This window comes from uncultured Moraxella sp. (genome assembly GCF_945873075.1).
In the GTDB taxonomy this organism is placed as follows: domain Bacteria; phylum Pseudomonadota; class Gammaproteobacteria; order Pseudomonadales; family Moraxellaceae; genus Moraxella.
In genome coordinates this window covers 1-57671 of record NZ_CAMCBS010000012.1, presented here as the reverse complement: position 1 = coordinate 57671, position 57671 = coordinate 1, and the positions used below count along the sequence as shown (strand labels likewise).

Sequence of the window (57671 nt, the reverse complement as noted above, 5' to 3'; positions counted from 1 at the left end):
CATCAAAGAAAAGACCGTCAAAGGCATCATCGCCTATCGTGATGTATTCCCTGCGGTATTAAAACTGATGGAACAAGGCTACTTTAGCAAAGACAAGCTCGTGACCAAACGCATCAAGCTTGAAAATATCGTTGAAGAAGGCTTTGAAGCATTGGTTAAAGAAAAAAGCCAAGTCAAAATCTTGGTTGAGCCAAAATAATCTATCGCCTGATGAAAGCAATCAGCCCCCAAGCAAACCACTTGGGGGCTGATTGTCATATCGGTTTTGAAGTCTTAATCTGACTCAACATCAACCGTCTGATACACTTCATACGCAGGCACTTCGTACGGATGCGCATCCTTGTAAGCCTGCACCACATCGCACAGTTTGTTTTCAGGGACTATCATTTCCACTTTCCATTCAGAGACAGTGGTGGTTTGGTTCACTTCGCCAATGCTTGGATTTGAGCCATCAAGCGGGCGAAACTGCCCCACGCCAAGCGTCTGCCAACAGCAGTGCGAATAGTTGCCATAGTGTCCTGCCCCTGCTTCAAACATGGCATTTTTGACGGTTTCTAGGGCGGGCTCAGGGATGTAGGTGACGATTTTATACAGTTGAAAATACATAGCGATTTGCAAAATAATGAGCGGATAAACAAACAGGGCGAATTTGCATCCACCCTGTCAAATTGTAAAATTGGGCTTATTCTAGTGGCACACCGATACGGCGAGCTACTTCTTCGTAGCCTTCGACAACATCGCCTAGACCTTGACGGAAGCGGTCTTTGTCCAGTTTTTTCTTGGTTTCTTTGTCCCACAGACGGCAACCATCTGGTGAGAACTCATCACCAAGCACCACACGGCCGTGGAATAGACCAAATTCCAGCTTAAAATCCACCAACATCAAGCCTGCATCATCAAACAGCTTTGACAGCACTTCATTGACCTTTAGGGTCAGCTCTTGCATTTGGCGCAATTCATCAGGCGTGGCATAGCCAAGCGCAATCGCCGTTGATTCTGACAGCATCGGATCGCCAAGCGCATCATCTTTATAAAACAGCTCATAAGTCGGTGGCAATAGTGGCAAGCCTTCTGATAGACCCAGACGCTTCATCAAGCCACCAGCGGCATAGTTACGCACGACCGCTTCGACAGGAATCATTTTTAGACGTTTTACCAAGACTTCATCATCTGATAATTGCTTTTCAAAATGCGTCTCGATGCCAGCCTCAGCAAGCTTTTGCATGATAAAAGCATTGAAGCGATTGTTTACCATACCTTTACGGTCAAGGCTTGCCATCTTCTCGCCATTGAATGCGCTGGCATCATTGCGAAAATGCAATACCAAAAAATCAGGATCAGCGGTTTCATAGACAGATTTGGCTTTGCCGGTATAAAGTAGTGCTTGTTTTTCCATGGGAGCTCTCAAAGTTGCAAACATCAAAAAATGGTCAGGTTTTAAGTACAAAAGTGCGACACATCACATCGCACTTTTGGGGTATTAACGCACGCTTGGCGGCTTTGGCAAGGCGTATTGCTTGCCTGATTCGTTGGTGAATGCCGGTACATCGCCTGTGACTGTCGGTGTCTGATACAGTGGCACAAACTCGGCAGATGGCTGATTGGCCGGCAATTTGATTGGGTCAATCTTTTGGGCAGTGCGATAATCCAGACTGCCATTATCGTGCTTGCCAAGTAGGTTCTTGGTGGCGCTGCAGCCTGTCAATGCGATGGCAGCTGCCATGATACCTGCTGTTAGCTTTAAAGTTTTCATAAATAATCCAAAGTCTTAGGATTCAATCAGCTTGGCTTTGACCAATGCGTCATCAATCACACTGTGGTAAGCTTCCGATAGCCAAACCAATGGCAGGCGGATGCCTTGATCAATCTTGCCCATCTTATGCAGGGCGTATTTGGTCGGTTGTGGGCTTGATTCGATGAACAAATCTTGGTGCAGATGCTTGATGGTGTCATGAATCGCCGCCGCTTCATCAAATTTGCCATCTAGCGCCAATGCAAATGCTTGGCTCATGGCTTTTGGTGCGACATTCGAAGTCACCGAAATATCACCGCGCGCACCATATTTGATCATCTCAAGTGCCGTCGGATCATCGCCTGACAGCACGACAATGCGGTCGCTGACACGAGCAATTAGGCTCTTGCCACGCTCGACATCTCCTGTAGCATCTTTGATGGCGACGATATTTGGGATATCCGCTAGGCGATTGACCGTCTCTTCGCTCATATCAACGACGGTACGCCCCGGGACATTGTATAGCATCTGTGGCATATCCACCGCTTCGGCGATTGCCTTGAAGTGCTGATACATCCCTTCTTGGGTCGGCTTATTATAATAAGGCACGACAAGCAGTGCACAGTCAGCACCTGCTGCTTTGGCGTGCGTGGTCAGCTCAATGGCTTCGTGGGTAGAATTTGCCCCTGTGCCTGCAATGACTGGCACTCGTCCTGCCACTTGCTTGACAAAAAAGCGAATCACATCACTATGCTCAGCCATCGTCAAAGTCGCCGACTCGCCCGTCGTACCGACCGCCACCAAGGCATGAATCCCTTCGGCAATCTGCCACTCAATCAGACTGGCAAGCTTGTCATAATCCACCGCACCATCTGGGGTCATCGGGGTGATTAGGGCGGTGATTGCCCCTTTTAACTTGGACTTGATGTCTTGATATGCGTCTGTCATAAAAAGCCTTGATGCAAAATCTAAAATAAACTTGGGCTTGGCAAGCAAGCAGTACGCTTTAGTTTATCACATTTAGATGACACTTTTATAGTGAATTTTTAACCCGTATCAAAAAATTATTCAATCCGCATACCGATGATGGCAGGCTCACCTTGGCGAATCAGCTGTACAGCGACGACGCCTTGTTTTGGCAGGCTTGCCACCACATCGGCAAAATCATCCACGCCTGTGATGGCATGATTATTCAGCCCAACAATCACATCGCCTGCCACGATACCTGCTCTGGATGCATTACCCACCAAATCCACCGAAGTAATCATCACGCCACCTTTTGCCCCTTGATAGCTCAACGAACGGCGCTCACTTGGCAATAGCTCTCGGAGGCGTAAGCCCAATCGCACGCCATCGCTTTGGCTAGATGCTTCGGCAGCGACATCAGCAGGCGCTTCGCCAAAGTTGCCCTTAGCGGTATATGTTTTGCCTTGACGCAGATAAGTTAGGCTAAAGTCTTGATTTGGCTTGGCTTTATTGGTCAAATCAAACCACTCGTGCGCAAGCCCAATCGGCGTGCCATTGAAACTGAGCACCACATCACCTACTTGTAGCCCTGCACGCTCGGCAGGCGAATCTTGGGCGACTTGGGTCAATAATGCCCCTTGTGGCTTGGGCAGTCCATAGACTTCTGCTAAGTTGCGGTCCAAATCCTGCACCGTCACACCCATACGCACTCGAGTGACTTTGCCTGTGGTTTTGATTTGTTCATAAATATCCATCGCTGTGGCAATCGGTATCGAGAACGACAGCCCCATATAGCCGCCTGTACCGCTAAATATCATGGAATTGACCGCAACGACTTCGCCTTGTTGGTTGAACAATGGCCCGCCTGAGTTGCCGGGATTTAGGGCGACATCACTTTGGATAAACGGCACAGAGCCTTCGCTTGGGATACTGCGAGATTTGGCAGAGACAATCCCTGCCGATGCCGAATAATCAAAGCCAAACGGCGAGCCAATGGCAAGCACAGGCTGACCGACCTTGAGCGTATCTGTCTTGGCAACAGGCAAGGCAGGATATTGACTGCCATCGACCTTGAGCACGGCGATGTCTGAGCTCTCATCACTGCCAATCAAGCGCGCATCGAGCTCGGTGCGGTCGCTTAGTGTTACCGTGATACGCTCGGCGTCTTTGATGACATGATGATTGGTCAAAATATAACCATCACGACTGATAAAAAACCCCGTGCCATAGCCCTGCTCCACCACAGGCATCTGTGGCAGATTGGCGCTGCTACCTAGATAATCTTTGAGCATTTCGATGGCTTGGGCGGTGGCAAGCGTCTCACTATCGACTTTTTTGGTGATACTCACACGCACCACGCCTGCGGATGCTTTTTCGACCAACTCCGAAAAATCCACACCCACAGATGCCTGTGCCGCTGTGGGCGTGATGGCGGTGATGGCTATACTGATGGGCAATGCTGTGCTTAATCCCAGTAGCAGTGCCAATGTTGTTTTTTTCATACTCTATCCTAAGATGTCTTTCGTCCTTGCTAATTTTTGCTGATTTGGTGCAATCTGACAGCTTGACAGCAGCCTGTGGACGGTAGATGACTTTGATAATCGTTTTGATTTAGAAAATTTTAGTATCCTAAAATTCTATCTTACCGTCAAGTGAGATTTGGCGATAATTTCTTGCCACAATCCAACAATTCTTGCTGTCAGCTCACACGCCATTACAAGCCAAGTGCCGTATCAATACGAGCCGCCACCTGTGCCACTGTGCCATCGGCATCGATGCGATGGATACGCTGTGGGTGCTTGCTGTGCTGATACGAAAGTCCTTGATGCACACGCTCAAAAAACGCCAAATCATTGGCTTCAAGCCTGTCAGCCGCACTACGCTTGCCTGCACGCATCATGCCTGTGGCAACATCCAAATCCAGCCACAGCGTCGTATCTGGCATGACAGGGACAAATGACTCAATCAGCATTTCAATCTTATTGAGCGCCTTATCATCACCGCCAAAACGCCCAAAGCCCTGATACGCCACCGTGCTATCAAAGAACCGATCGCACACCACCCATTTGCCAGCCGCCAATGCCGGTAAAATCACCTGATGCACATGATCAGCACGAGCCGCAAACATCAGCAAAATCTCTGTATCCGCATCAATCGTGCGACTTGGATCCAAAAAAATCGATCGCAAATGCTCCGCCAAAGCACTGCCCCCCGGCTCACGAGTACGCACCACATCAATGCCACGGCTTGCTAGACGCTCACACAGTCCGTCAATCGCTGTGGTCTTGCCCACACCTTCTGTGCCTTCAAAGCTGATAAATCGTGCGTTCATTGACTACCTTCCTTTTGTGCCATCACAGCACGATACTCGGCAACAGCTTTGTTGTGTTCATCTAGCGTCTTACTAAACTTATGCCCGCCATTGCCCGTCGCCACAAAATACAGCACATCGGACGCATCAGGATGCATGGTAGCACGGATGGCTTCGGCTGATGGCAGAGCAATCGGCGTCGGTGGCAAGCCGTCGATTTGATAGGTGTTATAAGCGGTTTTTTCGTTGATATTACTGCGATAAATCTTGCCATCATAGCGGTCAAACAGCCCATAAATGATGGTCGGGTCGGTCTGTAGGCGCATCCCTTGACGCAGACGATTGACAAATACCGATGACACCAGCGTTCTTTCGGACTTGATGCCTGTTTCTTTTTCGATGATACTTGCCATGATGAGCGCTTCATACGGCGTCTGATAAGGCAGGTTTTGGTCTCTGCTCTGCCATGCGTCATCTAGGATGCGTTTTTGGTCGTCGTACAGTTTTTGCAAGATAGCTTTGTCGCTGACGCCTTTATTAAAGTGATATGTATTAGGCGCAAACCAGCCTTCTAGATTGCCATTAGGTGACTCAATCCCCAGCGCCTTTGCCACCGCTTCATTATCTCGTGCAACATCCGTCCATGCATAGCCATCGGCAGGCGGTGTGAGTAGCTCAAGCTTGACGCCGTCGGTGGTTTTGATGGCGTGGTACAAATCTTTGACCGTCTTACCTTCGATGATACGGATGGTGACTTGCTCGGTCTTGCCCCCTTGTTGTAGGATACCGAGCGCCGTCGCTAGGCTTGCCCCGCTTGGGATGGTGTATTCACCTTCTTGTAGCGGCTTATTCGCCATCAGCGCCAAATACGCCTTGGCAACTGGCGACAACGACAGTGCCGCACCCGACCAAGACTCATTGGCAAGCAGGCTATAATAAGTATCGCCTTTTTTGACGCTCAAGTTCATCTCGGGGTGCTGACTGCTGGCAAAAATCGTCTGATACAGCACCAGCACGCCAAGCAATAGCACAGCGATGATGGCGATGAAGATTGATTTGGCAGACCGCTTGGACTGCTTGGCTTGCCTAGATTTGGCTGATTTGGAAGTGTTGGGTGATTTTGCCATCGAGACAACTCATAAAAAAAATTTGCCCCATTTTACCAAATATCCCCCACGCCTTGCCATCCAAAAATTGTAGCTAATAAGAATGGCGGTGGTTAATTGACAGGGTAAATAACACTCATATCTATCAATATTATAAAATTGTGCTATACTATCCATGTAACAAATAGGATAAATAAGGGAATGCCATGACAAGCAAGCGTCCAAATACAGCAGAATTGCTCCAATCGAACTACACCACCGTCTCGGTCGTCTTTGATGATGTTGCCGTTGATGAGTTGCTAGACGGTACTGTCACGCCTGCACAAGGGCAACGATATACTTATAAGGCGGATTTGTCGCTTGAGTTACAAGTGGGGGATTTTGTGGTGGTTCATGCCAATCACCGCCTTGCCATCGCTCAAGTGGTCAAAGTCGATGACAAGCCTGTCATCAATCCCAATGCCACTTATGAATACAAATGGATTGTTGATAAAATCGACACCGCAGGTTTTGTCAAGCGACTACAAGAACAAGACGCCATCAAAGCACTGCTTGCACAGCTACAAATGGTCGAAGCCCAAGAACAGCTCAAAGACCGACTTGAGCGTGCTAGTCAGCACAATCACAGCTTGGCGCAGGCATGGCAAGCGTTTCAGGATAAATTCCGCTGATGCTTAGCTGATTGTCGATTGACATCCAAGATTGGTATCTGATTAGCCCTATCAATCAAGACGGATGCCAATCGGCAATACCATCTGAAGTGGTTTGATAGCCCCTGCCAGCTTAAGCTGTGCCACAGGGACGATACCACGCACGGCATTGGTCATGCACAGTGCTTGTAGCTTTGGCAAATCATCATCGGACAATATCTGCTCTTGTACAGCTTTGTCCGATTGCACTGCTTTTGCCATCACCATCTGACGCATCACCCCTGCCACGCCCGAGATATCCACCGGTGGCGTGTACCAATGCCCATCCAATTGATAAAAAATATTACCCACCGTCGCACAGACCCACTGCCCATGCACATTGGCAATCAGCCCATCATCACTGTCATCACCTGCTTGCTGACGCTCTAGTAGCTCAGCATGTGCCAGCACTTGCTCAGGACAAGCAATCAGCTTTAGCCCCACCAAGCGTGCCGTGCGATGACCGATGGTGCTCGTCAGCGTCGTCATGGTGATACTCGGTGCAATCGGTATGCCATCATGCCACTGATGCTGTGCGTATAGCGCCGATGGCATCAGCCGAATATCTGCCATCGCCATCATGCCATCTGCTGTCGGTAGATAGCCATAGCCGCGCACCGCCTGCGCTTGGCGAGAGATGATGACTTTGATGATGCCCTGTTGCATCTGCTTGGCACACTTACCCAGCTGTGCCATCAGCCCATCGACATCCATCTGCATCCCAAATGCCGATAGGGAATTGGTGATACGCAAGCGATGCCCATCGACACCCACAATCTGCCCATCATGCACGCCCATCGTGCTAAAAAACCCATCCCCATAAGCAAAGGCACGCATCTGCATCACATCCATCGCCCGCTCGGTCGGTGGATAAGTCATGCTCTGTGCGGTGGTTATCGCTGTCATATAGATAGACCTACTTTACCAAGATAAGCTTGCATTGATAATCTTGGCACTTGGCATGGGCCAGTTGCATCTTGCCAAGTGCCTGCCGTGCCACCGCCTTGCCCTGTAGCATCTGTGCGACCACCGCCGTGCCTTGCTCGCCATCGAGCTTACCCATCATGCGATAGACACGCTTGGCAAAGTCAATCGCCTGTGCTTTGGTCTTGTCATCATCAGTCGGTGCAGGATAATACCACACTACTTCGAGCACCCCATCGGATAAGATGGCATACAACGGCGGCTCATGCCCTGCACTGTAGCGATAACGCTCGGCGTGATTGCCGTAATAATCAAGCGCAGGCTCGGTGGTCGCAGCCGCCCCAAGCTCTGCCATCAAGCCTTTGGCATCCGTCGCTGACTTAGGCAAGCTCTGCCAAGTCGCCGTGTCATACACCACAGGCTCATAAACCTTTGGCTTGCCATCATCTGCCACCACGCTCTCGGCAGGGGCCACAGGACGAAAGGTCAAAAACAGCACAATCGCCACCGCCAAGATGACAGCAGCAATCAGCCAAGTGCGTTTGGACTTTGGTGGTTGGGCGGTGGTATCGGTGCTCATACTAATTCCATGATGCGTATTTGTGGATTATTCTAACACAGATACCCTCCAAAGCTTTAGTTCCCCTTGCTATTTTTGCCAAAATCGGCGACACTGATGGCACATTTTGTCCGATTTTTTTGTTTGGATACATTCATGCAGCATTTTATCGTCATTGGCAATCCGATTAATCACTCAAAAAGTCCGCAAATCCATCATGCCTTCGCCGAGAGTGTCGGGCTAGATATCTGCTATCAGCGGCAGTTTTGTCCTGATAACAAGGACAGCTTTGAAGCGGTGGTTCAGGCGTTTTTTGCTGGTGGTGGTGTGGGCGCGAATGTCACTTTACCTTTTAAGGAAATTGCACATCAACTGTGCCATAATACAGGCGCATTGAGCGATGATGCCAAGATGGCAGGGGCGGTCAATACCCTAATGATGCGTGATGGCAAGCTATACGGCGATAATACCGATGGTCGTGGCTTGGTGTCAGATTTATTGAGTCAAGGCATTGATTTAACTCATAAAAAAATCGCCATCTTGGGCGCAGGTGGGGCGACTCGTGGGGCGATTTTACCCCTACTGCATCAAGGGGCACACTTAGCAATTTATAATCGCACCCTTGCCAAAGCCGAACAACTGGTACAAGACTTTAATCATCCAAATTTGTCTGCACACAGTTTAGATGAACTACAACAAGATAGCCATTTTGATGTCATTATCAATGCCACTTCGGCGACCACCACAGGTCAGTCGATGGATTTTGGGCGTATCACAGCGGATTTTGCCTATGATATGATGTATGGCAAGCCATCGGCATTTTTGGCACACTTTGCCAATCAAGGCGCAGGCACATCCGATGGCTTTGGGATGCTGATTCATCAAGCCAAGCTTGCCTTTGAGCTATGGACGGGAGCGACGGTGGATTTGTCAGTGGTGGCGATTGCACCTTGAATTTTGTGGCAAATAGCACCATCTTGGGCGAACCTTAGACGAATTTGAATTTTATCACTTAAGTAGGAGTAGGCGATGAGCGAGCAGATGGCAGACGAGTTTGATGTTGATTTTGATGATTTGGACAATCTGCTGGACGACTTTGACGGCGTGGCTGTCGAAGGTGGCGTCGATAGCATCAATGATGATGGCTGTGAAGGCGGTGCGTGCAAGCTATAACAAGCTATAAATTGCACAAAAAAAGATTGGGGCGATGCAAAATCGCCCTTTTTATTTGGCAAAAAAGCCATCAATAATAACAAAAAATTTGCCAAAATAAAATTTGTTATGAAAATAAGTTATCATAAGCTAAAAAACGCTTTTTCTTGGTGCAATTTGTTGTATAGTGTTCTTAATGGCGATTGCCAATCACTGACCCAATTTTCAATCTTCGTATCACACGATACCCCCAACAAGGATGAGTTATGCTGACTTATAAAGCCCCGCTTCGTGAAATTAAATTTTTGATGAATGAAATGTTCGATTTTCAGGCGCATTATCAGACGCTGGATAATGGTGCGGCTGCCGATGCCGAGACGGTGGACATGATTTTGTCAGGCTTTGCTGATTTTGCCGAAAATGTGCTATCACCGCTGTATCAGCCTGCCGATGCCGAAGGTTGCACCTTTAAAGATGGTGAAGTCACCACGCCAACAGGGTTCAAAGAAGCTTATCAGCAGTTCGTCGAAGGTGGCTGGCAAGGCATCAGTTATCCCGAAGAATTTGGCGGTATGAACCTGCCAATGTCACTCAATCTCATCAAATCTGAAATGATGGGCACTGCCAACTGGCCGTGGGCGATGTATCCAGGGCTGACCACAGGCTCGGTTAATACCATCTTGCAATATGGCGATGACGCCCAAAAAGCCACCTATCTACCAAAGCTTATCTCGGGCGAATGGTCGGGTACGATGTGCTTGACCGAAGCGCAGTGCGGTACTGACCTAAACCAAATGAAAACCCGTGCCGTGCCAAATGATGACGGCACTTATGCCATCACAGGCAGTAAGATTTTTATCTCCGCCGGTGAGCATGATTTGACCGAGAATATCGTGCATATCGTGCTGGCTCGCTTGCCTGATGCACCTGCGGGCACTAAGGGTATTTCGCTGTTTATCGTGCCGAAATTTTTGCCGACTGATAGCGGTGAAGTTGGCGCACGCAATGCGGTGGCTTGTGGCTCGATTGAGCATAAGATGGGTATCACTTCATCAGCGACTTGTGTGATTAACTTTGATGGGGCGACAGGCTTTTTGATTGGCGAGCCGAATAAGGGCTTAAAAGCGATGTTCACCTACATGAACACCGCGCGTATCGGCACAGGCATTCAAGGCTTATCACACATGGAATTGTCATTCCAAAACGCTCTACCATACGCCAAAGAGCGCCGTTCGATGCGTGCATTATCAGGCACAAAAGAGCCAAATCAAGCCGCCGATGCCATCATCCATCATGCCGATGTACGCCGTATGCTACTGACCCAAAAGGCGTTCAGCGAAGGCGCACGCTCGATGATTTATCACAGTGCTCGCTATGCCGATAAGCTTGCCGAAGCAGTAGCAAAAGGCGATGAAGACGCCATCAAACAATGGGATGATAAGATTGGTTTTTATACGCCAATTTTAAAAGGTTTCTTGACAGAGCTGGGTATCGAATGCGCTAAGCACGGTCAGCAAATCTATGGCGGTCATGGCTATATCAAAGAGTCTGGCATGGAGCTGATTGCCCGTGATGCCCGCATCTCGACACTGTACGAAGGCACGACAGGCGTGCAGGCGCTTGACCTATTGGGTCGTAAGGTGCTGCTACATGGCGGTGGTAAGGTCATCCGTGACTACACTGCAGGCATCATGAAGTGGTGCGGTGAATATGCACTGGACAAAGATATGCGCAAATTCGTCTGGACGCTCACCAAGCTGTGCGCCGAGTGGAATATGCTCACCGCACGCCTACTACTGACCGCTCGCAAGGACCGTGACATCGTCTCGGCAGCGTCGGATGACTTTTTGATGTATTCAGGCTATGTGATGATGGCGTACCACTGGGCTCGCATGGCGGCGGTGAGTTTTGATAAGCTCAAAAACGGCGGCGAGCAGCCAAAAGAGTTTTATCTTGCCAAGACGCAAACAGCAGAGTTTTATTTTGAAAAGCTACTACCAAGAAGCTCAGCACACGCCGAGAGCATGACGGTGCCAAGCGAAACAATGATGCAGATGGATATTGAGCATTTTGCATTTTTGGATTGACTTTCTAAGCTCAAACAACAAGCCCATGCAAAAAAGTTGCATGGGCTTGTTTATGCATGGCTCAATGATGCCATATATTCACATCAGCTGCGATAGCCGTTTGGGTTGCCACTTTGCCAACGCCAAGCATCAGCACACATCTCATCAACACCCAGTGTCGCCGTCCAGCCGAATAGCTTACGCGCCTTATCACTGCTGGCATAACAGCTTGCCACATCGCCCGGGCGTCTGTCTGTGATAACATAAGGCACAGCCTGCCCTGTATTTGCCACAAACGCATCGACAAGCTGTAGCACCGATGTGCCATTACCCGTACCTAGATTGACAGGGCAAAAACCAACGCCACTTGATGCCTTGACCAAATATTCCAGCGCTGCCACATGACCTTTTGCCAAATCGACCACATGGATATAATCACGCACCCCTGTACCGTCGATGGTATCATAATCATTGCCAAAAACGGACAATTTTTCCAATTTACCCACCGCTACTTGGCTGATATAAGGCATCAAATTATTCGGAATATCGCTTGGATCTTCACCAATCAGACCGCTTTTGTGTGCACCGATTGGGTTGAAATAACGCAGTGAGACGATATTAAATGCATGATCAGCTTTTGCCAAATCTTCCAAGATGTACTCAACAGTCAATTTAGACTGACCATACGGATTGGTACAAGAGCGTTTGGCAGTCTCAACGATTGGCAATACTTCAGGATCGCCATAGACAGTTGCCGATGATGAAAAAATAAAGTTCTTCACCCCGTATTCTTGCATCACTTCAAGTAGGTTCAGCGTGCCTGCGACATTGTTTTGATAATACTTGACAGGCTTAGCAACCGACTCGCCCACTGCTTTTAGCCCAGCAAAATGAATCACCCCAAAAAAGTCATACTCAGCAAAGGTCTTGGCAAGCAAGTCTTTGTCCAAAATATCGCCTTGGATAAATTTGATACTTTGCCCCACAATCTCTTCCACTCGTTCAAGTGCCACAGGACTTGAATTAGACAGATTGTCATACACCACAGGCGCAAAACCTGCTGCGATAAGCTCAATCAAGGTATGCGAGCCGATATACCCCGCACCACCTGTTACTAAGATTTGTTTCATTATACTTCGCCCTTGCTATAATTGCGACCAATACCGTGATAGTCACCTGTGTAGTATGCAATCAATTGATTATTCAAGATATTTTTGGCATCAAAAATCGGTAAACCAAACTGATTTAATCGCTCAATAGCTGGCAGCACCATCTCTGACCAGTTAAGAATAAACAGCGCATCACATCCACTTAACTCATAAGCATCATCACTTAGACCAAATAACGGCTCATCACCATACAGCTCGGTGAGCTCAAAACCTGCATTGGGCGCATAAATGGTCGTCTTGATGCCATATGACCAAAGTAGCTTTAGAAGCGGATGAATGGCAGAATTAGTCGTACGACCCGTATTGGCACGATAACCCGCCCCCCAAATCATCACCGATTTACCATCGATAAACCCATCAAAATACCGCCAAAATTTGCGGAAAATCAGCTCTTTTTGGTCTTCATTAATCTGGCAAACAGTGGATAATAGACGGCTTTGTACTTGATTTTGTTTAAAAAATTGATCCAGCAGACCCACTTCTGTAGGCAATGTCTGACCACCAAAGCCCCACCCTGCCGACAGATAATCTTTACCAATTCGTTTATCCAGCCCCATCACCGCCTGCACTGTGATGATATCAACACCACTGGCATCAGCTAGGCGCGCCATTTCATTGACAAAGCTAAGACGCGTGGCAAGCATCGCCATAATCCCTGCTCGGGCAAATTCCACCGTCTTAATCTCGCCCACAAACTGCTTATCCGTGCGAGATAACAGCATCAATAATGGCTCATTGACCGTATGTACGCCTAAGACTTTCTCACCCACCATCACCATATCAGGCGATGATAATGAGCCAAATCCCGTGCCATCTTTCATAAATACAAAGGGCACATAGCAGACATGGTCAGTCGTAAACTGATTTGCCAACGCCGCCACATCACCGATATTCACCGAACCGCTTAGGATGACTTGAGCAGTGGTATCAAATAATAATGGCAAGTATTCATCCACACCTTGTGCATCCAAAAACAGCCAAATATAGGTACTGGCATTTGGTGATGCCACCACGGTGATTTGCCCTGTTTGCGTGTACATTTGCCACAGCGCTGACATTTGATGGTCAAATTTATAACTTGCCAAGGTGTGTGCCACACTGCCTTCATCAGCGAGCAGTTGCACCGATTTATTCAGACTGGCTAGCCAAATGGCAGTATTGATGGACTCATTGGTACAGCCGATGAGTAGGATTGAATCAGTCATGCGAGCGTCATTCCTTGGATACAGTGGCGATGGATAAATAACAAAATCTCATCCATGTCGCCAGTTTTATAATATTCAGACAACTTAAGATTAAATTCATCAAAATGCACTTCATCAATCTCAAGCACGCCACAGCCATGCCAAATCAGCCATGCATTAGCAAATAAAATCGCTGTTCGCTTATTGCCATCCCAAAACAATTGCGAGCGCATCATATACAGCATCGCTCTCAGCGCTCGCTCAGTTTGGCTCATGGCGCTATTAGCAAGTGCTTCAAGATATCTTTCCACATCGCTATCGGTTTGCGCCACTGGCTCATGGCGACTGCCATCGTACAGTGTCACCCCCACCTGCCCTGTGCGTAGCACACCCGGAATGAGTGCGTCATGCACCGCCACAATGCCATTAATACGGCACATCAATGCCACATCAAAACTGGGCAAGGTATTATCTGCTTGACAAGTATTTAAATAAAAAAATACAAATTCAAAGCCACGCTTTAAAGCGACAATCACGCCAATATCATCAAGCGACACACCAGCATCATTGCGATTTTGGATGATTTTTTCGGTTTGTAATAACGTTGTCTTGCAATTTTCAAATCGGCTGATATGGTAAATTTGCGATACCAATCGCTTTTTTGCCACAAAAGTATTTTGCGCCAGTGTCAGCTGAAACTTATCCTGCATGACCACCTTCCGCAGTGTTTTGCAAGATTTTGGCAAGCAAAGCATTGGTTGAGCCATCAAAGCCGTCCGCCTTGCCATCATTTAGGGCATCAAACACACTGTTTGCCATCACTTTACCCACTTCCACACCCCACTGGTCAAAGGGGTTAATCCCCCACAGCACGCTCATCACATAAACCTTATGCTCATACAGGGCGATGAGTGCCCCCAAGCTAAATGGACTTAGGCTATCTAATAGTAGCGTCGTGGACGGCTGATTGCCCCGATAGCGTTTAAACTTACCAAATTCATCTTGGGTCGTATCGCCAAGCGCCCCATTACCAAAAGCAAGCACCTGCGACTGGGCAAGACAGTTTGCCAGCGATAACTTATGCTGTTCTTCTAAATAGGCATCATGATGGTGCTGCTGATTGTCATATCGGCGAATCGGTGTAATAAAATCGCACGACACACGCTGTGTGCCTTGGTGCAACAGCTGATAAAAAGCGTGCTGAGCGTTTGAACCAATATCCCCCCACAAAATCGGGCAAGTGTCATAATCCACCGCCACGCCATCACGCGCCACCGATTTGCCGTTGGACTCCATCTCAAGCTGGGTCAAATAATTGGGAAAAAACGACAATCGCCCATCATAAGGCAATACCGTATGAGCATTAATCCCCAAAAATGTAGAGTTCCATACGCCAATCAAGCCAAGTAGTACGGGTAAATTCTGCTCAAAGTCAGCTGTCGCAAAGTGCCTATCTATCGCATACGCACCCGCCAGCAATTCCCGAAAGCCTGCCATACCAATACGAATGGCAATGGCAAGCCCGATGGCTGACCACATACTAAAGCGACCGCCCACCCAGTCCCATAGCAAGAGCTGATTGTCCACATGAATACCCCACGCACTCATCTTATCAGGGCGAGTGGAGATACCGATAAAATGCCGACGTAGTAGGCTTTGTTCTTTTACACCTGTGGATAGTAGCCATGCTTTGGCAGTTTTGGCGTTTGATAGCGTATCAATCGTACCAAAGGATTTGGATGAGATGATAAACAGCGTGGTCTGGGGATTGAGCTTCTTTAGCAAGCCGTCAAGCTGTGTGCCGTCCATATTGGAGACAAAATGCACCCGAATGTCCGTATCCGCCCATTCATCGAGCGCTGTGGCTGCCATCAAAGGTCCCAAATCCGAACCGCCCACACCGATATTAACCACATCGGTGATTGCCTTACCCGAATAGCCACGCCATACGCCCGTGCGGATACGATCAACAATCGCTTCACACTTATCTAAGCTATCATGCACCTGCCCACCGACATCCACGCCATCCACCAGTAAAGACTCGCCCTTTGGCAAGCGTAGAGCGGTGTGCAAGGCGGCACGGTTTTCGGTGTCATTGACCTTGATGCCTGATAATAACTCATTGATTTTATGGGATAAATCTTTGGATTTGGCAAGATGAATCAGAGCTGACAGACGCTCGCTATCCAGTGCCTGCTTACTATAATCCATATAAATCCCACACGCAGTCGCGCTAAATTTCTCACTGCGAGTGCTGTCAGCGAACAATTCACCGACGCTTGGTGTAGTGGTTGCAAGGGTTTGCACGGCTTGCCAAGCGGGGCTTGCGGTATTGGTAGAGTGGCTCATGAATTATCCTTAATTCGCAGGCTTAACACCCAATTTATCAGCAAAATAAACAAAGGCTTGCATATAGCTTGTCATATCGCCCGCATCAAAGCTATCGCCTACCATCGTTACCACATCCATGCCTTGCGTGCCAATCAGCGCATCAATGGCGTCAGTCAGCTGAATCTCACCACCGACACTTGGGGCAGTCTTGGCAAGATAGTCAAAAATCGCATTATCAAACACATAACGACCCACCACTGCCAAATTTGACGGTGCGACATCCGCTGATGGCTTTTCGACAAAGCCTTTGACATCAAAGCAGATATTATTGTCTGATTTTTCAATGGTTTGGGTGTTAGCTAGGCGGGCGATGCCATATTTATGAATATCTGCTGTCGCCACAGGATCAACCAAAATCTGACTACGCCCTGTCTTGGCAAATTCAGCCATCATAAAGGCAAGGTTGTGAGCCTGATAGTCAGACGCATAAGGGTTTAGCACCACATCAGGCAGCAATACCGCAAAGGGATTATCGCCCACCACAGCACGACCCTGTAGCACGGCATGACCCAGTCCTAACGGTTTGCCTTGGCGGACGCTGGTGATAGTCACATCATCAGGCAAGAAGTCTAGACTGTCGGCAAGCACATCTTTGCCCTTGCTGCGCAGCTGAGTGTCTAGCTCGCTATTGATATCAAAATAGTTCTCAATCGCCATCTTTTGGGCATGATTGACCAGAACGATATTTTTGATCCCTGCAGCGATGGCTTCTTCGATGACATACTGTATGGCAGGTTTGTTGCCCAGTGGCAACAGCTCTTTTGGCACTGCCTTAGACAGTGGTAGCATACGAGTACCAAAGCCTGCAACAGGGATAATGGCGTGGGTGATTTTTTTCATAACTTTAGCCCTTAAAATCGTTTTTCATATAACCAATAAGTCCATAAATAAAAGCCTTTAGCCATAGACAATAGCTTCTAGCATCTTTTTTATATACCAAATAAAACCAAGTATATCGCCAAAAATTCTTATAGGCAATTTTAGTTTTTTTGAAAAAATTAATATCATTTCGCAATCTTAACATATATGCTTGATTACGAGTAGAGTAGAACAGCTTAAAAGGCGAATCCAAATGATGATACCGCTTTCCCTTAAGATAAAAATATTCATTCACAGATGTTGGATGATAAACGGTCGCTTGAGTGGATATAGCTGTTTTAAACCCAGCATGCAAAATACGCATTTTGTATTCTTGCTCATCACCACGAATAAAAAACTCCGCTCGTGGGATGCCAACGCTTTCAACCACTTTTTTATCAAACAATACGCCATTGAATAGTTTAATGTCATTATCCAAAAGGGGCACTTTTTGAATATCTACAATCTTGGTATGCTTTACGCCATCTACCTGATATTCATAAGCTGCCAGTTCGTGATTATCAGTATCTACCACAAGTGCAGAGATGGCATCATAACCATGCTGCTCTTTGGTCACAACCAAATCTGCAATAAATGTATCACTGGCCGGATAAGCATCATCATCTAGACTGACAATATAATCGCAGTCGCTATCTTTGGCAAGCTCAAAGCCTTTGGCAAATCCACCTGCACCGCCTAAGTTTACATCCAGTTGATGTAAGTGAATTTTTATCTCAGCGTTATTATTTTGATAGCCGTGAACAATATCACAAGTCTTATCATTACTTTTATTATCAACAATAATAATTTGGGCAACAGGATAAGACTGCGATAGCAGTTTATCAAGCAATCGCCCAATATACTTGGCTGAATTAAAAGTGACGATAACAACTGCGATTTTTTTCATTACAGCATGGTTACATAAAATGGTTTGACTGCTTCATTATTTTGCTTGGCAGTCAAGAACGCTCTTGCCACATCCATCGCTTCACGGATAGTGACATCCATATCAAGATAACGATAAGTAGCAAGACGCCCAACAAAAGTTACTTTGGTTTCTTGATTGGCCAAATTCACATACTGCTCTAGCATGGTTTTTTCGTCAACCAATCTGATTGGATAATAAGGAATATCTTCTTCGCCACATAGACGACTATATTCCTTAAAATATACCGTCTTGTCATGACTCTCCCAGGGTGTGAAATGCTTATGCTCAGCAATGCGAGTAAATGGCACAGATTCTTCGCCATAATTCATCACTGCACAGCCTTGATAATCACCTTCATCCACATGACGTTCAAAGTCTAACGTACGATAACCCAAGCGACCTAAGCGATAATCATAAAACCCATCTAAAGGTCCTGTATAAAATACATGATCAAAAGCATCCATATCAGAATGGTCAAATTCACTATTTAGCTCTACAGTAATATTTGGATGATTTAAAATACTCTCCACGATAACAGTATAGCCATCTTTTGGCATCCCTTGGTATTTATGGAAGAAATAATTATCATCGTAGTTAAATCGTACCGGCAAACGCTTTAGAATACTGGCTGGCAATTTGGTTGGCGACATTCCCCATTGTTTTTGGGTGTAGCCCTTAAAGAAAGCTTCGTACAGATCACGGCCAACAAATTTTAACGCCTGCTCTTCAAATGACTGTGGCTCATCAATGCTCTTATCAGCTTGCTCATTGACGATAAAATCATAAGCTTCCTGCGGGCGAAATGCCTTACCAAAAAACTGGTTGATGGTGTGCAGATTCACAGGCAAAGAATATACCTGACCGCCGACCGTGGATTTGACACGGTTGGTATAAGACATCATCTCACCATGTTTGGCCACATACTCCCACACTTCTTTATCATCAGTATGGAAAATATGCGGGCCATAGTGATGCACCATGACATTGGTTTCGTCATCACGCTCAGTATGACAGTTGCCTGCAATATGGCTACGCCTGTCAATTACCTTAACTTGATAACCGTTTTCTGCAAGCTCACGAGCGATAACCGCACCTGAGAAGCCTGCACCGATGATTAGGATTAATTTCACATCAAATAGCAAATGGGGCCAGATAATGAAAATTCTCTTGCAAGTCTTTCAGCTCTCGCTTTATATCTGCCTTGCTACGCACGAATCTATCACCCAAAACCATTAAAAGATGTTCTCTCATACTTGGCAATAACTTGTGTGATTTTTGAGACTCATCCCAAAACATGCCAAGTCTTGATTTATCTTCGGTATAAAATGAAATAATCCTTGCACAATCATCCATATCACCTGATGCAAAAATGAAATCATCAGGAATCGCATATTTTATGCCAACTGAGTCCGATACAATCACAGGCGTTCCTAGCATTATCATTTCATACGCAACTTGGTTATAAGTCTCCCACCATAACGAAGGAACAATTACCAAGTCTAGATCTTGGGCTATTTCAAATATTTCATTACGATTATAGCCATCTAGAACAGAAATATTTGCTAAATATGGTTTTAGTCGGCTGATTCTTCGCATTAGCAAATCATCAACTCGACAATGAATTCTTAAGTCAATATTATTTAAAATTGAACGATCTTTAATTGTCTCAATAGAGTCAATTAAAAAAGCCAATCCTTTTGACGTAATAGAATAGCCAAAGTAACCAATTCTTACCTTATTAGATCTAGCTTTTGACAGATAATGCCTAACTCTTTCTTCAGGTCTGTTATAAATATCCATACCCAATGGTACAGTTTTGATTTTGTTGGCAAAAACACCACGAGCAACAAATTGCTCTTTTACCTGCTCAGATACCGCGTATAGATAATCAACATTATAGTTAAGTCGTTGAATATTGATCTCTCTCCACTCTCTATAAAAAACTCTTAAATTATCAATATTGGTAATTTCTTCACTTTTTATGCTCATACGGTTTTTCCAAGAAATGTCAACCTCTTGAGCAAATTTAGGCACTCTAGTTGTTTCACGCTGTTGAATGCCTAATAGTATTCGAATTTCCTTCCTAGCTTTTCTATACTGGCGATAGATAATATTCAATACATGAACACTTTTAATAAATAATACAGCCTGTTTTTGTTTGCGCCTAATAGCCTTCTTAAGTTCTCTAATAAAAACAATACACAAGTAAAGTGGGGCCAAAGAGATTTTTAATATATTTTTATAGATATGTTTTGCCCGCACAACAGGCTTTCGGCTTAAACTAATTGTTGGCTTTCTTAATACAACAATGTTGTCATTGCCATTTCTTCGAGCATTAACCCGCTGTTCAATTCTATCATCTTTGCTTGGAATATGGTGCAAGCAGCCAATACAATCTGCGCCATTATGATAATCGTCACATTTTTGATTTCCATCCTTAAACAGCTCTATCTGCGGGCAGATTGAGTGATAATTATGCAACCAGTAAGCAATTTTTGTATTGGTCTTACTTTTAATTTTTTCGAAAAGAACAGTGGATAAGCCCTCAATATTGTGAAAGTGAACTTCGTCGAACTGACCATGTGTATTCATGAAATCAATAAAAAGATTTGCAATCTCTTCATTTTCTCTAGCGCAATATAAATCACCGTAAGAGTCGTGGGCAGGTGCTTTTACAGGGCTATTCACAACTCGGAAACTTCTTACGCCTTGATTCCTAAACATATTGTCTGTTTCTTCAATAAAGGGGCTATCATTAACACCAGTATATGAAAAACCTGCACTTAAAAAAACAACTCTAACCCCTTGCTCCAATAGTGCTTCAATGATATTTTTAATATAGACAGATACGCCACCACCATCCATATCCGGATTATCAAACTGAGCCCAATTATAAATAAGAACTGATTTTAGCATTATTTTACCTCAATTTTTTCAATTTTATGTTTGATCCAGTATGGAAGTTTATTCTTTGACTCTCTTAGCTGATCAAATTCTGAAATTAGACTACCAACGCCATTTGCCTTAAAACTACCGGCTACCCAATAATCATTTTGAATCATAAAATTAATTTTTTTTAAAGTGCTATAGCCACCCGCATCTAAAACAATTCCCTTAACTTGCGTTTGTAGAGGAGAAAATTCTTGCTTTAGATCTCTCATAACATTAATTACTTCAATATTCGGATTGGAAAAGGTTTCAATAACCAAATTTCTAATTTGGGTCAAATAACGAGAATCCAAATATTTAATCAAAGAATCTTGTTTAAGCTTACTTGTGGAAACATCAATAATTTTTTGCAATAAAGCATTTACGGTTATACCTTGATCAATTTCCTTGAACACGGGCTTGATTGTATCACATTGTTGTTCATATCTTAATAATGCACCTCTATTTGGGTAATAATTTTTAAAAAACACCTCAAGCCATGAAAAATTTGTCTTTAAAATATTTGGTAGTGATGATTGGGTTAAAATAAATCCTTCTTTCACCACTCCATATGGTTGGGAAAAATGCGAGTTACTAATATAATTATCTGTTGTAGCCACCATCAACATATGAATCTCGGTATTTATACGTAAATTCGCTGCTCCCTCTTTGGTTAAATGATGTGCGATATAACGTAAGACGGTCCCACTATATCCAACATCGACAAATGCCACTTTACCCCTACCAATAGCCCCCATATTATGCAGATATTCTATGGCCAGATGATTTTGGTTTAGGACGTATGTTTCAATTTTTGAATAAAGCACGGAATCTTTATTTGTAATCGCATTTGCCACATTTTGCGCTCCCTTACGGTTTGACCAAGAAGCATTTACTAAACTTTCTGGTAACTCATGTGAATCTATTCCAAAACTAACCAATAAATCAGTGAGCTTTACTTTGCCATGATGCAACCAAGAATATTGATCTAAAACATCCTCCAAAAAATACTTGCCACGACGGACATCTAAGTAGCCAAGCGCATTTCTACCAATACATAATTCATCAATTTTAATATGGCCATAAATACTATCTTTATTATATTTCAGAAATTTTTGTGCTACATCATATAAAGGTGTTGCATCACGTGACAGGAAAAATACTTTTGGAATATTATGTGTTGTAGCATAATCAAAAACGTTTGCCACCATACCAACAAAGACCTCTGACATCAGTTCCACTAACCCATCTTCGCTATTTACATAAGTTAGCGGTAGTGTCGCACTAATCTGATGCTGATGCTGATGTCTAAGCAAATGAACTGCATCAACTCCAGCTTTCAGCGCTTGTCTATAATCATTATTTTCGTTATCGCCTATATGCAAAACATTATCAGCATCTTTAAATATTATCCGAAATAATCTCGAAGTATATTTTCTTTCTTTATATTCAGACGATACATAAACTTGATCAAAGAAATTCTCGATATCTAAGGCTGATAAAATTTGACGAATTTGCAATTCATCAAAATACATATCAGACAAAATAACAATTTGTTTATTAGTCTCTTTTAACTTCTTTAGGCAGGGTACAACATCATCAAATAAAACCAAATTTTTTATTTCAAGATCAAGCTCATAACGCACCAACATATCTGCATAAGACTCATCTAAATTTAATGAAGACACCACAGTCTTATAAATATCAATTAAGTAAGGCTCGTCAGAATTAATCCGTCTAGAGTCTTTTAGCAAATTATTAATATGCTCATAAATAAACTTCACTTGTTCAAAGCTGTAGCGATTATTGGTCAAGTTAGCAATGAAATGAAATACCTTACTTTTGACATCGTCGTAACTAAAGAAACGACGATATATCAAAGTATCGAATAAATCAAAACTAATAATCTCGTAATTTTCAGCATATTCCATGAATTGATACATGGTATTTACTGTTAACTTTTCTTGAAAATCATTCATTCTTAAACCTCGTTTTTGGTATAAATCATTCAATTTAAGTGGCGGATCTTGTCACAATGAATTATATATAGCAAAAGCCTCGTCCATATCCTGATATATGGTTAATTTGCCTTCATGCAACAGAGCCACTTTATCGCAATGTTCTTTAATATTATGCAATTCATGGGATACTATAATCATAGATTTGTGCGCTCTTTTTTCAAATAACTCTATTTCACACTTGCGATGAAAACTAGCATCTCCTACTGAGATCACCTCATCAATCAAATAGCAGTCAAAGTCCACCGCCAATGAAATCGCAAAAGCAAGTCGAGCTCTCATGCCTGAGGAATACACCTTAACTGGTTCATATAGATACTTACCAAGTTCTGCAAAAGAATCGACAAGCTCCATTGCTTTTTTGTAGTCAGCATTATATACCCTGCATACAAAACGGACATTATCAGAACCTGTTAGGCTACCCTGAAAAGCGCCACTAAAAGCCAACGGCCAAGATATACTCATATCTCTTTGTACAGATCCAGAAGTTGGCTCCTCAACTCCGCCAAGCACTCGAATCAAAGTTGATTTACCTGCGCCATTACGACCCAAAATGCCAATTTTTTCTCCATATTCAATCTTGAGATTAATGCCATCCAAAACATTTCTACGGCCGCCTTTAACAGGGTAGGACTTAACAACATCTTCCAAAATTATCAATTTTCTTCTACCTTACGGCTAACATAGCGGACCAAGACCAGGCCAACAAATGTAAGCATCATATTAAACTCAATTAAATAAGATACATCATATTGCGCTCTAATTAACTCACCGTAATATCCGTGGCGAATCAGTTCGTTTGCATGTACAGTGGGTATGTATAATACAAATTGTTGAAAGTTTTTTGGTAGCCATTCAACCAGAAATGCCGTACCTGACAAGGGGAACATTAAGTATGTAAAAGCATGCCAAAGTCTATCAAGCACTTCTGACATCTGGAACAAAGACCCCATTGTTAATGCAAGTGCTATAGAAAACCAAATTAATAATACCCACCCATACACCATAATCAAAAAATCGTAAGGAAGGGTAATTATATTAAATAGAATCGCCACCGACATTAATACAATAAATGATATGGTTGCACCAATACATTCTAAAAATATTCTTGCTAAAAAAACATCAAGCACCTTAACGTTTTTATGGTATAAAAGACCAATATTTGCCTCTACCGCATTTGCAACCCTACCCGAACTATTGCGCCAGCACAAGATTGTTGAATAACCCGTAATTGCAAAAGGGATAATTGAAATGGCATTGCCGTGTACATCCTTAATTAGTGACCACAAGATGGCGATACCGATAGTAAACAGCATCGGTTCCAAAAACAACCAAGCAAAACCCAAATTATGTCGACCATAGCGTGTAATAATCTCTCGCATCAGCAGAGCATAAATCACCCGTAGCTGAATTTTTAATGATTTATAAAATTCAGCAATTTCTTTTGCATAGGATGTTTTTTCATTCATGTTGCTAATCACGATGCTCTCTCACACCAGCTACAAACAGTCTTAACACACCCCAAAGTAACAAGCCAAACACAAAACCAGACAAGACATTCTTGAAGCGCTCTGGCTTAGCAGCTTCATCAGGTAGCGATGGCTTTGCCAAGAGTTCAAGATAAAGCTGCTTTTGATTAAAGTCGCTTTTGGCAGACTCATAGCTGCTAATGGCTGCTTCTAACTGCTTATCGGCCAATTGCTTCTCTAGTTGTAGTCCTTGATATTCCACTGAGCGATTGCTGTAGGACACATCTGATGGACCGGTAATTTTTGCTGTCTTTTCTGCAATCGACTTCTCAATCGTCTTGATGTGTAGCTCAAGCGGCTGAATCTGCGGATTGTCTGGCGTTAGCGCCTTTGCTTGTGCCAACTGAGATTGCGCTTGGATCAATGCATCTTGCAGCTTAGAAATCTCTTGCAAGGCGATAGTTGACTGCCCTTCAGGATTGTACAGCTTATTATCCGTACGATACTTAGCCAGCTTATCTGCTGCCTCTCTGGATTTTTGCTTAGCAAGCTCCACTTCTTCGGCAGAATATTTTAGAATGTCATTTTTGGCATTGTTATTAATGCGGTTAATGACCACATCGCCCATTTTTAATAGCTGCTCATTGATTTTTTGGGCTTCTTCAGCGCTAAATGCCTGCACCTGCAACTGAGAAATCGAAGATGCTGGGTCGTAAACAATTTTTACTTTGCTATTAAAATATTTGTAAAAATTTTCATCTGTTGGGCTTTGAAAAAAGGTACCAAAACGACTAAAAGGATCGATTGATTCATTCGAGTAGTTGGCCTTGATTTGCAAATCATTATTTAGATTCGTCACCGCATCGCGAGATGTCATATAATCTCGCACCAAGTAACTGTCATCCGATGATGCGTTAAAACCAATATTTTGCAACATCACGCTTAGTCCAGAAGTTGATTGTTTATTAGGGCTTCTAATAACAAACTTTGACTCTGATATGTACTGATTTGAAGCAAAAAACCCATAATAAACCGCCAGCAGAATGGTTGGCAGAACTACGCACAGCCAAAACAATGGATCTTGTCTTCTAAGAAAGCTTTTCTTGTCGTTTTTATACACTGTCATCAATTCCTAGTTAATGTTTGCAATATCGCGAATATTGACGATGGAATAAACGCTTTGGCTAACCATGCCCAAAAACTTGCTAAATTCAACAGCAGGTGCATTAGACACATAAATCACATCTTGATTGCGAATCTCAAAATCTCGGGCAATGATATAATTCAACGGATCTTTTAAATTCAAACGATAAACCACCGGAACAGCTCTGTTATGGAACTGCATTGGCACGCTTTGCATTTGCTCTGCAGTTAATACCGCTGGATTTTCATAACGAAAAACAAAAACACCTTGGGCGTCGGCACGACTATCATTCAATCCACCAGCACGAGCCAGTGCTTGCATCAATGATATTCCGCTCGCTTCAAAATCAATCTCGTCATTTTTTGTAGCTGCGCCCATGACCATATAACTATTGGTTTTGTACTTGACCGAAATTACATCGCCTTGCTGCAAGCGAATATTTTGTCGTGTGTCATTAATAATGTCAGACAATAACATTTCTTTTGCTTGGCCACCACGAGTCAACTGTACGCTTACACGTTCCGCAGGTTGCTTTGCGCCACCTGCCGCTGCAATAGCATCAAGGATTCTCTCTCCCTTGCCTGTCAATGGCATTCTGGTGCTGTTATTAACTTCGCCAATCACAGTAATATCGGCTGAATTATTCTTGGTAATACGTACAATAGCGCTTGGCTGATTTGCTTTTTTGTGCAAGCCTGAAATAATCATATCCTGCACTTGTTGCGGCGTCTTGCCAAGTACATTTAATTTGCCAACAAATGGAACACTGATGTAGCCAGATTTATCAACCATCTGCTCGGGTAATTTAGTTTCCTTAGTGCCAGAAAAACCATTCAGATCACTTGCTGTACCAAATAATAGAGCAGGTGGCGCCTCCCAAATAGTCACATCTACGACATCGCCAGACGATATGCGATTTGCGGTAGTTTGTGCATTGGCAAAATAATTAGAAAACATCAAAGTAGGTGTCAAATTTTTTGATCTGCCAGCAACCTGAGAGTCAATATCAATCACCAACAACCCATAGTTGTCATCCTGTGTATTGGATGCAGGTACTAGTATGGCATTGGGATTTTTGCTAATTTGACCGCGTGTTGGCCCAGAATTGGGCTGCCAATTACTGATTGCTTGACAGCCTGACAACGTCAGCACGAAACATAATCCGCCCACCCATTTGGCTGATTTCTTGTATTTTTGAATATTGTCATGTATATTTTGCATAGAGCGCACACTATTACTTATTTACTTGCATTATAGCAATATTAAATTTACAAAGGTTACTAGTATTGTATCGAAAATGTATTAAATAACGCCCCTACCGCCACCGCTTCTTCTTGCCCATCTCTTGCATCGCAAGGGTGATTTCATCATGGCTTAGGCTTGCGGTATGGCGTAGTAGCTGCATCATATCAGGATGTAGGACGAATTTGGCGTGCTCAGCGATCTTGTCGATACGCTCATCGAAAGTCAGCAGCGCTGTCTTATCATCGATGGTGACATAGCCGACACGCACCAGCGTATCCATAAAGCTTGTAAACAGCGCCTTATCAAACATATCTGGCAGATCATCAGCGTGTAGCACCGACACACGCTGACCGAGCACATAGCACAGATTGACCACTTGCTCGGTATTTAGGCGGTTTGAGCCTTGCTCAGACAGCAGTGTCAGCGCCATAAAATACCGCTCAAGGCTTTGCTGGGCTGGGCTTGCTAGTACCATCAGCTGTTGATAGGCTTCAGAGTTCCCTTCGGGGCTACCGACCACACCATCACCCAGATCGACGATGACACCACGCTCGATGAGTAGGTTTAGCACACGCTCGGCTTGAGTGGCGATGTTGCGTAGGGCAGTTTTTAGGAATAATTCACTTTGTAAAAATGGATACAACAGCTCGGTGATGCTCTCAAGCTTCTCACGATAGATACGACCATTACGCTGTACCAATGCCGCCAAGAAGCTTGCGATGATAAACACGTGCAAGATATTATTTCTAAAATAACTCAGTAGTGGAGCTTGCTTATCCGCCACACGAATCATATCGCCTAGGATATGCGGTGTGCGTTCGATGAGTTTTAGCTTGATGCCATAGTCTAGGATTTGCTTTGGTGTCATATCCGTGACATAGGTGTCGGCATCATAAGGCAATGCTTGAGCGATGTGCTGATACAGCTTAATCTGCTCAAGGCACTGCGCTTCATCAAGGGCGGCATTTGGGGTGGATAGTAGCACGAGCGCAAGCAGTGACACAGGATTGACCACAGCGGCTTTGTTGATGTTTTGCATCACTTTGACGCCAAGATTCTGCACCATAGCATGGGTCTTGGTGGCGTTATCCACACTGTCATCTTGGGCTATGACATCAAATTTTGCCATAAAATCATTAAGATACAGCGGCTCGCCAAATGCCAAATGCACCGTACCAAAAATTCGCTCAATCTTGCGAGCAGTTTTTAGCAGGCCTAATAAGTTCTCGCTTTCTTTTGGCTTGCCTTTGAGCTCACCGACATAAGTCGCCCCTTCCATGATGCGCTCATAGCTGATATAAGTCGGGATAAAGACCACAGGCTTGGCAGGCTCACGCAAATGGCTATTAACCGTCATCGCCAGCATCCCAAGCTTCGGCGGTAGCAGACGACCCGAGCGAGAACGCCCCCCTTCGATAAAGTACTCAATCGGCGCTTGGCGCTGCATCAAGCTGTGCACATATTCTTTGAACACCGTGCTGTACAAAGCATTGCCCTTAAAGCTACGACGCATAAAGAACGCACCACCACTACGCAGCAGCTCACCAAGCACAGGGATATTGAGATTCTCACCCGCGGCGACATGGGGAATACGCAAGCCACGCTTATAAATCACATAAGACAATAATAGATAATCAATATGGCTACGATGACACGGCACATAGACAATCTGAAAATCAGGTGCAAGCGCACGCACTCGCTCAAAGTGACGCACTTCGACACCATCATACAGGCGTGTCCATAGCCAAGTTAAGAAATGGTCAAAAAATCTCACCACCGAATGCGAATAGTCGCTCGTGATTTCGCCAAGATAGCCTTGAGCTTCTGCTTTGGCAGCGGCGATGGATTTGCCAGTCTCGGTAGCGTGCTTTTCGATAGCGGCAGTCACCACAGGCGATGACAAAATCGTGCCGGCGATATTGCGCTTATCCGATAAGTCAGGCCCGATGATGCTCGTGCGTTGTTTGTCTAGATAGCCCTTGAGGCGCATGGCGATGGTCGTGGTCAAATCATCGCCCACGCCTGCTTTGGCATCATGGATAAGTGACTGCAAATCCTTGGGCTCGCTAAATCGCACAAAGGTATCACGCCCCATCACGCCGATATTGAACAGCTGTTTTGCCTTAGACGGTGATTCCCACTCATCCGCCATCATCAGGCGAAACAGCGATTCTTCCTTGTCAGGCGCACGCCCCCACAGTACAGTGACAGGCACCAGCTGAATCTTCAGCTCAGGATTGTCAAGACAGGCGCTAATGAGTCGCTCAAGGCGTGGCACGCTCGTTTGGCGTGTGCCATCAGAACGACGGTCTTTCAAAAAAATCATCGCCGATGTCTCATGCACCCCATCAGCACGCACTTCAGCCAGTGCCGATGGCAAGCCAAGCTCATCGGTCTGCATACCCACAAGCAAGCTATTTGAGCGAGAATAAGCACGCAGTACATAAAAGGTTGGGATACTTGGGTCAAGCTGCGGCACTTCGCCAATCAAGGTTGGCTTGACCGCCAACGACAGCCCCTTTGCCGATAGCTGACGATAGGAGCTTGGCGTTTGGTTAGTGGGCGCTTTGCTTACGGCAGGCTTATCAGCCGTCGATGACTTCGACGACAACCAATTAGGCAATTTGAACATAAAAAAGTCACCAAAAACTGTGCAATAAATAGATCCGATGAATCTGCTAGGGATGCTGACAGTCAAAGCACGATAACTGTGGATACAGCTTTGTCCCAAAATGACTTTTCATTCTAACATTTTTTTGTGTTTTTTGGCTGATTTTGGGTCAAAAAATGCTATACTTTTTGCTAAATTTTGATTTGTGTTGATTTTTATTTCGTATAAAGGATATGTCATGGCTGCCAAAACTGCTTATGAAAACTATCTCAACGATGTCTCCCTACCTGAAACTGGCATTGATGCACTGCTAGAAGTGCTCAAGCTACGCCAAGAAGGCGATGATACTTTTGTGGGTGATAGCATTGATTTTGTTGGGCCGCGCGTCTTTGGTGGTCAAGTGTTGGCACAGGCGTTATTATCAGCGGCGTACACCTTGACGCATGATAAGCCTTGCCATAGCCTACATGGCTATTTTTTGCGTGGCGGTGATATTCGCCTACCCATCACTTATCAAGTGCGTCGCCTGCGTGATGGCCGCAGCCTATCAGCCCGTGAAGTCATCGCTGTGCAGTATGTCGAAGGACTGGATAAAGATGGTCAAAAAGTCACCAAAGAGCAGGTGATTTTTTCGATGATTGCGTCATTTTCACCGATGGAAGGTGGGCTGGAGTACCAAGGGCGGATGCCAAGCTATCCTGCGCCAGAGACGCTCAAGACCGAACAACAGCTCAAGCACGCCTTAGTTGATAAAGTGCCAGAGCCGCTCAGACTCCGCTTCATGCGAGAGCGTCCGATCGAGATGCGTCCGATTCACCCCCAAGATCCGATCAATCCTGCGCCAACTTATCCACGCCATGCTTTTTGGGTGCGTGTGCATGAGCTTGGCGAGCAGCCTGTCGCCATTCATCAAGCGGTGCTTGCATTTATTTCGGATTATTATTTGGCAGGGACATCGCTACTTGGTCATGGGCTGACGCTCACCACGCCTGGTATGCAGATGGCAAGCATCGATCATTCCATGCACTTTCATCGCCCCTTTGATGTCACCGAATTTTTGCTTTATGATATGTGGAGCGATACCACAAGCCATGCCAAAGGGCTCAATCACGGGCAGTTTTGGCAAAACGGCCATCTCGTCGCTAGCACTCAGCAAGAATGCTTGATGCGCAAACACCCTGTCAAAGACATCTAATGACTTGTAGCCATGTAGTCAAAACAGACTCAGCAGACATCCAATAACAAGGTGTCTGCTGAGTATTTGCTTTAGAATCTTACACATTGGTTAAATTTTGTGCCGATGTCTTGACCGCTTTTTTTGCATCCCTTAAGATATATCACCTTGTGCCAATTAGCACTGATTTTGCGTGGTGATGACCGATGACCAAACCTTTGACCCATGTTCTTACACTCAGCCTACCGCTATTGGTGATGGCTTCACTGAGCGGCTGTGATTTGGTCGAAAAAACAACCCAAAGCACGCCCACCTTATCCGATCAAGAAATCGCCAAACTCATCCCAAGCCGAGTCAAAAACACCAAAAGCTGGGCGGCGGACATCGCTCGTGTCTATGATGAGCTCAAATTGGTCAAAAATACCCAAAACATCTGCACGACCATCGCCATCATTGACCAAGAGTCCAATTTTCATGCCAATCCAAGCGTGGCAAATCTTGGCAACGCCGCCCTAAAAGCCATCGATGAGAAGCTTGAAGATAAGCTTGGTAAAAATTTGGCAGGTGTGTTTCGCAATATGCTAGAGACTCGCCCAACCAAACAAGACAATTTCATCAAACAAATCAAAGCAGTCAAAAACGAAAAAGAGCTGGATGAGCTGTACCGAGATATTTTTGATTATTTTACAAAGACTTATAAAGTATCAGGCATCGCCAATATCACCAAGCTATCCGGTCAAGGCATCGATGAGCGTATCAATCCTGTCACCACACTCGGCTCAATGCAGGTGCACATCGATTATGCCCGTGAACATCGCCGTACCAATATGAGCGATAGAGAGCTACGCAGTGATTTGTACACGCAGTTTGGCGGGCTGTATTATGGCATCCATCGCTTGATGGTGTATCAGGCTGATTATGATAAGCCCTTGTATCGCTTTGCCGACTATAACTCTGGGATGTATTCCAGTCGCAATGCCGCCTTTCAGCAGCGGGTCAGCTCATTAAATGGCACAAAGCTTGATATCGATGGTGATTTGCTGTTGTACAAAGATGGCGACCCCATCAGCAAAAAATCATCCACCGAACTTGCCGTCGTCAAGCTACTTGCCAATGCCCCCACACCGCTGAACGAACGCCAAATCCGAGCTGATTTGCGTAAAGAAAAAAGTAAGGACTTTGAGCAGACCAAGACTTATCTAGCGGTCAGCGACTTATTCCAACAAAAATACGGCAAAAAACCAAGCTATGCCATCATGCCACAGGTGGTCATCTCAGGGCCTAAGCTTAGTAAAGACTACAATACCAATTGGTTCGCCACTCGAGTTGATGGGCGTTATCAAACCTGTATGGCGACCGCCAAACGCCTAAAGCTGGTCAAAGGCTAATTGATTTGGCTGCTAACAAAGCCAAAATTCGTGCCTAAAAAAAGCAATCTGTGATAGATTGCTTTTTTTGGGTTTGTGCTGGCTAATTGGATTTTTTGTTTAATAAATACATCCCCGCTAAGGTGCTCAGCACAATCGGCACAATCGCCATCAGCATCGGCGATAATCCTGTAGCCAATGCCACAAAGCCCACAAGGTCAGTCAAATAGCTAAATAATAAGCCCGTCAAGAGCGCCAAGACGATACGCAGCCCCAAGCCTTGCGAACGCAACGAGCCAAAAACAAATGATGATGCCACAAGCACCAACGACAGCACCGAAAATGGCGAAAACAGCTTTTGCCAAAACGCCACTTCATGCTTGAGCGAGCGAGTAGCTTGGGCATTCATCAGCTGCCGATGTGCGTACAAATCGGTGAGCGACAGCTCTTCTGGCTCACGAGTCAAGAGATAAATATCTGCAGGTGCTAGCGGTAGTGAGAGTCTCTCATGTGGCACGACTTCACGCTTGACGCCTTGGGGGGTGATGGATAGCTGATTGATGTTATTGAGCTGCCATGTGTAGCGTCCACCTTGAGTGTTTTGGGGCTGATAGATACCATCTTGGGCTTGGGTGACGGCACTTAGATTACCATCGATCAGCTGATAGCGTTTGACACCGCCAAGCTTACCATCGCTGTCAGCATAGTTGATATACACCACATCTTGAGTATTATCATGATTGGACACCGACCAGTAGCCATTGATGGTGATGAGCTTATCACGCTTGGTATCATATTTGATGGCGCTGGCTTGATAGTTTGCCGATGGCAAAATAAACTGATTCACCCCAAGTGACAGCATGACAAATAAAGTCGCCGGTATCATCACCCAGCCGATGATGCGATACAGGCTCAGCCCCGCTGCTCGCATGACGATCAGCTCGCTATGATTGGCAAGCAGTCCAAGTCCGATGACAGCGCCAAGCAGTGTCCCTGTCGGCATAAACTGCACCAAAAAATACGGTGAACGATAAACAATATAGCGCAGCGCATCGCCAAGCGTATAGGTGTCGTTGATGTCTTGTAGCTCAGCCAAATACGCAAATAACCCCTGCAACAGCCACAAGCCAAGCACCGCACCTGCCATCGCCAAGAATGCTGAGCGGATCACATATCGGGGTAGTAGCCAAGATTTCATGCCTGCTCCTTAGTGCTGTGTCGCTGCAAGCGCAGTCGATTCATTAGCTGTTCATGATAATTCAGATACAGCGCAAAGATCGCCACCACTGCTACCGCTACTGGATACAGATACACCGAGACACGCCCTTTTGCCACGACATCTTTTAAGGAAATCACCAACATCACGCTCGCCACATAAATAAAAATCGCAGGGATGAGCTTAAGCCATCGACCTTGTCGTGGTCTGACATAAGACAAGGGCACAGCCAACATCACTGCAAGTAGTATCAGCCAAGGCAAGCTTAGTCGATAGCCAAGCTCAGCATAGGCTTCATTGATGTTTTCTCGAGCGACATCACCTGCGATGATCCCATATAGTGATGGCGTGGAGATGCCTTCGATACGCATCGCTTGGGCGTCAGGCATCGCCCCTGCCGCAAGCGTGATACGATACCGCTCAAAGCCGATTTGGCTATAGCGCTGACTCATCGGATCGACTTCATAGCGACGCCCTTGATGCAGATCCAGCTGAATTGAGCCGTCTGTGGTGGCGACTTGGGTGGCAGATTTGGCAAAAATCAAGGAATCTTTTTGGCTTTTGTATTCATCGGGAATCTGCTCAAGCGCTGCAGCATCTTCGCTTTGAATCTCATGATGCGTCGGTGCTTGATTTCTTTGAGCCTGCGTATCCATCATGCCTTTTTTGGTGTTCATCTGCACGACGATGACATCTTGGAGCGACTCACGGCGTGCGCCCACTTCGCCGACATATAGGTGATAATCGCCACTACTGATAAACTCTTTTGGGCGAATCAAATCAAACACCTGCGTCATCGACTGCTCAGTCCAGATGTTGGTCGCACGCTCCATGCCCCACGGCTTGGCAACGAGTGCAATCCACCCTTCGAGCACCATCAGCACAATCACGAGCGGCGCAAGCATCCGTGCCAAACGCCCACGGCTGATACCACTACTATTAATCACCGCCATCTCATGGTCAGAATATAGCCGCCCAAACACCAACATCAATGCGATAAAAAACGACAAGGGCAAAATCAGCTCAAGAAAAAACGGCAAATTATAACCAATCAGGCTAAACAGCACATTCACGCCCAAACCGCCTTCTGCCGCCATACCAAAATAACGAATTAAGCGACCACCAAGCAACATCACCACCAAAAAGCCCAAAACCAAGGCGGTGGTACTAGCAACTTGTGTGGTGATATAACGGCGTAAAATCACAGAAAAGGACTTCCAAAAAATGATTGGCAAATGGTTTATGATAACAAAAAAACGCCTAAGTTTTAAGCGATTTGATAAGTTTATTTTGTTGCGAATTTTTGCTTAATAATTACAGCATGATTACAGTCCATCCTGCCAAGCCGATGCGTGTCATTATCAGGATTTACCGATGATTTGCCTTGTAAATTTCATTTTTGCATGACCGCAATTTGTGCTACACTAGATGCGTGTTTTCACAAAAGCGTTTCTTGTTTTTTAGACCAGTGTTTTAGATAATTTATAAGGATTTACTATGCCAACCAGTGCAATCAAACTTGGCGTCCACGCCGAATTGACACTCAAAAAAGCCACCAAAAATAACCCACTACCAACCATCGTCGTCTATGCCACAGACGCAGGGGATGTACTTGGCGGTTTTGGCGATGCCGAATATCTGCTGCGTGCCGACAGCCTAATCAAACAAAGCAATTTTAAGGGCGGCCTAGGCGAGAGCGTCACCAACTATGCCATCCATGCCAAAGATTTCCCTGTGGTGACTGTGATTGGCGTGGGCAAGCTTGAAAAACTAGCAGGCAATATCGCCAAAGTCGCCGCTACTACTTATACCGCCATCAAAAACAGCCAAAAAGCGGCTATCTTGTGGGGCGATACCATCTGCCACAAGCACTTTACGCAGTTTGTCCTAGCGCTATTGGCGGCTGCTTATCGCTTTGACCATCACAAGAGCAAGCCTGCCGATGCCGATGCTATCAGCGAGATTAGCATCATCTCAAATCGTGATGAATTGAGTGCTTATCAAACGGCACTGGATTTCGCCCTTGCAACTGGTAAAGGCGTGAGTGCGGCTCGTGACCTTGCCAATGAAGCACCAAATGTCCTTAGCCCATCGGAGCTAGCCAAAAAAGCAAAGCAGCTCGCCAAAGAGTACGCCGACAAAATCAGCGTGAGCGTACTTGGCGAAAAAGAAATGCAAAAACTTGGCATGGGCTGCTTTCTCGCCGTCTCGCAAGGCTCAGACGAAGAAGGCAAACTCGCCGTCATCGAGTACTATGGCAAAACCGGAAAAGCTGGCAAAAAAGCTCGTCTGTCTAACCCAATCGCCTTGGTCGGCAAGGGTTTGACCTTTGACTCAGGCGGTATCTCTATCAAGCCATCAGCAGGCATGGAAGAGATGAAATTTGACATGGGCGGTGCGGCATCCATTCTAGGCACAGTGCGAGCTGCCGCCGAAGCCAATCTTGCCATCGACATCGTCGCTGTGATTGCCTGCGCCGAGAATATGCCATCAGCACGCTCAGCTCGCCCGGGCGATGTCGTCACCGCGATGAACGGCACAAGTGTCGAAATCCTAAATACCGATGCCGAAGGTCGCCTAGTACTGTGCGATGCACTGTGCTATGTCCAAGAAAACTACACACCAAAAGCCATCATCGACACCGCCACACTCACCGGTGCGTGCGTCATTGCGCTAGGTAGCGTGCGTTCTGGCTTGTACAGTAACGACGAAGATACGCTATTTGCCCTAGAAGCAGCAAGCGAATTTACCAATGACTTGGTATGGCATATGCCACTCGATGATGACTATGATGCCCAAATCAACTCAAAAATCGCCGACATCCAAAACATCGGCGGTCGTGAAGCTGGCTCAGTCACCGCAGCGTGCTTCCTAAAACGCTTCATCAAAGACGGTCAAGCATGGGCACACCTAGACATCGCAGGCACAGCATGGAAAGGCGGCAGCACCAACACCGCCACAGGTCGCCCTGTCGCTTTATTGACGCAGTATCTACGCAGTCAAGTCGAAGAATAAGCAATACAGGCTAAGCAAGCAAAATGCTTATCCCAAACAAAATGCGGTTCATCACGAACCGCATTTTTTATTGCATCCGCCTAAGTTTATTTGGCGTTTATTTAGCGTGTGTCATGCACAGCGTGGCAAACGGCACAGCATCCAAGCGACCTTCTTCGATGTCTTCGCCACACTCAGCACAGACGCCATAGCCGCCTTCTTCGATACGGCGAAGTGCAGCATTGACTTGGGCGAGCTCATGCTCAGCTTCGTGCACGAGTGCCATACGCATCTCATCACGCGTGGCAGCGACGGCTTGGTCGTCCCAGTCTTGGTTGCTGTTGTCATCTGGGTGGGCGATGCGGTCTTTAATCTTATCGATACGGGCTTGATATTCTTGCTTGAGCGCAAGTAACACATCTTGATAATGCTCAGTGCTTTTCATGGTCATAGCTCCTTATTTGCTTGGTTAATCGATGTCATCAATGATGATATTTCACTCTTTTTTCCACTTCTATTATTCATCAATTCTTATCAAAACTCAAGCGGTTTTCTGATGAATCAGCCCATCATTTTTCACTGTCATTATCATACCATCATCGGCAGATTTGCCCTATTTTTACCCAATTTTCATCAAATTTTTGCCCAGATTTTCATAAAAAAATCGGCGCGTTTTGCACCGATTTTTTGCTTTGCCATATGACTTGGCATGACAACCTAAAAGCGATAAGTCGCCCCAAAGCTGATGCTACGCCCCATCTGCGGAATATAGGGTAAATAAGTTGCGTGTGCATAGACTTTTTGGTTCAAGAGATTATCCGCCTTGATAAAGACATCGACATCGCCATATGCCATCGGCTTTTGGTAAGTCAGCCCCAAATTTAGCATATCATGCCCTGCGGTCTTGTGCTCGAATTTGGATAATTTATCTTGGTCAAACACTCGATAATACTCAAGCTCGCCCGTCCACTGCTCACCAAACTCAGCCTTTAGGCGTGTGCCTAGACGCATGGGCGGTAGGCGCGGCGTGGGTCGATTGGCTTGTGGTTCATAGGTTTTTTTGCCTGTCGTTCTATCATACGCTACCACCGCATCAGGCAAATCCACCAATCGCCCATTGATGACATCGCCAAATACGGATGCATGATAAGTATCATTCAACTGATAACCAATCTTGCCTTCAAAGCCATGAAACTTCGCCCCAGACTGGCTATAGCGGTTGATTTTGAGCGAATACGGCGCAATCACCGTGCTATTGCCAAGCGATTCATTGAGCGTCTGTAGATAGATATAATTATCAAAATCATAATAATAAGCGGATAATTGATAATCAAGTCGCTCGCCTTGATAGCCGAGTGCAAGCTCAATGTTGTTGGATTTTTCTTTGGTCAAATCCTTATTGCCCACTTCAAATGAGCTGGTCGCTAGGTGCATCCCATGCGTATAAAGCTCTTGGGCGGTTGGCAAGCGTTCTTGGTGCGATGCACTGATGCTTAGGCGGTATTCAGGTGTTACTTGCCACTTGGCACCGATGGCGTATGAGAAGGCGTGCTGTTCGTTTGGCTTGGTATTGTCTAGGGCATTTGCCAAATCGGATGCACGCTCGGCATTGGCGGCAGCGACAGTCGCTGAACAAACCGCATTTTTGGCACAACGCTCACTAATCGGATTGGGCTGCATCACTGATGCAATCTTGTCCGTATCATAGTGCATCTTGATACGCTGTGATGCCGCACGAGCCGATGCTTCTAGCGTCACATCACCGAGCTGATACTGCTGTAGCCCAAAGATTGCCCAATTATCCGTGCTATTTGTGCCAAGCATTTGCCGTCCTTTATAGACACTCGGGGCAAGTGCGCTATTATCCGCCGTCAGATACTGCACGCCCCAGATGCCTGATAGTCGCTCAGTGGGCGTTTGGGTCAGCTCAATGCGTGCTGTGGTGGCTTTGTTACGAAAATCACTGCTGATGCGTGTGCCTTCTTTTTCTTGATGCTGATAATCAGCATGAGCGACACTCACGCCAAGCTTATCCACGCCTGCCATCGGCTGATATACCGCCGCCTTGATGTCATAGCGACGATTGGTCAAGTCAATCCAAGGCGCACCATGCTCATGCGACTCGGTACTGCTGTGCGTATGATTGCCACTCGAATCAAACGATGCCGCCTGCAAGCAGTCCGCTCGTGGATTGAGATAATTGACATCCGTCTCATCCATCAGCTGTGGATAGCTCATCAGATACGGCTTTTTGCGCTCGCTCGATGGCAAAATCACATACGCCCCACAGCCTTCGTACATCGCATTGTGCGCAGGCAGACCGTACTCATCATGGCGATGGCTGATGGATGCACCCACATAGCCACGCTCGCCCACCCACGAGACACCAAGCGCTAGCGCATCTGACTCCGACCAGCTCTCAGGCAGATAATCGAGTGTCTGTGGTGTGACGATGGCGTTTTGGTAAGTTTGTTTTTTAGTTTGATAATCGCTCTCGCTACGGATAAAGTGGCGCTCGCCTACAGGACGATAGCGAAAATACGGCGTCTGATGACGATTGGCAAGCCAGTGCTGATATTCTGACTCTAGACTTGCCAAGTTATCAGGGGCGACGATGTGTGCCTTGAGTGCTTTTTCGCTGTCAAAATGATACTGCTGATGCTTGGGCGTCTGATAATCACCTGCACGACGAACGAGCCCTTGGGCGGTGATGGCGATATGCTCGCCAATCCCTGCTGATACCGCTGCACTGACCAGCTTCTCATCATTGGCACTGCCATAGCGGGCACTAACTTCACCGGTAGCGACACTTGGCACGCTCGTCTTAATCACATCATCCACGACATTGATTTGCCCTGCGACATTGCCTGCGCTATACAATAGGGTGCTTGCGCCACGCACGATTTCGACTTGCTTGGCAAGCAAGGTATCGACCATCACCGCATGGTCGGGCGATAGATTTGCCATATCAAGCACATCGGTGCTGTTTTGGAGTACCTTGAGTCGCTTACCTTCTTGACCACGGACGATGGGTGCAGATGCACCACCGCCATAGTGGTTGGAATGTACGCCCAGCTCGCCCGCCAAAGCATCACCAAGTGTTGCCGAATTTTTCTTGAGCGTCTCTTGCTTGATGATGACATCCGATGGCTTGGCTTGTCCAAATAGGCTCTGGGCGGTGCGGCGACTGACGACAATCTCATCACCGTCGAGCACCACAGTTGGCACAATATCCGTCGATGTCGTGGCAGGTGTGTCAGATGCAGTGTCATCAGCATAAGCTAACTGCATGGCGAATACGCCACCGATTGCCAATAATAATGGGCTTAGGCGTCTTGTTTGGGTGTGCATGATTTTTTCCTAATAGGTGATAAAGTATAACAATTATTTCAAAAATGTATTAAGTCAATGAATAAAGTTACATAATGTTATATTATTATATAACTATCGTCAAGCAAATTTGTAAACAAGACCCATTTTCAGATAAGAAATTAGGCAAAAAATAGAAACATTTTTAAGTACAATTTAAAGACAAATCAGTCATTCACGATGTCAATTCTTGGCGTATAATAGGCTCAAATCAATGCATTTTGGAAAAACCATGTATTCAGCTCATACCGAACCGCATTTTAGCTCACGCAACAACTGGCTACGCGCCGGCGTACTCGGGGCGAATGACGGTCTTATCTCGACAGCTAGCCTACTGATGGGTATGGTCGCAGGTAATGCCACTATGAATATCTTGATGCTCACCGCCCTAGCCGCCATCATCGGTGGTGCGCTGTCAATGGGCGCAGGCGAGTATATCTCGGTGTCATCACAGTCGGATACCGAAAAAAGCGACCTTGCCAAAGAAGCCTATGAGCTCAAGCACAATCCTGACAAAGAACTGAATGAATTGACCGAAATCTACAAACTGCGTGGGCTTGATGATGCACTTGCCAAGCAAGTCGCCGTCGCCCTGACCGAGCACAACGCCCTAGAAGCACACGCCCGTGATGAGATTGGGCTGAGTGATACCCATTCTGCCAAGCCACTAGAAGCGGCGATGGCATCAGCAGCAGCCTTTATCGTCGGTGCGGTATTGCCACTGATTAGCCTATGGCTTGGCAATCGCATTGGGGCAGATTTGAGCATCATGCTTGGGGCGACGACTTTGGTAGGGCTTGCGCTATTGGGTTATTGTTCTGCCAAGCTTGGCGGTGCCAAAGTCGTACCAGCGATGGCTCGAGTGCTGATTTGGGGTGTGTTTGCGATGGCGGCGACGGCGATGATTGGTCGCTTGTTCGGTGTGTCGGTGGCAGGCTAATGGACAAGTGGCGAGCGTGTACGAAATTTCGTACAAACATTGCCGATTTTTGCCACTTTTGCTGATATCATCATTTTGGCATAATATATCCAACAGCACAGGAAATCGATACAGGATGTATCAAGCAAGGATGATAAGCTGTTAGTATGGAAACACCGTAAGGATGCACGCAGGATATGCACCAAAAAGCCACAAGTGAAAGCTTGTGGCTTTTGCTTTGGGTCATCACATTTCTTTCGTCGCTTTTATTCTTATTTCAAGACTGATTGAATTATTTATCACAGCACTTTATAATAAGCACATATTTATATCCCAACGCTTTGCCATACCTATGAATACCGAACAAGCCAGTCAGTTATTTGAAGCTCTCTCATCGCCCAGTCGTTTGGCGATTTTTCAAGCATTGTCAGCGATGGGCACACAAGGGATGATTGCTGGCGATTTGGCAAAACAGCTGAATCTTGCACCAAATTTGCTGTCATTTCACCTAAAATCACTGCATCATGTCGGGCTGATTCGCAGTCAGCAAGAAGGTCGATTTGTCCGCTATTATGCCAATCTGACCTTGATGATGGCATTGACGCATTATCTGACCCAAAACTGCTGTATCCACAGCCAAGAGCAATGTTGCTGATTTTTTTGGGCGACTGATTTTTTTAGTTATAATTTCAATGTTTCTTGAATTATTGTAAGGATAAGTCATGAAAAACACCACCATTTATCACAACCCCGCTTGTGGCACTTCACGCAATACATTAGCACTCATTCGCCACCTAGGGATTGAGCCGACCATCATTCATTATCTGGAAAATCCGCCTGATGAGCGTACTTTGCGTGAGTTATTATCAGCGATGAACTTGACGCCACGCCAATTATTACGCACCAATGTGCCTGAATTTTTGGCCTGTGGACTCGATAACGAAGCACTTGATGATGATACTATTATCAATGCTATGCTCGCCCACCCCATTTTAATCAATCGTCCAATCGTCATCACCAATAACGGCGTGCGACTGTGCCGTCCTTCCGAAGTGTTTTTGGAGATTTCGCCTGTGCCTTTATTGACCGATTTCGTCAAAGAAGACGGCGATGTCATTGTGGCAAGGGGGTAATGATGGGGATTTTTGAGCGTTATTTGAGTCTATGGGTGGCACTCTCGATTGCTTGTGGTGTCGCACTAGGACTACTTATGCCGGATGCGTTTGGGCAAATTGCCAAGCTTGAGATTGCTCACATCAATCTGCCGGTGGCGGTGCTGATTTGGCTGATGATTTATCCGATGATGATACAGATTGACTGGTCAGCCATCAAAGATGTCGGCAAAAAGCCCAAAGGCTTGGCACTGACATTGTTTGTCAATTGGCTGATTAAGCCTTTTAGCATGGCGCTGATTGGATGGCTGTTTTTTAAAGTGCTGTTTGCTGATTTGGTCGATCCGACATCGGCAAGCGAGTACATCGCAGGTATGATTTTGCTGGGTGTCGCACCGTGTACGGCGATGGTGTTTGTCTGGTCGCAGCTGGTCAAAGGTGATGCCAACTACACGCTGGTGCAGGTGTCGGTCAATGATATGGTGATGATTTTTGCATTTGCGCCGATTGCAGGGTTTTTGCTTGGAGTGAGCGACATCAGCATTCCGTGGCAGACTTTGGTGTATAGCACCATCTTGTATGTGCTGCTGCCCTTGCTGGCTGGGATGATGACCCGCAAGCTACTAAAAGCAGATACCGCCAAAATCGCACAGCTTAGCGCTCGTCTTAAACCATTTTCAATCGCAGGATTATTATTAACCGTGGTGCTGTTATTTGCGTTTCAGGCGCAGACGATTTTGGATAATCCACTCATTATTCTGTTAATCGCCATTCCGTTGTTAGTGCAGACTTATGGGATTTTCTTTTTGACGTATGGTTTGGCAAAATACTTAAAACTCCCCCACCAAATCTGTGGTCCTGCATGTCTGATTGGTACGAGTAACTTTTTTGAATTGGCGGTAGCAGTGGCGATTTCACTATTTGGCTTACACTCTGGTGCAAGCTTAGCGACCGTCGTCGGTGTACTGGTCGAAGTGCCTGTGATGCTTTCACTTGTGGCATGGCTCAATCGTCGGCAATGATGGGTGGGAAAAGCCGTTTGAATATCATTTCAAACGGCTTTTTCAATTTTCGGGCTACCTGAAATCATTTGTTTGCCAAAAACCAACGACTCAACAACCACGCCCACAAAAGCGGCGAACCAATCGCCAATAAATCAAAGGTATATAACGCCACCACACCACCTTTATCCAAAGACGCATACGCCCCAAACAAAATCAAATGCCCAATCGTTCCCGCCAAAAGCGTTGCCCCATACGCCCACACGCTCATCACCTTTTGCTTGGTCAGCACAAAGCCAAGCCACACGCTTACAGGGATAAACAATAAAATACTGGTTATCGTGCCACCACTTGCCGAATCCAGCAGTGAATTGCCCGACACGAGCCAGCCGACAATGTGCAAAAGCCCATTAGAAAAAATCAGCCCAAATGGAGCCAATGCCACCATCGGATTTTTACGATAAAACTTTGCCCCAATCATCGCAAACAGCCACAAACTCATATTCACTAGCCAATAATGTTGAACAGGAATTGGGCAATCAGGATAAGGCAAATAGCCCACTTTCTCACAAATCATATTGGCAAATGGATGCGACAATTTTGCCCAATCATAATGCAAAGCGTATTCTTCAAATTGATGTAGCATATACATCGGTGCAATCAGCCACGCAAACCATTGTCCGTCCCAAAGCCTTGATTTAGCGGTATTGCCACGAAAAACATCGGTCAAAAACAACACGCCAAACATTGCCAAAGCAAAACCCAGTCCCAACCAAGACCAAGCAAAATCAAATTGTGCAACAAAATCATTCATCATCATTTTTTTCCCATGTATTGAATGAATGCAGTTTACAAATAAGACGCATATGATGAAATGGTTAATATTTCATAAAAAATAGACTTAATGGTATAAATTGCAAAATCTATACCATTAAGTCTATAATCAGTTCAATATTAACCTAATTTTATCTTACCATGACCACCGATTTACGCATTCAACGCACTTTGTATATGATACACACCAGTTTCATTAGCCTATTGCAAACCCATGAATTTGAGCAAATCAGCGTATTGATGCTTTGTGAAAAAGCCATGATTAACCCCAAAACGTTTTACAAATATTATGCAGGAAAAAGTGCATTGGCAGGGGCGTTAATTAAGCAATTTAAATATGAATTAGCACAGCTACAACACGAGCGTTTAACCACGCCCAATCCCAAGCAATTTTTGCAAATCGCCAGTCAATTCTTTTTTGATAAGCGATTGATGTTGCTTGCACTTTGGAAAATCAACACCAAGCGTCATCATTTATGGCAAGATATGCATGAGATGATTAAAATTACTTATATGAAAAAAGCACAAATGCACAATCCGTCTATTGATACAGAAATGTTGCATTTTCAAGCCCATATTTTCTCGGTTATGCTGATGAACGCGATTCAATATCAACTTGAACACAATAAAATGATAGAAAGTGAACGGATGTTTGCTCAATTTGAACAAATCGTGTATTTAATCCAAGAATAAGTCGGTATGATGAAATGGTCAATTCAGGCAGGCTGAAATTTTTGGGCGATAAAAAAGCCGTCTGAACCCAACATTCAAAAGGCTTTTTGCTTAACCCATCAATTCATCAACCAATTCCTGCACACTTTTCACACGGTCAATAGCAGAAATCCCATTGCCCACAGACACATAGCCATGCTCAAAATCGCCTTCCAGCATACCCAAACGCATCCCTGTCCCTGCATTCATCACTTTGGCAATATCGGCACGAGTAGCCCCATTTTCGCTCATTTCAAAGCATTTTTTGGCAAGTTCGGTCGGTAAAGAACGGTAATAATAAGGCTCGGTACGGAACAATAACAAATCATTGGCAGTTGATTGAACAATCCAATCTTTCACTTTCTGACTGGCTCGGCATTCATGCGTGGCAATAAACGCCGTGCCTACCCACACCCCTTCCGCCCCAAGCATGAACGCTGCCTGAACAGACTTCTTATCGGCAATACCGCCAGCGAGCATCATCGGCAAATCCACCTTGCCCACAAATTCCGCCAATACCGAAAAACTGCCTATTTCTTTCATTGGCAAGGTTCCGCCTTCATCAAAACCTGTCAGCACCAAAATATCCGCACCTAATTGTTGGGCTTTTAAAGCGTCTGGCAAATTTGGATTGAGCAAACGACAAATAATGGTAATCCCTGCCTGTTTGAGTTTGGCGTAAATTTCTTCGTCCAATATTCCATTATCCAGCACCACAGGCACTTGCTCTTCAATCAGCAAATCCACCATCAACGGAATCAACGAATAATCATAAGACAAAATAAACGGCACGCCAAAAGGCTTATCCGTCAAAGCTTTAACTTTGCGAATTTCAGCACGCATACGGTCTAACACTTCTTGATTGGAATGTGGATTGGTGGTTTGTCCAGCGTGTGGTGCTAAAAATCCCAATCCGCCAGCATTGGCAACACTTGCCACAAAATGAGCATCGGTCAGCCATGACATCGGGGCTTGGACGATGGGATATTTGATATTTAAAATTTGGGTAATACGGTTGTTTTGCATAATGTTTCTCTGTGTTAAAAATAGAATAGGTGTATTTTAGATGATTGAAATTGATAAAAGAATGGCGTAATATGAGAACATATTTTCCAAAAATGAAAATCTTATGAATTTAAATGCGTTAAGCCTATTTGTTTCTGTCGTCCAAGACGGCAGTTTGTCCAAAGCGTCCGAGCGATTAAATGTGCCGATTGCGACCATTAGCCGTCAAATAACAGAACTAGAAAAATCATTAAATATTCAATTATTTGACCGCAAAAAATCAGGCGTTAAACCCACGATGGCAGGGCAACAACTCTATGAGCAAGTTTATCAAAATATCGATAATTTATTGCAAGTAGAAAAAACTTTGACTGATAATCAAGAAATTAGTGGAAAACTGCGGATTTCTACATTCACAGGACTGGAAGAAGTGTGGGCGTGGATAGATGAATTTTGCACTTTGTATCCCAAAGTGAGCGTTCATTGCCAAGTAACCGACCATGTATTAGATTTGGTTGAAGATAATATTGATTTTGCGTTTCGGGCAGGAAATTTGCATACGGATAATGCGGTCGCTCGTTTGGCGATTATGGCAAAAACCAAATGTTTGGCACACCCAAATATTTTAGCCAAGTACGGCACACCCCAAACGCCTGATGATTTACAACATTTTCCTTGTGTAGGCTTTACCAAAGCCGAACAAAAAGAGTTGATGATTTCATTAGAAAATAAGGTGTTGAAATTGCCTTATGTGTTTGCCTCCAACGATGTGTATGCCATCGCTTATTTAATTCAACAAGGGCGTGGCGTGGGGCATTTACCTGAAACGATTGCCAATCGTTTAATTCATGAATATGGCTTAATTGAAATATTATCTGATTATCCGACGCAGGCTTATTCTGTGCATTTATTGTATTTAAAACATCGCTATCAATCAGCGGTCATGCGTGCTTTTTTGGATTTTGTGAGCAGTAAATTGGAGGGTCAGCCAGCCTGAAAAGCTTGTACGATAAAAATACCGTTTGAACAGAGTATTCAAACGACTTTTTTCACTCATCCACCACCACACCATACACCCCAAGCCCTGCACCAAAGTCATCCACCCGCGCCGCATCCATCTGCGCACGGATGACGACATCAGCGCCATAGTCCACCGAGATGATCTCGCCATCGACCGCACCTATCAGATAGCGCATCTGTGCTTCGTGGGCGAAGCTTGTTCGCACCGTCACCACCGCCTTTGGGATAAATGCTATCAGCGTCATCTGATCCACCGCCATCTGCGCCGATGTCGCATAAGCACGGGTCAAGCCCCCTGCCCCAAGCTTGATCCCACCAAAGTATCGCACCACGATGATGATGCAGTTGCCGATTGCCTTATGTTGTAAGACATTCAAAATCGGTCTGCCTGCCGTGCCGTTTGGCTCGCCATCATCATCAAAGCCTGCGCTGGTGGTGTTATTGGGATCGCCGATGATGTAGCCATAGCAATGATGGCGTGCGTCAGGATAGCGTGCCTTGAGCGTGGCGACATATCCCATCGCTTCTTCACGGCTATTGATGGGATAGGCGAATGCCAAAAACTCGCTTTTTTTGATTTCATACACCGCTTCACACGGCTCGCTTGGGGTTTGGTAGCTCACAACTGCTCTTTTGTGGTGGATTTGGGATATTTTCCCACACTTTGACCATTTGTACAAATCATCAAGACTCGGCACGCTTGGCAAAAATATGCTACACTAGCATTATTTATCGATGGAAATACTCATGCGTTTGGATAAATTTTTAAGCAAAGCCACCGAACTGTCTCGCAAAGACGCCAAAAAAGTCCTGCACGCCGGCGAAATCAGCGTCAATGGCGTCATCATCAAAGACTCAAGCCATCACATCGATGTCGCCTGTGATGAAGTGCTTTGGGCGGGTGAACCACTGTCCGTCGCCGAAGGCAACCGCTATATTTTGCTGTATAAGCCAGACGGCTTTGAATGCACCCTAAAAGCCAAAGAATATCCCATCGTCACCGATTTGATCGCTGTGCCCGAAGTCGATAGCCTACGTATCGCAGGCAGGCTCGATGTCGATACCACAGGTGCACTGCTACTGTCCGATGATGGCGCATGGCTACACCGTGTCACCAGCCCAAAACGCCATCAGCCAAAACGCTACGAGCTCACCCTAGCCGACCCGATGGATGCCGACGCACAGGCACACGCCATCAAACAAGTGGCAAACGGTATCTTACTTGATGGCGATGACGAAAAAACCCGCCCTGCCGAGCTATCATTCATCGATGAGACGCACGCCGTACTGATTTTGACCGAAGGCAAATACCATCAGGTCAAGCGTATGATGGCGTATTTTGGCAATAAAGTCATCGAACTACACCGAGCCAGCATCGGTGACATCACCCTTGATGGGCTTGAGATGGGCGAATGTCGTTTCCTAAAGCCTGATGAGATTGCGCAGTTTTGATATAAAAAAAGATATGTTTCATGTGGAACATATCTTTTTTGCCGATTTTAGTTGTTAGCCACACGCTCGCCCAAGCCAAAATCCCATCACCACTGCCATGATACCGCCGAGTAGATGCAGTAAGATGATGAGCATGGCTTGGGTGTATTTTTGGGCGATGAGCATCTCAAGTACATTGGCGGACAAAGCCGAAAAGGTGGTAAAACTTCCCAAAAATCCCGTCACCCACAACAGCCGTGACTGATCGGATAAACTCATCGCAAGTAACGCACCCATGATGAATGAACCAACCAAATTGACCAATAGTGTCGGTATGGACACGGTCGCTGTTGTAGGTAGATAGACACCGATGAACCATCGCAGACTTGCGCCACCGACAGCACCGATGGCGACCCACAGCCATTGGCTTAGCATCTTATCATCCTGCCATCATCCCATCAATCGCTGACGAGCCACTTCATACAGCGCCATACCAGTGGCGACGCTGACATTGAGACTCTGCGGGCGATCGGGCGTATTCGCCATCGGGATATAGACCAAAGTATCACACAGCTCTTGGGTGAGTCTGCGCATCCCATCGCCTTCTGAACCCATGATGATGGCGACTTTACCGCCAAAATCACACTTGTGCAGTGGCTTGGCGGTATCGTCAAGCGCCGTGCCAAACACGAACACACCTGCTTTTTTGAGCTTATCAAGCGTACGAGCCAGATTGGTCACGGCAATCACATCAATCACTTCGGATGCACCCACCGACACTTTGGCGACCGTCGGCGTGATCGGTGCTGACTGATGGCGTGGGATGATCACCGCATCCACGCCCATCGCACACGCTGAGCGCAGACACGCACCCAGATTGTGCGCATCGGTAATCTGATCCAGCACCAAAAACAGCGCATCATCCTTAGCCATCAGCTGATCAAGCAACCCTTCATCCGCCATCGGCGTCACACGAGCCTGCGCCACCACACCTTGATGCTGATGACTGTCGGCAAGCTCTGCTAGACGCTCCTTGTGTGCCATCTGCACACTGATGCCAAACTCCTGCGCCATCTGCATCATCTTGGCGTGCTCATCGCTGATTTGTCCATCATCACGACTTTGGATAAAGACATTCAGCACATCTTCGGGGCGACGCTTAAGTAGCATCGTCACCGCATGGATGCCATAAAAATACGGGTTTTTTGGCTTGGCATCTTTTTTGTCTTTGAAGGATTTTGAGCCTGTGTGCTCAGATTTGCCAAAAGCTTTGTGGTGGGATTTTTTGGCGTTAGACAGCTTGGCTTTGTCTTTAAAAGATGATTTGGCAGGCTTATGGCTACTCATGGCGTTCTACTTAACTAACAATAATCAAGCTATTGTGGCAAAATCACAAGATGATGTAAAGCGTTTTTGTAGCTTGACCGCCACGAAAAATCGCCCTTGTAACATTTTCGCCATTGCCAAATCAAGCGGCTTTGATTATGATAAAGGGTTGTTCCATTGATTGGATAAATTCATGCTCATCTCTCTTACACTCCAAAATCTTGCGCTCATCGACGAAAAAGAAATCAGCTTTGATGAGCGGTTCAATGTCATCACAGGTGAAACAGGCGCAGGTAAGTCATTGATATTAGACGCATTATCCCTATGCGCCGGCGAGCGAGCCGACAGTGGCATGGTGCGTCATGGCTGTGATGAAGCCACCGTTTTTGGTGAGTTTGACATCACAGGCAATGCCCAAGTGTCAGCATGGTTTGATGAGCATGACCGAGCGCTCGACGAAGACACCTTATTAATCCGCCGAAAAATCAGCGCACAAGGCCGCTCAAAATCATGGATTAACGGCGTGCCAGCAAGTATCAGCGAGCTCAAAAGCCTTGGGGCGATTTTGGTCAATATCCACTCACAGCACGCAGGACTTGAGCTATTAAAGCCCCAATTTGTCATTGATTGGCTAGATACTATTGGCGAATTGAACGCACTCAAACAAGACACCAAGCGCAGTTTTCAGGCTTATCAAACGCTCAAAAAACAAGCCGATGACGCACGCAGTCAATCGGCTCAGCGTGCTGACCGCATGGCGTTATTATCCGCCAAGCTTGCTGATATTGAGCCGTTATTGTCGGTGAATTTTGCTGACATTGAAGCAGAATACGATGAGCTGTCCAATCTTGAAAATCTAATGCGTGATGCGCTAGAAAGTGCTGTCCTGCTTGATAATGACGACGATGCGCCATCAGTGGCAAGCCTACTTGGGCGTGCGATGCGTATCTGTGATAATAATGCCAATGCTAGTAAGACCTTTGGTGAGTGCAGTCAGCTACTAGCGCTCGCCCAAGAGCACATCAATGATGCCGCCGCCAAGCTTGCCGACTATGCCGAACAACAGCTACCTGACGAAGCTCGCCTAGATGAGCTCAACACCTTATTATCCCTAGCGCATCGCTTATCAAGCAAATACCACACGCCCATCGATGAGCTCATCAATGATGCCGCCGACTGGCAACAAGAGCTCGATATGCTAGATGCCTTGCCTGATAATGACACCATGGATGCCAAAGTCAAACAAGCGTATGATGCTTATCTGGCATCAGCAGATGCACTCGATAACGCCCGCATCAGCATCGCCCCTGACATCTGCGAGCGACTCGAAGCACGGCTATTGCCACTAGCACTGCCTAATGCCCGCTGTGAATTTGCCTTTAATCAAAAAGCCGAAGAGCAGTACAATCAGCATGGCAAATATGACATCGCCCTGCTCTTTAGCGCCAATGTCGGTATGCCACTACAGCCCTTGCACAAAGTCGCATCAGGCGGCGAGCTATCTCGTATGGCACTCGTCATGCAGGTGATGGCAGCCGGTGACGGTCTGCACGCTCGTCCGACTTTGGTCTTTGATGAAGTGGATGTCGGCATCAGTGGCGGTACAGCGCAAGTGGTTGGCGAGCTACTACGGACGCTTGGCAAGCACCAACAGCTCCTTGCCATCACCCACCAAGCCCAAGTCGCTGCTGCCGCCCATCGCCACATTCTCGTGCACAAAGAGCACGGCGAGCAGACGGTGAGCGATATGCAAATCATCACAGGCGATGCCCAAATCGATGAGCTTGCCCGTATGAGCGGTGGTGTCAATATCACTGATGCGACTCGTGCTCATGTCAAAAGCCTGCTAGATGATATCCGCCATGCCGATGAGCTGACCGCCAATCTGCCGATGAGCGATGTCAATCTTGACCCATCAGCCCAAGGACAATCATGAGCCAAACAAAAAAACTGACGCATCATTTTTTGATTCCTAGTCAAAAAATGCGTGATGAGCGATTTTTGGATGCGGTCATCTACATCTGTCGGCACACCGATGAAGCCGCTTGGGGATTTATTATCAATCAGCCGCTGCCAAACAGTGTCGGCAGTCTGCTTAGTGAGCTTGATTTACCTGTCAGCCAACAAGCGATGAACACGCCTGCCATCAATGGCGGCCCTGTGCGTCCCGAAGCAGGCTTTGTGCTACATACAGGCTTACCAGATTACAAATCATCTTTTGCCATCAGTGAAAATGTCTGCTTGACGACCAGTAAAGACATCCTTGAGCATCTATCTGCCGATACGCTACGCCATTATCTATTGTGCATGGGGTATTGTAATTGGGGCAAAGGACAGCTCGATGATGAGATTGCCGATGGTGATTGGCTCGTGTGCCCTGCTGATTTGCCGACTTTATTTGGCATACCATTTGAAGACAGGCTTACCGCTTGTCGCCAAAAACTTGGCATCGATACCGACACGCTTAGCACCATCATAGGATACGCCTGATGACCGATACGACCACACCGACACTGATTTTGGCACTGGATTATGGCGTCAAAAAAATGGGCATGGCACTGGGCAATAGCCTAACTCGTGATGCTCGGGCATTTGATATTTTGGCGATGAATAATGGTCAGCCTGATTGGGATAATTTGCTTGGTATCATTGAGCATTGGGGGATTCATGAAGTGCTGGTTGGGCTGCCGCTTAACATGGATGGCACAGAATCCATGCTCTCAAAGCGTGCGCACAAATTTGCCCGTCGCCTATCGCACCGACTTGCCGAACGCCGTCAAGCGGTGTCTGTCTTTATTTATGATGAACGCCTAAGCTCAAAAGAAGCCCGACAAATCGCCCTAGATAACGGCTGGATTAGCTCGCCACTTGAGCCGATTGATGACATCTCTGCTTGCCTGCTCATTGATGGCTATTATCATGCGCCTGAGTATGCGATTTTTATTAATAACCACAAAGACAGCCCAAAAGACGATTGATTGCCAACTTCATCATCCGACCAACACAGGACGCCCCATGAACCCACAGACACAGCTCATCAGCCATATCCGCACCGCCATCCGCCAAGCCACACTCTGCGTTTGGCTTGGGCTACTTGCGATTGCGTGCTTTTGTGTGTTTGGCACATTGGCAAGTATGGCAGCGTTCAAGGACAGTAGCCTTGTGTATTATGCCTTTCATTATCTGCCCTATGCGCTGATTGGGGTGAGCATACCACTTAGCCTGTATCATGTGTTTTTGTTGATGCGCTATCGCATTGTGGATTTTTCAATCCTTGTGATGATTCTTGCTACAGGGCTTGGTTTGCTTGGCTTTACGCTGATTCGCCTGCTGGTCAGTGGTGCGGATATGGTGTTTTTTATGGGGCTGTTTTTGGCGATGATTGCTTGGTTTGGGATGCCGTTTTTGTTTCGGGTGAATTTTCGTAAGTTTTTAAACTTCTTAGAAGATGAGCAAGCAAGCAGACAAACGCCGCCCAACCCAACTCACACAGCCCAATAAATACAGCATAATTAAATACAGTATAATCAAGGAAATACCATGACGACCATCACTCACACCCTAGATACCACAGGACTCATCTGCCCTGAGCCTGTGATGCTACTACACAAGACCGTCCGAGCTGCCCAAGGCGGTGAAGCCATCGAAGTGCTCGCCACCGACCCTGCGACCACGCGTGATATTCCCAATTTTTGTCGTCATCTAGGGCATACGCTCATCAGCCAAGACACGCTTGATGATGGCAGCTATCGCTATGTCATCCAAAAACGCCAAGCCTAAATCAGTCCGCTTATTATGGCAAAATCCACCACGCCACGCCAAGACAGTGCCGTCATCTATGATGATGACCCCGATTATCTGAGCGAGTTTCGCTCATCGATGCTCTCTCGTGGCTTATCGCTTGCCACACGCAATGCCTATAGCCAAGATTTGCGCCTGTGCATTCGCCTATCAGACACGCCTGTATCACAGTGGCAAAGCGCTGATGTCATCGCCCATCTTGAGCGCTTGACCCAGCTTGACAAATCGCCCCGCTCAATCGCCCGCAGTCTAGCAAGCCTACGCCAATTTTTCTTATGGCAAATCGAGACGGGCGTACGAGACGACAACCCTTGTGCCCAAATCAAAACGCCCAAGCTTGGCAAATCCCTGCCCAAAACCCTATCCGAGCGAGATGTGGGTGCACTACTATCCGCCCCCGATGTCGGTAGCCTGCTTGGCACTCGTGATAAGGCAATGCTTGAAGTGCTCTACGCCTGCGGACTGCGGGTCAGTGAGCTGGTCAATCTATCACTTGATGCGCTCAATCTCAATTCAGGATGGCTTATCATCACCGGCAAAGGCAACAAAACACGGCTAGTACCGCTTGGCGAATATGCTCTGACAGCACTCGAAGCCTATTTGGCGGTGCGCAGTACGATGCTTGTGGGTCAAAAAGACTGTCAAGCGGTGTTTTTGAGCGAACAAGGGGGCTATATGACACGGCACAATTTTTGGCATATCATCAAAAAATACGCCCTAATCGCCGGTATCAAAAGCACCATTTCACCGCACACACTACGCCATGCTTTTGCCACGCATTTGGTCAATCACGGGGCAGATTTACGCAGTGTCCAGCTACTGCTTGGGCACAGCGATTTGTCCACGACGCAGATTTATACCCATGTCGCCACCACACGCCTGCAAGCCTTGCACAGTAAGCACCATCCTAGGGGCTAGACGGCTTGGCGATTGATAAATTGGCAAAAAAGCCATGCCAAATGGCAACACAATCCAAGATAATCCACACAAACGAGTTTTTAAAATTTTTAAGGTTTTGCGATGAAACTGCCCACGCTTGATGTCATCATCCCCTGCTATAATGCCGCCGACACACTCCATCGTGCCGTATCCAGCGTGCTCAATCAAAGTACTTATCATAAGCTCATCCTTGTCGATGATGGCTCAAGCGATGACACGCCTAATATTATCACTAAACTTTGTCAAGAATTTCCCAATAAAATCATCGGCTTATCCATGCCAACCAACAGCGGTGTCGCCAAAGCTCGCAACTATGGGGCATTATCTAGCGATGCTGATTTGGTAGCATTTTTGGACGCTGATGATGCCTATGAGCCGACTGCGCTTGATGTCGTGCCAAGCGTGTTTTATTTTATGCCAAACTTAAGCCTACTACGCCTTGCCCTGCGTCCTGTGGATTTGGCGGCTCGTTATGCCAATCATCCTGAATTGGCAAAAGCGTGGGATATTTTGCAGATGACTGTCGGCGGTAATATGATTTTTCGCCGTAGTGTATTTTTGGCGTGTGGTGGCTTTCCCCAAGATGAGTTGTTTCGCAAGCTTGGCGGTGAAGATGGGGCGCTTGGCATTGCCTTAGCTGAGATGACGGCGGTCGGTACGCTGTTTGATGATACGCACAAAGGCGTCCTGCATTATTGCCGTGATGGGATGCACGCCGAGCGCTTGCTTGATGCGTATTTATTTGGCAAACATGACCCACGCATCACGCCAGATGCCGCCGCCTATGCACGCGCCGCCACCGAGCGTATCAAGGCACAATTGGCCGCTATCCGCACCGTCGTCAATGAAGATGCCATCGGTCGTCGTCCGCTGATTTTAGAATATGGCAAATGATGGATAGGCGACATGATTTGTCAGTTGATTTCTTGTATTTGCTCTGTATTTGCACTACAATGTCATACAAATGAATACAAAAAAAGGTGGTCTTATGCCGATCGCAACCGCTGAAAAATCCGCCATTTCACTTAGAATTGACACCAAAACCAAACAAGCGCTACAACAGCTTGCCGATAGACAAAACCGCAGTGTGCACTACATGGCGGTGCAGATACTCGACCAAGCTGTACAAGAACAGCTCGCCTACCAACAACTGCTTGAGACACAAGTCATGCAAGCCAGTGACAAGCTACATACACACCTACAAAAAGGCGAGAGCGCGGGGCTTGGTCGCATTGATGCATATAACAAGGCGCTAGCGCGTGCCAAATCATTTTTGGCAAATCAAGGCTAATATGAGCACACATAGCGTTTATGGCGTGATTTATACGCAAACAGCACAAGATGATTTGGAGCAGATTGCCCTATTTTATGCACAGACCGCCGATTTGACGGTGGTGGAGCTAATTTTGGGGCGGATTGACAGCGCTATGATGACACTAGAGCAGATGCCAAGACGCTGTCAAGCAGTTCAATTTGACACCAAAGGGCGTGATATTCGCAAATTATCCATACCAAAAACACCCATCATTACCTATTTTGAAATCATCCAACAGACAGTCTATATCTAAAAATCGAGCACGGCAAAGCAGATCAAAGACACCTATTTGAGTACTTATAACACGCCGATTTTGGGCGTTTTTTTGTAGTTTGACGACAAATCCATTCATCCTAGACTGATTCATATCAATGATAGATTTGCGCCACTGCGTTTGTGTGTTACAATTTGATGCAGTGCCCATTGGCTAATTTTCCCATCAAAAAAAGAGTTTATCATGCACCAAATCGACCCTGAACTACTTGCCAAATCCAAACACTGGCGCAACGACATCCACTTTCGCCAAGAAGTGCTTGGCAAGCCGTTTGAATTTACCAGCACTTGGGGGATTTTTAGCCCCGAAAAGCTCGACGAAGGCAGTCTGATGCTGCTTGATTATATTGATTTTAAACAAGATGATAATTCCATCGATTTGGGCTGCGGCTATGGCGTGCTTGGTATGACTGCCGCTCGTGAATGTCCAAACGGTCAGCATCTGCTCATCGACAAGGACTTTGTCGCTGTCGAATATGCCAAATTAAACTGCCAAAAAAACGGTCTGACCAACGCTGAAGTCATGCTCTCAAACGGCTTTTATCATGTCGATAAAACTCGTCAATTTAGCCTTGTAATGAGCAACCTACCTGCCAAAGCCAGCAAAGAACAGCACTATTTGTACTTACTCGATGCGTACAATGCGATGGCAAGCGGGGCAAGATTTTATGTCGTGACCATCAACGGGCTACGAGATTTTATGAAACGCTCATTCACCGAAGTATTTGGCAATAGCGATAAAATCAAACAAGGCAAAACCTACACCATCACGATGGCAATCAAGGAATAATCAGCACAAAAGGAGCTGTGATGACACAGTTTGACACCGCCACCGCCAAAGCCCTGTGGCAAAAGCGTCTGTCCACGACACGATTTAGTGTCATCCAAGGGGAAGTTATCCCAAAGACAGTCGCCACAGGTAATATCCGCAGTAACTTTCATATCGACTATGATCGGGTGGTGTTTAGCCGTGCTTTTCGCAAGCTTGGACGCAAAACCCAAGTGCATCCGTTTGCCATATCAGATCACACGCACAACCGCCTAACGCACAGTGTCGAAGTCGCCAGTGTCGGGCGTAGTATCGGCAATCAAGTCGGTGCTTGCCTAGAAAATATCGGCGTACTGCCCGATGAGTTTAGCGCCAATAGCATCGGTGCAGTGGTGCAAGTGGCGTGCCTTGCGCATGATCTTGGCAATCCGCCATTTGGACATACTGGTGAAGCGGCGATTCGTGAATGGTTTGGCAATCCCAAGCACGCACCGTACCTTGATAGTCTAACGGACGACCAGCGAGCAGATATCTGCACCTACGAAGGCAACGCCCACAGCCTACGCACCGTGCTTAGCCTTGAGATGTACAAAAATCAAGGCGGTATGCGCCTAACTGCCGCAAGTGTCGGTGCGCTGATCAAATACCCTTGGGGTGCTCGTCATCCAAGCGGTCAGGGTCAGAAGTTTAATATCTATCAAAGCGAGCTACCCCTATTTGACCACATCGCCGATGCGCTTGATTTGCCAAAAATCGATAACCGCTGGGCAAGACATCCGCTGTCTTATCTGATGGAAGCAGCCGATGATATCTGCTATGCCCTGCTTGACCTTGAAGATGCGGTCGAGCTTGGCTTGATTAGCCTAAATGAATTTAGCGATACCCTAAAAGCACTGATTGATGTTGATAAGCTTGCCAATATCAATCACCCCGATCAGCGATGCGGTGCAATGCGTGGCTCTGCCATCGGTCGTGCGGTCGAAGGCGTGGCGACTGCCTTTATGACGCATCATGATGAGCTACTGACAGGGACATTTATGCACAAAGATTTGCTCGCTGTCTGTGATGATGCCATCCTAACGACGCTGACAAAAGCCAAAAAACTTGCCGCCAACAAGGTCTTTCGCCATGATAGCAAGCTTGCCACCGAGATTGCTGCCTTTGGCTGTCTTGGGGCGATATTAGATTTGCTGATTCCTGCTGTATTTGCCAAGCATCAAGGTGCAAAGCTTAGCACCAAGCATGAACTGGCACTTGATTTGCTCGGCTTTGACAAGTCAGATACTCACACCCTGTACGATGACTATATGGGTGTGCTGGATTTTATCTGTGGTTTGACGGATAATACCGCTGCTAGACTGGCTCGTGATATTTCAGGCGTTGGCATGATTTAGGGATGGAGTATTAAAAAGTAAAAAGCTGTTTTGCGACCAAAACAGCTTTTTTTGTTCATTATGACTTATCAAAACTGTGCTTGTACACCAATCACGGCTGCTGTGATAATCTTAAACTCATAACGATTCACCCCCCCATTCAAAAAAACAACACTTTTTATCACAACCCATTCTCATCCGATAGCTGCTCCCATTGTGGGAATATTTATCACTGCTAGAATCATTATCATTTAGATAAAAATAAATTTATT

Annotated in this window: 58 protein-coding genes (1 of these 58 running past the window's edge); 26 read left to right on the top strand and 32 right to left on the bottom strand. The window is 46.1% G+C overall.

The features are described 5' to 3' along the window. Nucleotides 1-199: the 3' portion of a 2,3-butanediol dehydrogenase gene (locus tag Q0N89_RS05700; protein WP_294034289.1), read on the top strand. Its footprint begins 842 nt before the window's first position; 199 of the gene's 1041 nt are visible here — the last part of the coding sequence; its start codon lies beyond the left edge, outside the window; the stop codon is at nt 197-199. Nucleotides 200-273: 74 nt separating this feature from the next. Here the strand turns inward: Q0N89_RS05700 and Q0N89_RS05695 are convergent, their stop codons facing one another. The 7 genes from Q0N89_RS05695 to mltG form a co-directional block, all read right to left on the bottom strand. After that, the gene (locus tag Q0N89_RS05695) at nt 274-594 is read right to left on the bottom strand and encodes an NGG1p interacting factor NIF3 (RefSeq protein WP_294034307.1); all 321 of its coding nucleotides are present in this window, start codon (nt 592-594) and stop codon (nt 274-276) included. 88 nt (nt 595-682) lie between these two features. After that, the gene (gene purC, locus Q0N89_RS05690) at nt 683-1396 is read right to left on the bottom strand and encodes a phosphoribosylaminoimidazolesuccinocarboxamide synthase (RefSeq protein ID WP_078254535.1); all 714 of its coding nucleotides are present in this window, start codon (nt 1394-1396) and stop codon (nt 683-685) included. Nucleotides 1397-1480: 84 nt separating this feature from the next. Beyond that, entirely contained in the window at nt 1481-1753 is a 273-nt protein-coding gene (locus tag Q0N89_RS05685; protein ID WP_294034285.1) for a hypothetical protein, read from the bottom strand. 15 nt (nt 1754-1768) lie between these two features. Further along, nucleotides 1769-2680 carry a 4-hydroxy-tetrahydrodipicolinate synthase gene (gene dapA / locus Q0N89_RS05680; RefSeq protein ID WP_294034283.1) on the bottom strand — a complete coding sequence of 304 codons (912 nt, stop codon included), beginning with the start codon at nt 2678-2680 and terminating at the stop codon, nt 1769-1771. A gap of 116 nt (nt 2681-2796) precedes the next feature. Beyond that, nucleotides 2797-4200 carry a trypsin-like peptidase domain-containing protein gene (locus Q0N89_RS05675; protein WP_294034281.1) on the bottom strand — a complete coding sequence of 468 codons (1404 nt, stop codon included), beginning with the start codon at nt 4198-4200 and terminating at the stop codon, nt 2797-2799. A gap of 212 nt (nt 4201-4412) precedes the next feature. Continuing rightward, nucleotides 4413-5030 (bottom strand): dTMP kinase, encoded by a 618-nt coding sequence (gene tmk, locus Q0N89_RS05670; RefSeq protein ID WP_294034279.1) that lies wholly within the window; start codon nt 5028-5030, stop codon nt 4413-4415. Further along, entirely contained in the window at nt 5027-6136 is a 1110-nt protein-coding gene (mltG, locus tag Q0N89_RS05665; protein WP_294034277.1) for an endolytic transglycosylase MltG, read from the bottom strand. Before mltG ends, tmk begins: the two co-directional genes overlap by 4 nt. A gap of 185 nt (nt 6137-6321) precedes the next feature. Between mltG and Q0N89_RS05660 the strand changes: the two genes are divergently transcribed. Further along, nucleotides 6322-6786, top strand: a complete 465-nt coding sequence (locus tag Q0N89_RS05660) for a hypothetical protein (RefSeq protein WP_294034275.1) — start codon at nt 6322-6324, stop codon at nt 6784-6786. Nucleotides 6787-6837: 51 nt separating this feature from the next. On the opposite strand, the gene Q0N89_RS05655 is transcribed toward Q0N89_RS05660, so the two are convergent. Together Q0N89_RS05655 and Q0N89_RS05650 are read right to left on the bottom strand one after the other, a co-directional pair. Beyond that, nucleotides 6838-7710, bottom strand: a complete 873-nt coding sequence (locus Q0N89_RS05655; protein WP_294034273.1) for an aminotransferase class IV — start codon at nt 7708-7710, stop codon at nt 6838-6840. A gap of 10 nt (nt 7711-7720) precedes the next feature. Beyond that, nucleotides 7721-8308, bottom strand: coding sequence for a hypothetical protein (locus tag Q0N89_RS05650; protein WP_294034272.1), 588 nt, complete (start codon nt 8306-8308; stop codon nt 7721-7723). A 135-nt stretch (nt 8309-8443) separates the two neighbouring features. On the opposite strand from Q0N89_RS05650, the gene aroE reads away from it, so the two are divergent. The 3 genes from aroE to Q0N89_RS05635 all read left to right on the top strand — a co-directional run bounded on the left by aroE (nt 8444) and on the right by Q0N89_RS05635 (nt 11526). After that, nucleotides 8444-9241: a shikimate dehydrogenase gene (gene aroE / locus Q0N89_RS05645; RefSeq protein ID WP_294034270.1), complete on the top strand. Its 798-nt coding sequence runs from the start codon at nt 8444-8446 to the stop codon at nt 9239-9241. Between the two features lie 75 nt (nt 9242-9316). Next, nucleotides 9317-9460: a hypothetical protein gene (locus Q0N89_RS05640; protein WP_169835335.1), complete on the top strand. Its 144-nt coding sequence runs from the start codon at nt 9317-9319 to the stop codon at nt 9458-9460. A 245-nt stretch (nt 9461-9705) separates the two neighbouring features. After that, on the top strand, nt 9706-11526 hold the full coding sequence (locus Q0N89_RS05635) for an acyl-CoA dehydrogenase C-terminal domain-containing protein (RefSeq protein ID WP_294034267.1): 1821 nt from the start codon (nt 9706-9708) through the stop codon (nt 11524-11526). Nucleotides 11527-11609: 83 nt separating this feature from the next. Here Q0N89_RS05635 and galE read toward each other — a convergent pair whose 3' ends face one another. The 14 genes from galE to plsB form a co-directional block, all read right to left on the bottom strand. Then, a complete protein-coding gene (galE, locus tag Q0N89_RS05630) occupies nt 11610-12635 on the bottom strand; it encodes a UDP-glucose 4-epimerase GalE (protein WP_294034264.1) in 1026 nt (341 codons plus the stop codon). Continuing rightward, nucleotides 12635-13879 (bottom strand): UDP-glucose 6-dehydrogenase, encoded by a 1245-nt coding sequence (locus tag Q0N89_RS05625; RefSeq protein ID WP_294034262.1) that lies wholly within the window; start codon nt 13877-13879, stop codon nt 12635-12637. Before Q0N89_RS05625 ends, galE begins: the two co-directional genes overlap by 1 nt. Further along, on the bottom strand, nt 13876-14568 hold the full coding sequence (locus tag Q0N89_RS05620; RefSeq protein ID WP_294034260.1) for a Fic family protein: 693 nt from the start codon (nt 14566-14568) through the stop codon (nt 13876-13878). The genes Q0N89_RS05625 and Q0N89_RS05620 overlap by 4 nt, the downstream gene beginning before the upstream one ends. Beyond that, complete coding sequence (gene pgi / locus Q0N89_RS05615) at nt 14558-16207, bottom strand: glucose-6-phosphate isomerase (protein WP_294034258.1); 1650 nt, start codon at nt 16205-16207, stop codon at nt 14558-14560. The genes Q0N89_RS05620 and pgi overlap by 11 nt, the downstream gene beginning before the upstream one ends. Nucleotides 16208-16216: 9 nt before the next feature. After that, entirely contained in the window at nt 16217-17089 is an 873-nt protein-coding gene (locus Q0N89_RS05610) for a UTP--glucose-1-phosphate uridylyltransferase (RefSeq protein ID WP_294034256.1), read from the bottom strand. A gap of 4 nt (nt 17090-17093) precedes the next feature. Then, nucleotides 17094-18014, bottom strand: a complete 921-nt coding sequence (locus Q0N89_RS05605; RefSeq protein ID WP_294034254.1) for a glycosyltransferase — start codon at nt 18012-18014, stop codon at nt 17094-17096. Further along, nucleotides 18014-19165 carry a UDP-galactopyranose mutase gene (glf, locus tag Q0N89_RS05600; RefSeq protein WP_294034252.1) on the bottom strand — a complete coding sequence of 384 codons (1152 nt, stop codon included), beginning with the start codon at nt 19163-19165 and terminating at the stop codon, nt 18014-18016. Before glf ends, Q0N89_RS05605 begins: the two co-directional genes overlap by 1 nt. 1 nt (nt 19166) lies before the next feature. Then, nucleotides 19167-20951, bottom strand: coding sequence for a glycosyltransferase (locus Q0N89_RS05595; RefSeq protein WP_294034250.1), 1785 nt, complete (start codon nt 20949-20951; stop codon nt 19167-19169). After that, complete coding sequence (locus tag Q0N89_RS05590; protein ID WP_294034248.1) at nt 20951-22942, bottom strand: HAD family hydrolase; 1992 nt, start codon at nt 22940-22942, stop codon at nt 20951-20953. The genes Q0N89_RS05595 and Q0N89_RS05590 overlap by 1 nt, the downstream gene beginning before the upstream one ends. A 51-nt stretch (nt 22943-22993) precedes the next feature. Further along, on the bottom strand, nt 22994-23632 hold the full coding sequence (locus Q0N89_RS05585) for an ABC transporter ATP-binding protein (RefSeq protein WP_294034245.1): 639 nt from the start codon (nt 23630-23632) through the stop codon (nt 22994-22996). Between the two features lie 5 nt (nt 23633-23637). Then, on the bottom strand, nt 23638-24450 hold the full coding sequence (locus tag Q0N89_RS05580; RefSeq protein WP_294034243.1) for an ABC transporter permease: 813 nt from the start codon (nt 24448-24450) through the stop codon (nt 23638-23640). 4 nt (nt 24451-24454) lie between these two features. Next, nucleotides 24455-25576 carry a hypothetical protein gene (locus Q0N89_RS05575; protein WP_294034241.1) on the bottom strand — a complete coding sequence of 374 codons (1122 nt, stop codon included), beginning with the start codon at nt 25574-25576 and terminating at the stop codon, nt 24455-24457. Nucleotides 25577-25582: 6 nt separating this feature from the next. After that, nucleotides 25583-26815, bottom strand: coding sequence for a polysaccharide biosynthesis/export family protein (locus tag Q0N89_RS05570; protein WP_294034239.1), 1233 nt, complete (start codon nt 26813-26815; stop codon nt 25583-25585). Between the two features lie 94 nt (nt 26816-26909). Beyond that, nucleotides 26910-29471: a glycerol-3-phosphate 1-O-acyltransferase PlsB gene (gene plsB, locus Q0N89_RS05565; protein WP_294034237.1), complete on the bottom strand. Its 2562-nt coding sequence runs from the start codon at nt 29469-29471 to the stop codon at nt 26910-26912. A 217-nt stretch (nt 29472-29688) separates the two neighbouring features. Between plsB and Q0N89_RS05560 the strand changes: the two genes are divergently transcribed. Both Q0N89_RS05560 and Q0N89_RS05555 read left to right on the top strand, forming a co-directional pair. Beyond that, a complete protein-coding gene (locus Q0N89_RS05560) occupies nt 29689-30645 on the top strand; it encodes an acyl-CoA thioesterase II (RefSeq protein ID WP_294034235.1) in 957 nt (318 codons plus the stop codon). Between the two features lie 185 nt (nt 30646-30830). Continuing rightward, nucleotides 30831-32012 carry a DUF1615 domain-containing protein gene (locus Q0N89_RS05555; protein WP_294034233.1) on the top strand — a complete coding sequence of 394 codons (1182 nt, stop codon included), beginning with the start codon at nt 30831-30833 and terminating at the stop codon, nt 32010-32012. A gap of 82 nt (nt 32013-32094) precedes the next feature. On the opposite strand, the gene lptG is transcribed toward Q0N89_RS05555, so the two are convergent. Beyond that, on the bottom strand, nt 32095-33189 hold the full coding sequence (lptG, locus tag Q0N89_RS05550) for an LPS export ABC transporter permease LptG (protein WP_294034231.1): 1095 nt from the start codon (nt 33187-33189) through the stop codon (nt 32095-32097). Then, the gene (lptF, locus tag Q0N89_RS05545; protein WP_294034305.1) at nt 33186-34454 is read right to left on the bottom strand and encodes an LPS export ABC transporter permease LptF; all 1269 of its coding nucleotides are present in this window, start codon (nt 34452-34454) and stop codon (nt 33186-33188) included. Before lptF ends, lptG begins: the two co-directional genes overlap by 4 nt. Before the next feature lie 250 nt (nt 34455-34704). Between lptF and Q0N89_RS05540 the strand changes: the two genes are divergently transcribed. After that, nucleotides 34705-36222, top strand: a complete 1518-nt coding sequence (locus Q0N89_RS05540) for a leucyl aminopeptidase (protein WP_294034229.1) — start codon at nt 34705-34707, stop codon at nt 36220-36222. A gap of 97 nt (nt 36223-36319) precedes the next feature. On the opposite strand, the gene Q0N89_RS05535 is transcribed toward Q0N89_RS05540, so the two are convergent. Next, nucleotides 36320-36646 carry a TraR/DksA C4-type zinc finger protein gene (locus Q0N89_RS05535; RefSeq protein WP_294034227.1) on the bottom strand — a complete coding sequence of 109 codons (327 nt, stop codon included), beginning with the start codon at nt 36644-36646 and terminating at the stop codon, nt 36320-36322. Between the two features lie 272 nt (nt 36647-36918). Continuing rightward, on the bottom strand, nt 36919-39552 hold the full coding sequence (locus Q0N89_RS05530) for a TonB-dependent receptor (RefSeq protein ID WP_294034225.1): 2634 nt from the start codon (nt 39550-39552) through the stop codon (nt 36919-36921). Between the two features lie 250 nt (nt 39553-39802). Here Q0N89_RS05530 and Q0N89_RS05525 point away from each other — a divergent pair, with 250 nt between their 5' ends. The 4 genes from Q0N89_RS05525 to arsB all read left to right on the top strand — a co-directional run bounded on the left by Q0N89_RS05525 (nt 39803) and on the right by arsB (nt 42623). After that, on the top strand, nt 39803-40510 hold the full coding sequence (locus tag Q0N89_RS05525; protein WP_294034222.1) for a VIT family protein: 708 nt from the start codon (nt 39803-39805) through the stop codon (nt 40508-40510). Between the two features lie 331 nt (nt 40511-40841). Then, nucleotides 40842-41144, top strand: coding sequence for a helix-turn-helix transcriptional regulator (locus tag Q0N89_RS05520; protein ID WP_294034220.1), 303 nt, complete (start codon nt 40842-40844; stop codon nt 41142-41144). Between the two features lie 67 nt (nt 41145-41211). Continuing rightward, nucleotides 41212-41622, top strand: coding sequence for an arsenate reductase (glutaredoxin) (arsC, locus tag Q0N89_RS05515; RefSeq protein WP_294034218.1), 411 nt, complete (start codon nt 41212-41214; stop codon nt 41620-41622). A 2-nt stretch (nt 41623-41624) separates the two neighbouring features. After that, a complete protein-coding gene (arsB, locus tag Q0N89_RS05510; protein ID WP_294034216.1) occupies nt 41625-42623 on the top strand; it encodes an ACR3 family arsenite efflux transporter in 999 nt (332 codons plus the stop codon). A 64-nt stretch (nt 42624-42687) separates the two neighbouring features. Here the strand turns inward: arsB and Q0N89_RS05505 are convergent, their stop codons facing one another. After that, nucleotides 42688-43422, bottom strand: a complete 735-nt coding sequence (locus tag Q0N89_RS05505; RefSeq protein WP_294034213.1) for an HXXEE domain-containing protein — start codon at nt 43420-43422, stop codon at nt 42688-42690. 155 nt (nt 43423-43577) lie between these two features. Here Q0N89_RS05505 and Q0N89_RS05500 point away from each other — a divergent pair, with 155 nt between their 5' ends. Further along, nucleotides 43578-44129 carry a hypothetical protein gene (locus Q0N89_RS05500; protein WP_294034211.1) on the top strand — a complete coding sequence of 184 codons (552 nt, stop codon included), beginning with the start codon at nt 43578-43580 and terminating at the stop codon, nt 44127-44129. 90 nt (nt 44130-44219) lie between these two features. Here the strand turns inward: Q0N89_RS05500 and Q0N89_RS05495 are convergent, their stop codons facing one another. Next, entirely contained in the window at nt 44220-45173 is a 954-nt protein-coding gene (locus Q0N89_RS05495; RefSeq protein WP_294034209.1) for a nitronate monooxygenase, read from the bottom strand. 103 nt (nt 45174-45276) lie between these two features. On the opposite strand from Q0N89_RS05495, the gene Q0N89_RS05490 reads away from it, so the two are divergent. Then, nucleotides 45277-46149, top strand: coding sequence for a LysR family transcriptional regulator (locus tag Q0N89_RS05490; RefSeq protein ID WP_294034206.1), 873 nt, complete (start codon nt 45277-45279; stop codon nt 46147-46149). Nucleotides 46150-46201: 52 nt separating this feature from the next. Here the strand turns inward: Q0N89_RS05490 and Q0N89_RS05485 are convergent, their stop codons facing one another. Continuing rightward, on the bottom strand, nt 46202-46795 hold the full coding sequence (locus Q0N89_RS05485) for a YigZ family protein (RefSeq protein WP_294034204.1): 594 nt from the start codon (nt 46793-46795) through the stop codon (nt 46202-46204). Nucleotides 46796-46919: 124 nt separating this feature from the next. On the opposite strand from Q0N89_RS05485, the gene Q0N89_RS05480 reads away from it, so the two are divergent. Next, on the top strand, nt 46920-47624 hold the full coding sequence (locus Q0N89_RS05480) for a pseudouridine synthase (protein WP_294034202.1): 705 nt from the start codon (nt 46920-46922) through the stop codon (nt 47622-47624). 54 nt (nt 47625-47678) lie between these two features. Here the strand turns inward: Q0N89_RS05480 and crcB are convergent, their stop codons facing one another. Together crcB and rlmB are read right to left on the bottom strand one after the other, a co-directional pair. Continuing rightward, a complete protein-coding gene (gene crcB / locus Q0N89_RS05475) occupies nt 47679-48038 on the bottom strand; it encodes a fluoride efflux transporter CrcB (RefSeq protein ID WP_294034200.1) in 360 nt (119 codons plus the stop codon). Nucleotides 48039-48053: 15 nt separating this feature from the next. Then, the gene (gene rlmB, locus Q0N89_RS05470) at nt 48054-48950 is read right to left on the bottom strand and encodes a 23S rRNA (guanosine(2251)-2'-O)-methyltransferase RlmB (RefSeq protein WP_294034198.1); all 897 of its coding nucleotides are present in this window, start codon (nt 48948-48950) and stop codon (nt 48054-48056) included. A 172-nt stretch (nt 48951-49122) separates the two neighbouring features. Here rlmB and recN point away from each other — a divergent pair, with 172 nt between their 5' ends. From recN to Q0N89_RS05415, 11 genes are all read left to right on the top strand, one after another. After that, nucleotides 49123-50865 carry a DNA repair protein RecN gene (gene recN / locus Q0N89_RS05465; protein WP_294034196.1) on the top strand — a complete coding sequence of 581 codons (1743 nt, stop codon included), beginning with the start codon at nt 49123-49125 and terminating at the stop codon, nt 50863-50865. After that, complete coding sequence (locus Q0N89_RS05460; protein ID WP_294034194.1) at nt 50862-51419, top strand: YqgE/AlgH family protein; 558 nt, start codon at nt 50862-50864, stop codon at nt 51417-51419. The genes recN and Q0N89_RS05460 overlap by 4 nt, the downstream gene beginning before the upstream one ends. Then, nucleotides 51419-51907 (top strand): Holliday junction resolvase RuvX, encoded by a 489-nt coding sequence (gene ruvX / locus Q0N89_RS05455; protein ID WP_078255008.1) that lies wholly within the window; start codon nt 51419-51421, stop codon nt 51905-51907. The genes Q0N89_RS05460 and ruvX overlap by 1 nt, the downstream gene beginning before the upstream one ends. A 37-nt stretch (nt 51908-51944) precedes the next feature. Further along, nucleotides 51945-52430 carry a hypothetical protein gene (locus Q0N89_RS05450; RefSeq protein WP_294034191.1) on the top strand — a complete coding sequence of 162 codons (486 nt, stop codon included), beginning with the start codon at nt 51945-51947 and terminating at the stop codon, nt 52428-52430. A gap of 39 nt (nt 52431-52469) precedes the next feature. Then, the gene (tusA, locus tag Q0N89_RS05445) at nt 52470-52709 is read left to right on the top strand and encodes a sulfurtransferase TusA (protein ID WP_078255006.1); all 240 of its coding nucleotides are present in this window, start codon (nt 52470-52472) and stop codon (nt 52707-52709) included. A gap of 15 nt (nt 52710-52724) precedes the next feature. Continuing rightward, complete coding sequence (gene xerD / locus Q0N89_RS05440; protein WP_294034187.1) at nt 52725-53648, top strand: site-specific tyrosine recombinase XerD; 924 nt, start codon at nt 52725-52727, stop codon at nt 53646-53648. Between the two features lie 102 nt (nt 53649-53750). Continuing rightward, complete coding sequence (locus Q0N89_RS05435; protein ID WP_294034185.1) at nt 53751-54563, top strand: glycosyltransferase family 2 protein; 813 nt, start codon at nt 53751-53753, stop codon at nt 54561-54563. A gap of 94 nt (nt 54564-54657) precedes the next feature. Then, nucleotides 54658-54960, top strand: coding sequence for a hypothetical protein (locus Q0N89_RS05430; RefSeq protein WP_294034183.1), 303 nt, complete (start codon nt 54658-54660; stop codon nt 54958-54960). Between the two features lies 1 nt (nt 54961). Next, nucleotides 54962-55237 (top strand): type II toxin-antitoxin system RelE/ParE family toxin, encoded by a 276-nt coding sequence (locus Q0N89_RS05425; protein WP_294034181.1) that lies wholly within the window; start codon nt 54962-54964, stop codon nt 55235-55237. A 204-nt stretch (nt 55238-55441) separates the two neighbouring features. Beyond that, nucleotides 55442-56047, top strand: a complete 606-nt coding sequence (locus Q0N89_RS05420) for a methyltransferase (protein ID WP_294034179.1) — start codon at nt 55442-55444, stop codon at nt 56045-56047. 20 nt (nt 56048-56067) lie between these two features. After that, nucleotides 56068-57420, top strand: coding sequence for a deoxyguanosinetriphosphate triphosphohydrolase (locus tag Q0N89_RS05415; protein WP_294034177.1), 1353 nt, complete (start codon nt 56068-56070; stop codon nt 57418-57420). Nucleotides 57421-57671: the final 251 nt, after the last annotated feature.

Coding starts and splice junctions, on each gene's coding strand:
- Q0N89_RS05635 (WP_294034267.1), top strand. CDS start 9,706: ATGCTGACTTATAAAGCCCCGCTTCGTGAAATTAAATTTTTGATGAAT.
- Q0N89_RS05450 (WP_294034191.1), top strand. CDS start 51,945: ATGAACCCACAGACACAGCTCATCAGCCATATCCGCACCGCCATCCGC.
- tmk (WP_294034279.1), bottom strand. CDS start 5,030: ATGAACGCACGATTTATCAGCTTTGAAGGCACAGAAGGTGTGGGCAAG.
- rlmB (WP_294034198.1), bottom strand. CDS start 48,950: ATGAGTAGCCATAAGCCTGCCAAATCATCTTTTAAAGACAAAGCCAAG.
- Q0N89_RS05675 (WP_294034281.1), bottom strand. CDS start 4,200: ATGAAAAAAACAACATTGGCACTGCTACTGGGATTAAGCACAGCATTG.
- Q0N89_RS05590 (WP_294034248.1), bottom strand. CDS start 22,942: ATGAATGATTTTCAAGAAAAGTTAACAGTAAATACCATGTATCAATTC.
- Q0N89_RS05495 (WP_294034209.1), bottom strand. CDS start 45,173: ATGCAAAACAACCGTATTACCCAAATTTTAAATATCAAATATCCCATC.
- Q0N89_RS05580 (WP_294034243.1), bottom strand. CDS start 24,450: ATGAATGAAAAAACATCCTATGCAAAAGAAATTGCTGAATTTTATAAA.
- Q0N89_RS05530 (WP_294034225.1), bottom strand. CDS start 39,552: ATGCACACCCAAACAAGACGCCTAAGCCCATTATTATTGGCAATCGGT.
- Q0N89_RS05620 (WP_294034260.1), bottom strand. CDS start 14,568: ATGCAGGATAAGTTTCAGCTGACACTGGCGCAAAATACTTTTGTGGCA.
- Q0N89_RS05560 (WP_294034235.1), top strand. CDS start 29,689: ATGGCTGCCAAAACTGCTTATGAAAACTATCTCAACGATGTCTCCCTA.
- Q0N89_RS05605 (WP_294034254.1), bottom strand. CDS start 18,014: ATGAAAAAAATCGCAGTTGTTATCGTCACTTTTAATTCAGCCAAGTAT.
- Q0N89_RS05490 (WP_294034206.1), top strand. CDS start 45,277: ATGAATTTAAATGCGTTAAGCCTATTTGTTTCTGTCGTCCAAGACGGC.
- lptG (WP_294034231.1), bottom strand. CDS start 33,189: ATGAAATCTTGGCTACTACCCCGATATGTGATCCGCTCAGCATTCTTG.
- Q0N89_RS05425 (WP_294034181.1), top strand. CDS start 54,962: ATGAGCACACATAGCGTTTATGGCGTGATTTATACGCAAACAGCACAA.
- Q0N89_RS05575 (WP_294034241.1), bottom strand. CDS start 25,576: ATGACAGTGTATAAAAACGACAAGAAAAGCTTTCTTAGAAGACAAGAT.
- Q0N89_RS05420 (WP_294034179.1), top strand. CDS start 55,442: ATGCACCAAATCGACCCTGAACTACTTGCCAAATCCAAACACTGGCGC.
- mltG (WP_294034277.1), bottom strand. CDS start 6,136: ATGGCAAAATCACCCAACACTTCCAAATCAGCCAAATCTAGGCAAGCC.
- dapA (WP_294034283.1), bottom strand. CDS start 2,680: ATGACAGACGCATATCAAGACATCAAGTCCAAGTTAAAAGGGGCAATC.
- Q0N89_RS05640 (WP_169835335.1), top strand. CDS start 9,317: ATGAGCGAGCAGATGGCAGACGAGTTTGATGTTGATTTTGATGATTTG.
- Q0N89_RS05660 (WP_294034275.1), top strand. CDS start 6,322: ATGACAAGCAAGCGTCCAAATACAGCAGAATTGCTCCAATCGAACTAC.
- Q0N89_RS05570 (WP_294034239.1), bottom strand. CDS start 26,815: ATGCAAAATATACATGACAATATTCAAAAATACAAGAAATCAGCCAAA.
- Q0N89_RS05625 (WP_294034262.1), bottom strand. CDS start 13,879: ATGACTGATTCAATCCTACTCATCGGCTGTACCAATGAGTCCATCAAT.
- tusA (WP_078255006.1), top strand. CDS start 52,470: ATGACGACCATCACTCACACCCTAGATACCACAGGACTCATCTGCCCT.
- Q0N89_RS05685 (WP_294034285.1), bottom strand. CDS start 1,753: ATGAAAACTTTAAAGCTAACAGCAGGTATCATGGCAGCTGCCATCGCA.
- arsB (WP_294034216.1), top strand. CDS start 41,625: ATGGGGATTTTTGAGCGTTATTTGAGTCTATGGGTGGCACTCTCGATT.
- galE (WP_294034264.1), bottom strand. CDS start 12,635: ATGAAACAAATCTTAGTAACAGGTGGTGCGGGGTATATCGGCTCGCAT.
- arsC (WP_294034218.1), top strand. CDS start 41,212: ATGAAAAACACCACCATTTATCACAACCCCGCTTGTGGCACTTCACGC.
- Q0N89_RS05460 (WP_294034194.1), top strand. CDS start 50,862: ATGAGCCAAACAAAAAAACTGACGCATCATTTTTTGATTCCTAGTCAA.
- plsB (WP_294034237.1), bottom strand. CDS start 29,471: ATGTTCAAATTGCCTAATTGGTTGTCGTCGAAGTCATCGACGGCTGAT.
- pgi (WP_294034258.1), bottom strand. CDS start 16,207: ATGAGCCACTCTACCAATACCGCAAGCCCCGCTTGGCAAGCCGTGCAA.
- Q0N89_RS05505 (WP_294034213.1), bottom strand. CDS start 43,422: ATGATGATGAATGATTTTGTTGCACAATTTGATTTTGCTTGGTCTTGG.
- Q0N89_RS05655 (WP_294034273.1), bottom strand. CDS start 7,710: ATGACAGCGATAACCACCGCACAGAGCATGACTTATCCACCGACCGAG.
- aroE (WP_294034270.1), top strand. CDS start 8,444: ATGCAGCATTTTATCGTCATTGGCAATCCGATTAATCACTCAAAAAGT.
- Q0N89_RS05540 (WP_294034229.1), top strand. CDS start 34,705: ATGCCAACCAGTGCAATCAAACTTGGCGTCCACGCCGAATTGACACTC.
- Q0N89_RS05480 (WP_294034202.1), top strand. CDS start 46,920: ATGCGTTTGGATAAATTTTTAAGCAAAGCCACCGAACTGTCTCGCAAA.
- Q0N89_RS05595 (WP_294034250.1), bottom strand. CDS start 20,951: ATGCTAAAATCAGTTCTTATTTATAATTGGGCTCAGTTTGATAATCCG.
- xerD (WP_294034187.1), top strand. CDS start 52,725: ATGGCAAAATCCACCACGCCACGCCAAGACAGTGCCGTCATCTATGAT.
- Q0N89_RS05555 (WP_294034233.1), top strand. CDS start 30,831: ATGACCAAACCTTTGACCCATGTTCTTACACTCAGCCTACCGCTATTG.
- recN (WP_294034196.1), top strand. CDS start 49,123: ATGCTCATCTCTCTTACACTCCAAAATCTTGCGCTCATCGACGAAAAA.
- Q0N89_RS05435 (WP_294034185.1), top strand. CDS start 53,751: ATGAAACTGCCCACGCTTGATGTCATCATCCCCTGCTATAATGCCGCC.
- Q0N89_RS05610 (WP_294034256.1), bottom strand. CDS start 17,089: ATGAAAAAAATCACCCACGCCATTATCCCTGTTGCAGGCTTTGGTACT.
- purC (WP_078254535.1), bottom strand. CDS start 1,396: ATGGAAAAACAAGCACTACTTTATACCGGCAAAGCCAAATCTGTCTAT.
- Q0N89_RS05650 (WP_294034272.1), bottom strand. CDS start 8,308: ATGAGCACCGATACCACCGCCCAACCACCAAAGTCCAAACGCACTTGG.
- Q0N89_RS05430 (WP_294034183.1), top strand. CDS start 54,658: ATGCCGATCGCAACCGCTGAAAAATCCGCCATTTCACTTAGAATTGAC.
- Q0N89_RS05415 (WP_294034177.1), top strand. CDS start 56,068: ATGACACAGTTTGACACCGCCACCGCCAAAGCCCTGTGGCAAAAGCGT.
- Q0N89_RS05525 (WP_294034222.1), top strand. CDS start 39,803: ATGTATTCAGCTCATACCGAACCGCATTTTAGCTCACGCAACAACTGG.
- Q0N89_RS05500 (WP_294034211.1), top strand. CDS start 43,578: ATGACCACCGATTTACGCATTCAACGCACTTTGTATATGATACACACC.
- Q0N89_RS05520 (WP_294034220.1), top strand. CDS start 40,842: ATGAATACCGAACAAGCCAGTCAGTTATTTGAAGCTCTCTCATCGCCC.
- crcB (WP_294034200.1), bottom strand. CDS start 48,038: ATGCTAAGCCAATGGCTGTGGGTCGCCATCGGTGCTGTCGGTGGCGCA.
- ruvX (WP_078255008.1), top strand. CDS start 51,419: ATGACCGATACGACCACACCGACACTGATTTTGGCACTGGATTATGGC.
- Q0N89_RS05535 (WP_294034227.1), bottom strand. CDS start 36,646: ATGAAAAGCACTGAGCATTATCAAGATGTGTTACTTGCGCTCAAGCAA.